Genomic DNA, 54,668 nt, shown 5'->3' on the forward strand with positions numbered 1-54,668 from the left:
CGTCGCCGGGTTCCAGAACATCGACGACACACCACCCGAACCCGAAGCCGCCCCCGCCCAGGCCAGACCCTGCGCCTGCGTGCTCTGCTCCCGGATCCCAAAGGCGCCGGCGTGAGCCTGCCCGGCACCGAGGATCACCGCCGTGGCCGCGAGCAACCCCGCGCGCATTGTCCCGCCCATCTCGTTCCCCCAACCCGTCTCGATGTGCCCGCCCCGTTTCGGGCGGCCCCTTTTGCCGGATGGTGCCGTCTTTGAGGGGGCATTCGCAATCGCGATCGCGATGGCGGGGACGAAGACGACGCCAAGACGAGGGCGTATGCTGCACGTTGGATCGACACGCGTATCCATGTGGCGCTGAACTATTGCCGGTCGAAAACTGAATCCGGGCAGACATTCGCCGCCATGAATGATAGATCCGGAAGACCGCTATCCTGCACTTTTCCGCCATGATGTTGCCCGAATGCGACACCCGGTGGGCCCCCCGGCATCGGCCGCGCGCTTGCGCCGGGATCGGCGCCCGGCCATGGTCCCCGCAGCCGGCACGGACCGGCACAGGGAACGATGAGGAGACGCGGCGATGAAGCTCTTCCGGCACGGCCCGAGCGGCGACGAGAAGCCCGGCCTCGTGGACGCGGGGGGCGGATTGCGCGATCTCTCGGGGGTCGTGCGCGACATCGCCGGCCCGGCCCTAGCGCCGGAGTCGCTCGCGCGGCTGCGCGCCCTCGATCCCGAGACCCTGCCGAAGCTGCCGCCGGACGTGCGGCTCGGACCCTGCGTGGGCGGCACGCGCAACGTGGTCGCCATCGGCCTGAACTTCGCCGACCACGCCGCCGAGACCGGCTCGCCGATCCCCGCGGAACCGATCATCTTCAACAAGGCGCCGTCCAGCCTGTGCGGGCCGAACGACACGGTGATCATCCCCAAGAGTTCGCACAGCACCGACTGGGAGGTCGAGCTCGCCGTGGTGATCGGCCGGCGCGCCAGCTACGTCCACGCCAACGAGGCGCTGAGCTACGTGGCGGGCGCCTGCATCTGCAACGACGTCTCCGAGCGCGAGTGGCAGATGAACCGCGGTCCCACCTGGACCAAGGGCAAGAGCGCGCCGACCTTCGGCCCCCTCGGCCCGTGGCTGGTGACCCTGGACGAGATCCCGGACCTGAAGAACCTCGCCATGAGCCTCGACGTGAACGGCGAGCGCCGCCAGACCGGCTCCACCGCCACGATGATCTTCGACGTGCCCCAGCTGGTGGCGTACACGTCGCACTTCATGCTGCTGGAGCCCGGTGACGTGATCACCACCGGCACCCCGCCCGGCGTCGGCCTGGGCATGAAGCCGCCGCGCTACCTGAAGGCCGGCGACGAGATGGTGCTGCGGATCGAGCGGCTCGGCGAGCAGCGCCAGAAGGTCATCGCGTTCGACGACTGGACCGCCAAGGTCTCGGCCGGCGAGCCGACGGACTAGCGCCTTCGGGGCCGATCCTGCGCCCCCGACCGGGCGATGCGCGTGCCGGTTCCGGATCGGGTCCCGCTTCCGCGGCCCGCGCCCCGGTGCAGGCGCGGACCGGGATCCATCCCCCTCCCGGTGCGCACGGAGCGCGCGCGGGATGCGATCCGGACCCCGGCACGGGAAGGCCGCGCCACCGGCGCCGCCCCAATGCCCGTCGCACCGCTTGATTTTTCCGCGCCGATCCCACTCAAGGGCACCATGAACCAAGCTGTCGACCCCCACGCGACCGACATCCGCCACGACTGGAGCGTGGCCGAGATCCGCGCGCTCCACGACCTGCCGCTGATGGACCTCGTGTTCCGGGCCGCGCAGCTCCATCGCCGGCACAACGATCCGGCCGACATCCAGCGGGCGTCGCTGCTCTCGATCAAGACCGGCGGCTGCCCGGAGGATTGCGCCTACTGCCCGCAATCGGCCCACCACAAGGGCGCGGGCGTCGCCCGCGAGCGGCTGATGCCGGTGGAGACGGTGCTGGCCGAGGCCGCCGCCGCCAAGGCTGCGGGCGCCCATCGCTTCTGCATGGGTGCCGCGTGGCGCCAGCCCAAGGACGGCCCGGAATTCGACGCGGTCCTCGCCATGGTGCGCGGCGTGCGCGGCCTCGGCATGGAGGCCTGCGTGACCCTCGGCATGCTCACGCCCTCGCAGGCCGGCCGCCTGGCCGAGGCCGGGCTGACTTCCTACAACCACAACCTCGATACCGGACCGGATTTCTACAACGACATCATCTCGACCCGGACGTACGACGAGCGGCTGCAGACCCTCGAGAACGTTCGGGAAGCCGGGATCGGCGTGTGCTGCGGCGGCATCGTCGGCATGGGCGAGGGCGTCACCGACCGCGCCGCGATGCTCCAGGTGCTCGCCAACCACGCACCCCATCCCGAGAGCGTGCCGATCAATGCCCTGGTCGCGGTGCCGGGCACGCCGCTGGAGGACCAGCCGGCGGTCGACCCGTTCGATCTCGTGCGCATGTGCGCCACCGCGCGGATCGTGATGCCGCGGGCGCGGGTGCGTCTCAGCGCCGGCCGCAAGGGCCTCACCCGCGAGGCTCAGGTGCTGTGCTTCCTCGCGGGCGCCAATTCGATCTTCTACGGCGAGCGGCTGCTCACCACCGCCAATAACGGCCAGGACGACGACGCGGCCCTCCTGGCCGATCTCGGCATCCGGGTCGCCGAGCCGGTGCGGGCTGCGGCCGAGTAGGCGCTCACCCGCCTCCCCCTCCGCACCCGTCCTCGCGGGTGCCTCAGCCCTCCGGCAGCACGATCCGGAACCGTGCCCCGGTTTCACAGGCATCGAGGCTGAGGGTGCCACCGTTGATCCCGATCAGCTCGGCGGCGATCGGCAGGCCGAGCCCGGTTCCTCCGGAGCGCATGGAGCCCTGGAACGGCGCGAACAGGTTCTCCCGGGCGCGGGCCGGCAGGCCGGGGCCGTTGTCGGCCACCAGGATGGTGATCCGGCCCGGCTCGTCGCGGCTGGCTGCGACCCGTACGGCGGCCTCCGCCACCTGGGCCCCGTCCAGGGCCTGCACGGCGTTGCGGACGAGGTTGGCGAGCGCCCGGCCGAACTGCTCGGGGTCGGCCTGGACGCAGAGGTCGGCCGCCGAGACCTGCACGGCCACCGGGCTGGCCGCCAGCGCGGCGAGGTCCGGGAGTTCCGCGAAGATCGGCGCCAGGGGCGTCCTGGCCAGATGCGGCGCCCGCTCGGAGGCGCGCCCGTAGGCGAGGGTCGCCTCGCAGAAGCGGATCGCCCGCGCCAGCGTCCCGACGAGGCGCGGGGCGACGCGCTGCACCGTCGGATCTGCGGTGCCCTCCAGGCGATCGCCGAGGAGTTGCGCGCCGGTGAGCAGGTTGCGCAGTTCGTGGCTGATCTTGCTCACCGCCAGGCCCAGTTCGGCGAGCCGCCGCTTCTGCCGGAGTTGATCGGCGAGGCTGCGCTGCATCCGCCCGAGCGCCCGCTCCGCCTGACCGATCTCGTCGCTGCGGCGGGACGGTGCGATGATCCGCCCGGCATCCTCCGGATCGTCCGAGAAGGCCGTGATGCTGGTGGCGAGCCGCCGGACCGGGCGGACGATGAGCACCTGCAGCACGACGAAGACGAGTCCCGCCGCCGAGGCCGCGATGATCAGCGACGAGACCAGCAGCCGCAGCGCGTAGTCGATCATCGCCGTGCGCAGGGGCGCCTCGTCGAGCAGGATCTCGACGCGGTCGAAGCCGATGCCCCCCTCGCCGACCACGCGGATCGGTTCCCGCACCGGAGCCACGAGGGTGCGCCACGCGCCGCGGATCGCCGACAGGGCCGAGACCTCGCGCAGGTCGACGGTGTCGGCGACCATCTCCGGCATGGGCTCGATCGCGAGCAGCCGCTGGGCGCCGCCGCCGCGGACCGCGATGGCCCGGGCGTTGACGCCCGCCAGCAGGCGGCTCTCCAGGGCTTCCGAGACCGGCTCGCCCGTCCGCCCGTCGAGGACGAGGGCCGCCACCTGCGCGGCGGCCAGACGGTCGGACATCCACTCGATCCGGTAGTTGGCCACCGCCGGCACGTAGGTCAGCACCTCGGCCACCACCACGAAGGCGACGGTGACGAGGAACAGCCGGCCGGACAGGCCGAGGCGCGTCGCGCGCCGCTCGGACAGCTCGCGGGTCGGGGCAACCGCCGGCGCAGCGGTCGGATCGAGTTCAACGGTCATGCCGGTCACGCTCCGCGCGGGCATCGCGGATGTGAATCGGCGGGACGAGGGTTGACGATGCTCGAGCCGGGTCCGGCCGTCGCGGGAGACATGTTCGCAAGCCACAGTTTCGCTAGCGGGAATACAGGCACTCGGCGGCGGGCACTATACGATATTTACCCGGAGGCAGCCGGATGTTCCCTACGACACGGAAAAATCGCGTCGCGCTTGAATTATGAATATCATCGGTGCTTGGCGCGTCGGCCGAGCAGCAGGCTGACCAGGGCGAAGACGGCCAGCATCCCCAGGCCCGCCACCATCCTGGGCGTGACGAGCGTCCGCAGGGTCAGCGCAGTGTCACAGCCCCCCTCCCCCGCTGCCAGGCAGGCGGCCTTGGCGGTCTCATGGGCGGCGACGACGTCCTCGATCCCCGCGCCCGTGGTGGCGTACACGACGGCCCCCGGCAGGAGCCCCAGGAAGGTCGCCAGCACGAAGACCCGCAGCTTCACCCCGAAGGCGGCGGGGGCGAGGTTGGTCATCCAGAACGGGAACAGGGGCAGGAGCCGCAGGAACGCGATGTAGCCGAAGGCGTCCCGCCGGAAGCCCTCCGCCAGGCCGGCGAGGCGTGTTCCGCCCGCCCGGCGGAGCAGGTCGGCGCCCGGCCCGCGGCCGATGGTGAACACGATCGCCGCGCCGGTGGTGGCGGCGCAGACCGCGGTGAGGGCCCCCGGCACGATCCCGAACAGGAAGCCGCAGATCATGGTCAGGATCAGCGTGGCCGGCACCGAGACGACGACGGCCCCGACATACAGGCAATAGGCCGAGACCAGCGCCCGCCAGTAGCCGCCCTCGACGAAGCCGCGCAGCCAGTCCCGCGACGCGAGCAGGCGGTCGAGGCTGAGGAGCTGGGCGGCACCGGAGACGAGGACGATGGCCGACACGGTGAGCAGCAGGACCATCGGCAGCCAGCGCCGCAGCCGCTTCCAGCGCCCCTCGGCGATGGGCGCGGTCGCGCTCACCCGGGCTTGCGCATCCGCAGGATCTTGAAGAACCCGCCCGGGAAGGTCGGCTTCAGTCCCACCACCTCGACGCCGTTGCGCCGGGCCCAGGCCTCGATCCGCGTCGCCTTGAAGTCCGACGACCAGCCGATCTTGGTGCAGAGCGGCGCCACGATCTCCTCGACCCGCGCGACCGGCCCGTCGCTCTGGCCGAAATGGTTGGCCAGCACGATGCCGCCGCCCGGCCGGACCACCCGCAGGAACTCCGACATGGCGGCCTCGGGATCGGGCACCAGGGTGATCAGGAACTGCGCCACCACGGCGTCGAAGCTCGCATCCGCGTAGCCCAGGTGGCAGACATCCATCACCTGGAGGCCCTTCACGTGGGACAGGTTCCGCCGCCGGACCTTGGCGCGGGCGCGCTTGAGCATGTCCTCGGAGAGGTCGACCCCGCAGACGAAGCTCGCCTTCGGGTAGTAGCCCAGCGCCAGCCCGGTGCCGACGCCGGCCTCCAGGATCCGCGGCCCGTGCTCGGCCGCCGCCTCGACGGCCGCGCGGGCCGCGGGCTCGGTGAGCTTGTCGTAGACCACGTCGTAGACGGGGGCCCAGCGGGCATAGGCCTTGCGCATCAGGGCCGTGCTCGGCCCGGCCATCTGCGGCTCGCTCAGCATCGTTCGAAGATTCCAGAGGTTGAGATCAGGCGGCCTCGCGGGGCCGGGCCGACAACGCGTCGACACGCCTTATGGTGCCGCCGCCCAGGACCCGGGCCCGGGGGCCGTCATCCGCGTAGATCGCGCAGGCCTGGCCGGGCGACACCCCGTCCTCGGGCTCGGCAAGCACGATCTCGGCCGCGCCGTCCGGCCCGACCGTCAGCGTCGCCGGGCGCGGCGGCCGGGTCGAGCGCACGCGAACCGCCACGGGCAGGTCGCGCACGGCTTCGACCGGGCCCTCGCCCAGCCAGTTCAGGTCCGAGAGGCGGATGCGGGTCGTGGCCAGCGCGGCGCGCGGGCCGACGACCACGCGGGCCGAGTCCGGCTCCAGCCGCACCACGTAGAGCGGCTCCGCCCCCGACAATCCGAGGCCGCGGCGCTGACCGACCGTGTAGTGCACGATGCCCTCGTGCCGGCCCAGCACGTGGCCCGCGAGGTCGACGATCTCGCCGGGCCGCGCCGCGTCGGGGCGCAGCCGGGCGATCACGTCGCTGTAGCGGCCCTGCGGCACGAAGCAGATGTCCTGGCTGTCCGGCTTCTCGGCCAGCGACAGGCCGAGTTCCTTCGCCAGCGCGCGGGTCTCGGTCTTCGCCATCTCGCCGAGGGGGAAGCGCAGGAAATCCAGCTGCTCGGCCGTGGTGGCGTAGAGGAAGTAGCTCTGGTCCCGGGCGGGATCGAGGGCGCGGTGGAGCGCCCGGCCGCCGCCCGGCAGGGCGCGGCTCGCCACGTAGTGCCCGGTGGCCAGCGCGTCGGCGTTCAGGTCGCGGGCGAGGCCCAGGAGGTCGCGGAACTTCACCGTGCGATTGCACTCGACGCAGGGGATCGGCGTCTCGCCCGCGAGGTAGCTCTCGGCGAACTTCTCGATGACCGCGTCGCGGAACCGGTCCTCGTAGTCGAGGACGTAGTGCGGGATGCCGAGATGCTCGGCCGCCGCCCGCGCGTCGTTGATGTCCTGGCCGGCGCAGCACGCGCCCTTGCGGTGGGTCGCGGCGCCATGGTCGTAGAGCTGCAGCGTGACGCCGACCACGTCGAAGCCCTGCCGCTTCAGCAGGCCCGCCACCACGGAGGAATCGACGCCGCCCGACATGGCGACGACGACGCGCGTCTCGTGGGGGGCTTTGGGGAGATCGAGGGCGTTCATCACGTGGGTCCGCAGCCGCCGGCCCGGAAGCTTCCCGGCTGCACGGTGCGTCTATAGCGGGACTCCGCCCGGCTTTCCAGGGCGGTGGCTCGCCTCGGCTGCGGCAACCCGGCAGATCCTGCCGGGCGCGCGGCAGCTTCGACCGTACCGGCATCGCGCCCTCTTCGCGAAAATCCAGTTCGATCAACGCCTTATCCTCGGACCGGACTGGCGCGCGGCTTGCTCCGAGGCGGGCCAGAGGAGTCCTGTATGGCGAGCGGGTCGGCGGATCGATTGGATATCACCGCGTGGATTCCGCCCGCGCGGAGCGCACCCGCCGCGCGTTCGGGCTGGGATGCGGCGGGCGTCGCGGCCCGGTCCGTCGACACGCCGCAGGATCGCTTCGGCCAAGCCCTGAGCGCCGCCCGGTCGCAGGACGACGCCGCGGCGGCGCGGTCCCACGCGGCGACCCGCCGCGACGACACCGCGGCGGCGCGGGCTCGTGAGGCCGATCAGCGCGATCAGGCCGGCGCGGGGCGCACGGCGGCGGAGCGGGCGCGGGACTCGGCCGCGCAGGCCGACATCCGGGCTGCGGACAGGCGCTCGAGCCTCGCCAAGCCGACGCCGCGCGCGCCGAGCCGGCTCCCGGACTCCGCCCAGGCGGAGGCCCCGCCGGCCCCCACCGCTGCGCCGGCCGACCGGAAGGCCGCGGCACCCGCGACGCGCCCCGCCGAGGCGGAGCGCAGCGCTCCGCAGCCCTCCGCGGCGACCGACGCCGCGTTGGATGCCGCGCCGGACGCGGCGGCTGCCGAGACAGGACAGGCCGACGCGGAATCGCAGACCCGGCAGGCTGAAGCCGCCCCGCCACAGGCGGCACAGCCGGCGCCCGTCGACCCGACCGCGGCGCTGCTCGCCCTCCTGGCGAGTCTGGCCGAAGGCGGCCCGGTCCGCGCGCCGGAGGCGGCGGACGCGGCCCCGGGCCTCACCGCGGCGGGCGCGGCCGGGGGCGGCGGGACGATCGAACCCGCGAAGGCCGGCGCGGGCGCGTCGCCCTCCGCGGCGCCCGGCCATCCGGCCGCGGATGCTTCGCCCGCGGGCCGCAAGTCTCTGTCCGCCGCCGCGGGCCCAGCCGCCGGACCCGCCGCCGGTGCGACGGCGCCCGCGCCGCCGGTCACCCCGGGCAAAGCCGGCAAGGATTCCACCGCCGTCGAGGGCGCGCCGGCCGGACCCGGCGAAGCCGCGGCCGCCATGACGGGGGCCGCGACCGGCGGAGATTTTCTCGCCGCCCTCGCCGATGCCGGCCAGGGGGCTGGCGCGGCTCCGCCGCAGCTCGCACCGTCCCCGGTCCCCGGCGCCCCGCAGCCGGCCGCCGCACAGGCGGCGCCCGTCGGCGCGTCCGGAGCCGCCCAGCCGGCGTCCCCCCCGGCCGCCGCGCCGGCCCGAGTCGATCCCCCGATCCCCCTCGGTCAGGTGCCGATGACCATCGGCCTGCGCTCCCTGGGGGGATCGAGCGAGTTCCAGATCCGGCTCGACCCGGTCGAGCTCGGGCGCATCGACGTCAAGCTCGCGATCGACAAGGCGCACGGCACGGTGATGACCCATCTGGTGGTCGACCGGCCGGAAACCCTGGCGCTGCTCCAGCGCGACGCCGGCCAGTTGCAGCAGGCCCTGTCGCAGGCCGGCCTCGATCCGTCGGGCGGGGGCCTGAACCTGTCGCTGCGGGGCGACGGCGGCGCTCAGGCCGGCGGCGGCGGACAGCAGGACGGCGCCCCGCGGGGAGGCGCGACGGCCTGGACCCGCGACAAGGGCGACGCGCCGCAGGAGGTCGCCCCGACGCGCTGGCTGCGCGGCTACGGCGGCGTGGACATACGGATCTAGGCCATGACGCGCAGGCCCCGGCCTCCGGCCCGCCTGCGCCGACAACGATGCGACGCGCGGGCCGCGCGGATTGACCTGGCACGGGAGAGAACAGCGTGACGACCGGCATATCCAGCACCACGAACACGACGGCCAAGACGGCCGTATCGGCGGGCAGCAGCGGCAACGCCACCGAGATCGCCAGCAACTTCACGCAGTTCCTGACGCTGCTCACCACGCAGCTCAAGAACCAGAACCCCCTCGACCCGATGGACACCAACCAGTTCACGCAGCAGCTGGTGCAGTTCGCCGGCGTCGAGCAGCAGCTCAAGTCGAACGACCGCCTCGACAGCATTCTCAGCGCATCGCAGGCTGCGAGTTCGGCCTCGGCCACCAGCTACATCGGCAAGACCATCACGGCGGACGGCAGCACCTCCCAGCTGTCGAACGGCTCGGCCTCCTGGAACCTGACACCGTCCCGCGCCGCCTCGAAGGCCGTGATCACGATCCTGGACTCGAAGAACAACGTCGTGGCGACGCAGGCCACATCGCTCACCGCCGGAAGCCAGGCCTACACGTGGAACGGCAAGACCTCGGCCGGGATGACCTCGGCGGATGGCAACTACACGATCAAGGTCGCGGCCACGGATGCCACCGGCGCAAGCGTCGCCGTCGATACGAGCCTGACCGGTACGGTGGACGAGGTCGATCTCAGCGGGACGACCCCCGTCCTGATGGTGGGCTCCCAGAAAGTGCCCCTGTCCAGCGTGCAGACCATCGGGTTGTCCACAAGTGGCACTTAACGAATCACATCCGAGTGACTCGCTTCAACATCTCTTAAGCGGGCGCAAGTACATTCAATGCTCGACAGGTCAGTCGAGTGTAGAGCGTATCATGACCGAACCGAGCCGCCCGAGAGTGAAGTACGTGATCGGGCCCGACGGCAGCCCCCTTACGATCGCGGACCTGCCGCCGCCCAGCACCCGCCGGTGGGTGATCCGCCGCAAGGCCGAGGTCGTGGCGGCCGTGCGCGGCGGCCTCCTCAGCCTGGAGGAGGCCTGCAAGCGCTACACGCTGACCACCGAGGAATTCCTGAGCTGGCAGTTCTCCATCGACCAGCACGGGCTGGCCGGTCTGCGGACCACCCGGATCCAGCACTACCGGCACTGATGCTGAGCCCTTGAGACGCGCGACGTCATCGGGGACTCCGCTGCGCGGTCACGCGACGACGGTGTGGCCGCCGTCGCGAGCGCCCGATCCGGACGCCGCGGATGCGGTTCGACGACCATTCCCGGTGCTCTCGAAGCCGCGTCCGTACCCCGGGCGCGGCTTTACGCGTTCCAGCGCCCCGTCGAGGCCCGGCATTAACGCCCCGCTAACCATGGACCGGGCAATTTCTGCCGAGCCGGCCGAACAGCCTCGCCCCGCGTTCAGAGTGCAGTGAACCCCGCCGTGAAGCCGGTCCTCGATCTCGTCACGAAGCTCGGACCGGCCCGCATCGCCGCCATGGCGGCGGTGACCCTGACGCTCATCGGCTTCTTCGCCTTCATCATCCTGCGGGTTTCGCGCCCCGACATGGGCGTGCTGTTCTCCGACCTGTCGATGCAGGACTCGGCCGCGGTGGTCCGCGAACTCGACGCCCGCGGCATCCGCTACGAGACCAAGGGCGAGGCGGGCCAGACCATCATGGCCCCACGCCCCGACCTCGCGAAGCTGCGCATGGACCTCGCCGGCAAGGGCCTGCCGGTGCAGGGCGGGGTCGGCTACGAGATCTTCGACAAGGGCGACGCGTTCTCGTCCACCAACTTCGTGCAGAACGTGAACCACCTGCGCGCCCTCGAGGGGGAACTCGCCCGCTCGATCCGGGCGATCGGCCGGGTCCAGGCGGCGCGCGTCCACCTCGTCCTGCCCGAGCGCCGCCTGTTCGAGCGCGACCGGGAGACCCCGAGCGCCGCCATCGTCCTGAAGCTGATGGGCGACCTCGACGCCGGCCAAGTGCGGGCGATCCGCCACCTCGCGGCCTCCGCGGTCGAGGGCCTGAAGCCCGACCGCGTCTCCATCGTCGATGAGCGCGGCCGACTGCTCGCCGACGGCGCGAAGGGCGCCGAGGCGGACGCCGCCAGCGGCTTCGAGGACCGGCAGATCACCCTGGAGCGTCGCCTGCGCGGCCAGATCGAGGACGTGGTCGCCGGGATCGTGGGACCGGGTCGCGCCCGGGTGCAGGTCAACGCGGAGCTCGACCTCAACCGAATCGAGAGCCGGTCCGAGACCTTCGATCCCGAGAGCCGGGTGGTCCGCTCCGCGCAGACCCGCACCGAATCGGCGCTGACCGCCAACGCCGACGGACAGGTGAGCGTCGGCAACGAGCTGCCGGGCGCCAATGGCGGCGACAAGGCCCCCGCACCGAAGGACGCGACCAACAAGAACGAGGAGACGACGAACTACGAGATCTCCCGCGTCACCAAGACCGAGGTCGCCGAGGGCGGGCGGATCAAGCGCCTCTCGGTGGCGGTGGTGGTCGACGGCGTCTACGCCGTCGCGCCCGACGGCAAGCAGACCTACAGCCCCCGCGCCCCAGCCGAGATCGAGCGGATCACCGCGCTCGTGCGCAGCGCCGTCGGTTTCGACAAGGCGCGCGGCGACCAGATCGAGGTGGTGAACCTGCGCTTCGCGGAAGCGCCGAGCGTGCCGCAATTCACCGAGCCGTCGCTGATGCAGTCGCTCCTCGCCCCCACCAAGGAGGACGTACTGCGCGTGGCCGAGCTCGGCGTGCTGGCGCTCCTGACCCTGATCGTCCTCCTCACCGTGGTGCGGCCGCTGGTGCGCCAGGTGCTGGCGCCCGTGCCGTCGCCGCCGTCGCTCGCCGGCCCCGGGATGGGGATCGCCGGCGAGGCGTCCGTGATCGCGGGTCCCGGCGCCACCGTCACGGTGATCGACCGGGACAGCCCGACCGCGCGGCTGATGGAGTTCGCCAAGATCAACGGTCAGGTCCAGGCCGAGACGGTCCAGCGCGTGGTCGACATGGTCCGGGCGAGCCCGTCCGAGACCGTCGAGGTGCTGCGCACCTGGATCCAGGAAGAGTGACGCGTCGGGAGTCGAGGGCAGCACGATGGCGGGCGGTATGGCGGCGGGTATGACGGCAGGTCTTGCGAACAGCCTCGCGACGGCGGGCGGCGATTCGTTCGCGTCGATGCCCGGTCCCCAGCGCGCGGCCGCGCTCCTCCTGATGCTCGGCGAGGAGGAAGGCGCGCCGATCTGGCAGATGCTGGAAGAGGAGGAGATCAAGAAGGTCAGCCACGCGATGGTCCAGCTCGGCACGCTGGAGGCCGCGACCGTCGAGCGGCTGATCATCGAGTTCGTGACGAAGCTCGGCAACAGTGGCGGCATCTCGTCGAATTTCGAGCGGACCGAGGCGCTACTCCTGAAGATCTTCCCCAGCGATCAGGTCTCGCTGATCATGGCGGAGATCAAGGGCGCGTCCGGAAAGCGCGTCTGGGCCTCGATCGCCCAGGTGGACCCCGAGATCCTCGCCTCGTTCCTGCGCAACGAGTACCCGCAGACCGTGGCGGTGGTGCTCTCGCGGGTGCGGGCCGACTACGCCGCCAAGGTGCTGACCATCCTGCCCGAGGACTTCGCCATCGACTGCCTCAACCGGATGCTGCGCATGGAGACCGTGCAGAAGGAGGCGCTGCGCCACATCGAGGAGACCCTGCGGGTCGAGTTCGTATCGACCATCGCGCAGACCCAGCGCCGCGACGCCCACGAGATGATGGCCGACGTGTTCAACGCCTTCGACCGGCAGACGGAAGGCCGGTTCCTCGCCGCCCTCGATCAGGCCAACCGCGGCTCGGCCAAGCGCATCCGCGAGCTGATGTTCACCTTCGAGGACCTGCTGAAGCTCGATTCGGGCAGCGTCCAGACGCTGATGCGCTCGGTCGACAACGACACGCTCTGCCGCGCCCTGAAGGGCGGCAACGAGACGACCCGGGCCTTCTTCATGAAGCAGATGTCGACCCGCGCGGCCAAGAATCTCACGGACGAGATGGCCGCCCTCGGGCCGGTCCGGCTCAAGGAAGTCGACGAGGCGCAGGCCAAGATGACCGAGATCGCCAAGGACCTCGCCGAGAAGGGCGAGATCATGATCGCCAAAAATAGCGCCGAGGAGGAGTTGGTCTATTGAGCGCCCAAGCCTCCCGGAGCGCGAAGCCGTTCCTGTTCGAGACCGATTTCCGCAGCGCCCGCCCGAGCCCCGAGGCGCAGCGCGCCGCCGAGGCCGCCGCCCGCACCGAGGCGGAGGCGCATGCCCGCGGCCTGCAGGAGGGGCGCGCTCAGGCCGAGGCGCAGGCGCAGGGTCGCCTCGCCGACGCTATGACCCGCCTCGCCCTCGCCGCCGCGGGCCTCATCGCCCAGGCCGACGCCCGCGACACCGAGCGTGAGGCCCAGGCCGTCGAGGTGGCCATGCTGATCGCCCGCAAGGTGGCGGGCGATGCGCTGGACGCCGCCCCCCTCGCGGGCATCGGCGAGGCGGCGCGCACCGCGCTCCAGCACCTGCGCGGGGTGCCCCACCTCGTGGTGCGCGTGCATGACGGCCTCGTCGAGGAGGCCGAAGCCCTGGTGAAGCGCCTCGCGCGCGAGCGCGGCTACGAGGGCCGCCTCGTGGTCCTGGGCGACCCCGACATGGCGGCGGGCGACGCCCGCATCGAATGGGCGGACGGCGGCATCGTGCGGGAGCGCGCCCGCATCGAGGCGTCCGTCCTCGACGCCCTCGGCCTGACCCCGAGATTCTGAAGGAACCCGGATGTCCGACGATTTCAGCCTGCCTCAGCTCGGCGAGCACGACCCGGACTACGTGGGCGAGTCGATCCGCGATGCGCCCACGACCCCGAAATCCGCGTCCGACCTGGAGCAGCTCTTCGACGTGCCCGTGATGGTCTCGGCGGTGCTCGGCTCCGCCCGGATGCCGATCGGCGACCTGCTGCGGCTGGCCCCCGGCGCGGTGCTCGAACTCGACCGGAAGGTGGGCGAGGCGATCGACGTGTTCGTCAACAACCGGCTCGTCGCCCGCGGCGAGGTGGTCCTCGTGGAGGACCGGCTCGGGGTGACGATGACCGAGATCGTCAAGGGTGACTGAGGTTTCGGCTGCGGCGCCGGTGACGGCCGTCCGCGCCACGCGCTTTGAAAGGGACGAACCATGCGGCTCCTGATGATCGGGCGGCTCAACGGCGAGCTGATCACCGCCTCGAAGATCGCCATGCAGCGCGGGGCCACCGTGACGCAGGCCGATGCCGTGCCGCAGGGCCTCAACGTCCTGCGCGCCCGGGGCGCCGACCTGATCATGATCGACGTCTCGCTGCCGATCCGCGACCTGGTCACCGCGCTGGAGGCGGAGCGGATCCGCACGCCGGTGGTCGCCTGCGGGGTCTCGGCGGACGCGGAGGCCGCCGTTGCGGCGATCCGGGCCGGCGCGAAGGAGTACATCCCGCTCCCGCCCGATCCCGAGATGATCGCCGCGGTGCTGGAGGCGGTCACCACCGACCGCGCCGCCTTCGTCTGGCGGGACCCGTCGATGGAGCGGGTGGTCAAGCTCGCCGAGCAGGTCGCCCGGTCCGAGGCCTCCGTGCTGATCACCGGCGAAAGCGGCACCGGCAAGGAGGTGCTGGCCCGCCACGTCCACCAGAAGTCCAACCGGGCGGGCAAGCCCTTCGTGTCGGTCAACTGCGCGGCGATCCCCGAGGCCCTGCTCGAATCCGAGCTGTTCGGCCACGAGAAGGGGGCGTTCACCGGCGCCGTCGCCCGGCGCATCGGCCGCTTCGAGGAGGCCAACGGCGGCACGCTGCTGCTGGACGAGATCTCGGAGATGGACGTGCGCCTGCAGTCGAAGCTGCTGCGGGCGTTGCAGGAGCGGGTGATCGACCGGGTCGGCGGCACGGCGCCCGTGCGGGTCGACATCCGCGTGCTGGCCACCTCGAACCGCAACCTCGTGGAGGAGGTCCGCAAGGGCACGTTCCGCGAGGACCTGTTCTACCGGCTGAACGTCGTGTCCCTGAAGCTGCCGCCGCTCCGCGAGCGCCCGGCCGACATCCTCGAGCTCGCCCACCATTTCGCCCGCAAATACGCCGCCGTGAACGGCGTGCCGGTCCGCCCCCTCTCCGCGGAGGCCCGGGCCCTGGTGTTGAAGAACCCCTGGCGCGGCAACGTCCGCGAGCTGGAGAACACCCTGCACCGGGCGGTGCTGCTGGCCTCGGGCGAGGCGATCGGCTCCGACGCGATCCTCTCGCCGGAGGGCGAGGCCTTCGCGGCCGAGGGGCCGGCGGCGCGCGCCGCACAGGTTGCGGAGGCGGCGACGCGGGGCCTGGTGGGGCGGACGGTGGCGCAGGTCGAGTGCGACCTGATCCTCGACACGCTGGACCATTGCCTCGGCAATCGCACCCACGCGGCCAAGATCCTCGGGATCTCGATCCGGACCCTGCGCAACAAGCTCAACGAGTACGTCTCGGCGGGCCTCGACGTGGCCGAACCCGGCAGCATCCGCGCGAGCGCGGCCTGCGGGTAGGCATACGCCGCACGGGCGCATCGGTTCGGACGGCGGAGCCGGGACGAGGCCGTGATGCCCTGCCGGATCGGGCTGCAGCGCGCCACGAGCGCGTTCCGCGGCCCCTGCCTCGGGTCGCGGCGACCGCGTCGGCGCGCCTCGAAGGCGGGCTCCCGCCGACCGCGCGGTCCCCGGAGCGCTCCTTCGCGGCCCCGCCTGAGGCGGATCGGACAGCCGTCCGGAGTCTTCCCGGTGTCGGGCGGTGGATCGTGACGGTGCCGCCGGGCCCGGCTCCGCGCCCCCGTTCAGACGCCTGACCGGCGCCCTACCGCTTCCGGCCCTGCGCGGCCTTGGCGTCGGCGTTCTGCGCCGCGAAGGCCTCTTCGAGCTTGCGGAGCGACTGGAAGCGGGCGACGTCCCCCTCGATGTCGCGGATCGTCTCCTCGACGAGGTGGCGCTGGAGCGTCACCCGCGGGTCCTCGGGGGGCAGTGCCTCGCGCTCCTGCAAGCGGAGCACGGCCTGCCGCACGACGGAGTAGACCGCCTCGCGCTCCTCCCGGGTCATCGACGGCTGGATCGCCTTCGCGACGAGATCGGAGAAATCCGACATGGACGGTTAGACTTCGCTCTTTCACCGGGCCGCCCGGAGAGCCGGGCCGCCTTCCTCTACAGACCGCGCCGCGCGGGATCCAGATCCCGCCTGGAGGCCTACATTCTCTGGTCGCGGACACCCGCGATCAGGAGGGCCGAGGAACTCCAGATCACCAGGAAGCAGAAGAACGACACGATGAGGGTGTGCCACCGCTCGGGATAGAGGCTGTCGGTGGGCAGAACCGGCGGCACGAAGGTCGCCAGGAAGATGTGCTGCTTGGTGGCCGAGACGCGGGCGCGGTCGAGCAGCATGTGGGCCGATTCCTCCAGCTTCTCGGCGATGGTCCGCTCGACCATCAGACCCTCGTACTGGACCAGGGCCTCGGTCAGGTTCTGGCCGCCCGCCGTGCTGGCGCTGGTCAGCTCGGCCTGGAGCGCCTTCATCTGCTGCTCGATGGCCGCCAGGTTGGAGACGAGGACCTGGATGGAGCGCGAGCGATCGTCGAGGGTCGAGCCGCGAAGGACCTGCAGGTCGTTCTCGGCCTTCAGCTTGTCCTTCCGGAGCAGCATCAGGGTCGTCATCGTCCCCTCCGCCGTCTTGATCGGGTCGATCACGCCCCACTGGTTGCGGAAGGTCTGCAGCGCGAGGTGGGCCTTGCGCAGGCGCTCCTGGGCGACGGTCGCGTCGGACTCGGCCTGGGTGACCATGTCGGCCTGCGCGCGCTTCGAGATGTCGTTGATCAGCGCCTCGGCGCGCGTCACCACCTCGCGGGCGATGGTGAGGGCGTCCTCGGGGGTGAAGGCGCGGATCGACAGGCGGATCACGCCCGAGATCGAGTCGATATGCGCGTCGACGTGCTTGCGCCAGTACTTGGTGAGATCCTCGATCGGGTCGTTCGGGTTGAAGCGCGTCCAGAAATCGGCCTCGCTCCGCGAGAACATCTTCGATAGGCCGACGCTCTTCTCCAGCGCCTCGACCATCGTCTGACTGCTGATGTAGTCGCGGACGATGAAGCTGTCCTGGCTGTTGTGCTTCTGGATCAGGTTGGTGAACTGGCCGAGCGAGATGTTCTCCATCGGCTCGACGTTGCCGCGGACGGCGAACTGAGCCTCGGCCACGTACTGGTTGGACGCGAAGGCGAACAGGTACAGGCCGACCACGAGCGTCGGCAGCAGCACGAACAGGCTGACGCGCCGGATGAGCCGCGAGCCGTAGCTCGACGTATCCTCCTGGCGGGGACGCAGGCCCGGCAGCTGCGTCCAGTCCAGGCGCGCGCGCACCGAGGCGACCAGCGCCCGGGCGGTACGCTTCTCCGGGATCGGCCGGATCGTCTCCGCGCTGCGCCGCAGCTCGGTCATCGGCGATGCGGTGAACGTCACGAGTTCAGCTTCGCGCGTGTCGTCCTTGACGTCGTCGAAGTTCATCCGCTCATTGTTCCTGGATCTGCGCCGGTCCCGCTGCCGCGGCGCCGGCCTTAGGGCGACCCGTGCGCGGTACCGGGATCCCGTTCTTTTAGGCCCTTTTTATGGCGCCGATCCCCCCAGCCGCGCCGCGGCGACGGGCGACGTAGCCCGGCCCGGGTATCGCGGCCTACAGTCTCCGGATGATGACAGACCCACGTTCAGCGAGCGGCGCGGAGGCCGGTCCGGCCAGGAGCTCGACCAGCGGTCCGGCCGGGGGCCGGGCCACGGGTGGGGCCGCGAAGTCGGCCAAGACGAAACTCACCGAGATCGTGGTCGTGTGCTCCAAATGCGCCAAGCGGCAGGGCCTCCCGGCCCGGTCCGTCCGCGCCCTCCTGAAGAAGGCCGGGAAGCGGGCCGCCGAGGCTGCGGGAGGCGGGCCCCGGAGGAAGCTCCGCATCGTCGAAACCGGGTGCCTCGGCCCCTGCCCGAAGCGGGCGGTGGCGGTCGCCACCGGCGCGAGCCTCGCGGCCGGCCGGGTCCTTCTCCTCGATCCCGAAGCGGATCCCCAGGCGGCCCTCGCCGCCATACTCGACCCCGTGCTCCCGCCGGCACGCCCGCGCAAATCCGTCCCCGAATTCGGCCCCATTACCGCTCTAGCGGCGGTACCGCCTGACGAATCGCCGCCGGGCCGTTGACCGGCTCGAACCTGGAGCGCCCGCGCTTGCCCACCCTCCGTCGCGCAACCCGCACACCCCGCCCGTGAGCGGCGACCGCGCATCCTGGACGCGCCGGGCGTCCCGCGCGGTCGTGCGCCGCCTGCCCCTGCTCGGCACGCTGCTCGGGCTCGGCCTGGCGACCTGGCTCGTGGCGACCAACGATCTCGGGGCGGTGGCGGCGGCGTTCGGACGAATCGGGATGGCGGGCTTCGTGGGCGTCACGCTGGTGCGCGCCCTCGTGGTGATCGTCTGCGGCATCGCCTGGGCGCGCATCCTGGACGGACTCTCGCCCGCGCCGTCTTCGGCCTGCCTGATCCTCCGCTTCGTGCGCGAGGGCATCAATGTCCTGCTGCCGGTCGCCTCGGTGGGCGGCGACGTCCTCGGGGCACGTCTCCTGACTTTCTGGGGCGTCGCCGGGTCCCTGGCGGCGGCCTCCGTACTCGCCGACCTGCTGTTCCAGGTCGGGACGCTCGCCCTGTTCGCCGGTCTTGGGGCCACCCTCCTCAGCCACGTCGAAGGGGCCGCGGCGGCCGAACTCGCGAGCTGGACGCTGCGGACGCTCGCGGCAGCCGGCCTGGCGCTCGCGGCCTTCTTCGCGCTCCAGCGCACGGGGATCGTGCGGGTGGTCGAGGAGCGTCTCACCGCCCTCGGCCGTCGCTTCGTGCGCGAGACGGAGACGCGTCCGGAGCCGGGCCAGCGCATCCAGGGCGCCCTGGATGCGGTCTGGGCGCCGGGGCGCCGGGGGCATCTCGCCCAGTCCTTCGTTCTTCACGCCCTGGCCTGGATCCTGGGCACGGCCGAGGTCTTCGTCGTCCTCACCTGCATCGGGGTCGACACCGTCGGCCTGTCGGACATCCTCGTGATCGAGGCGCTCAGCCAGGCCATCAAGGCCGCCGCCTTCCTGGTGCCGAGCGGGCTCGGCGTGCAGGAGGGCGGCCTCGTGCTGGTCTGCGGCCTGTTCGGCATCGACGCCGGCACCGCCATCGCCCTCTCCCTGGCCCGCCGCGTGCCCGACGTCGTCCTCGGCCTGCCGGCCCTCCTCGTCTGGCAGAACCTCGAGGCGCGGCGGGCCAGCGTGCGCCCCGCGGCCCCGACCTGCGACCGTCCGTGATCACGATGCGCGCCGTGCCGATCCGTCCGAAGCCCAGGGTGCGGAAGCGCTCCCCCCGCATCCTCGGGCCCGCCCTGCTGGCTGGCGCGCTGCTCGCCGCCGGTCCGGCCCTCGCCCAGAGCGTCACCCTCGACCTCGGGGCCGGCGGCACCACCGAGCGCGCGCTCCAGCTCGTCGCGCTGATCACCGTGCTGGCGGTGGCACCCTCGGTGCTGGTGATGACCACGGCCTTCACCCGCATCGTCGTCGTGCTCTCGCTCCTGCGCTCGGCGCTGGGCACCCAGACGGCGCCCCCGACGGCGGTGATCGTCAGCCTCGCGCTGTTCCTGACCGCCTTCGTGATGGCCCCCACCGGCCGGGCCGCCTACAGCGCCGGGATCGAGCCCCTGATCGCCGGGCGGATCACGCAGGCGCAGGCCTTCGAGCGGGCCTCGGCGCCGTTCAAGACCTTCATGCTGCGCAACGTCCGCGAGAAGGACCTCAAGCTGTTCCTCGACCTCGCGAAGGTGCCGGTGCCGAAGGGTCCGGACGAGATCGGGCTCGAGATCGTCACCCCGGCCTTCATGATCTCGGAGCTGCGCCGCGCCTTCGAGATCGGCTTCCTGCTGTTCATCCCGTTCCTGATCATCGACCTCGTGGTCGCCTCGGTTCTGATGGCCATCGGCATGATGATGGTCCCGCCGGCCTCAGTCTCACTCCCGTTCAAGTTGATCTTCTTCGTGTTGGTCGACGGCTGGACCCTGGTGGCGGGCTCGCTTGTTCAAAGCTACGGCGGATAACGATTCAGCGATGCCATAGGGAGTGCTCGCGTCTGCTTTAAGGGACGTTTAGCACTCTCATGCGACCATTCCGCATGCTCTCAGTGTGCCGATTTCTACGCGATCGAAGAGGTGCCGCGGCCGTCGAGTTCGCCCTCGTCGCCGGACTGCTGATCCTGACGATCCTGTTCGTCATGACGGTCGCCATGATCCTGTTCGTCAACCAATCCATCGACTACGCGACGACCCGCGCGTCGCGGCAGATCATGACCGGCGCGGCGCAGGCCAAGTCCATGGACCAGGCCGGTTTCCGGGCGGCCCTGTGCGGCTACCTGCCGTCGATGGTGAAGTGCGGCAACGTCGTGATCAACCTCTACACGGTGCCCACCGGAACCTCGCCGAGCGGCTATTACAGCTACGTCAAGCCGGACGTCAGCGGATTGCTGATGCCGCCTCTGACGCCGGGGTCGGGCCAGTACACCCTCGGCCCGCGCGGCGCCTCTCAGTACCTGCTGGTGGTCTACCCGATCACGTTCCTGCCCACGGCCTTCGCGACGGTGCTCGGCGGGAGCGGCACCTTCAACGGCTCGCCGGCCTACCTCGCCGTCTCGACGGCGGCCTTCCGCAACGAGCTGTTCTGATGGGCCCGGCGGTACGATCGGCGGCGCGGCGCTTCGGGACGGACACCCGGGCGGTGTCGGCGGTCGAGTTCGCGCTGATCTTCCCGGTGCTGCTGATCCTCATGATCGCCGGGACGCAGCTCGTCACCTACATCAACGCCACCCGCAAGGTGGAGCTGCTCGCCCAGTCGATCAGCCAGATGCTCTCGCAGGCCCAGCCGCCCCAGAATACGACGGTCGCCACCGTCAACGCCGCCGATCTGCATTTCAGCTTCGACTCGACCCTCGTCCTGTTCCCGTACCTCATGAAGGACGCCCCCCGTCAGGGCCTCCAATGGTGGCAGGACATCACGATCACCTTCGCGTCGGTCGCCTTCACGCAGACCGCCTCGAACTGCACCGGGACCACCGACCTCAGCAACTGCTACGCGGCGAACGTCGTCTGGACGAGCACGGGGACGAGCGGGGGCAACTACCGGCCCTGCACGCCGGCCCAGCTCCCGGCGGACAACACCGCCCCGCCCTCCCGCACCACGCTGCCGCGCTCCGTCTTCGGGCCGGGCTCGCTCATCGCGGTCGACGTGGTCTTCAACTTCCAGCCGAGCTTCGGCGCACGGTTCATACCGGCGGTGCGCATCGCCCGCTCGATGTACGTGCAGCCGCGCTACGCCGCCCTCGTCAATTTTGACACGACGGGCAACGATGGGATCGCCGTGAAATGCCCCGGTTACTGAACCCGGTCCGTCGCCTGCGGGACAGAGCGGCGGGGCTGCGCAGGGCGCGGTCGGGCAACGTGTCGATCCTGTTCGCGTTCAGCCTCGTGCCGATGGTCGGACTGATCGGCTACGGCGTCGATTACGGCGTCGCGATCACCGACAAGGCGAAGCTCGACGCCGCCGCGGACGCGGCCGCCATCGCGGGCGTCGTCTCCGCCAAGGCCTACTTCGCGGCGAACCCGATCCAGAGCAACCTCACCGCCAACGCCTTCGCGGCCGGCTCCGCCCAGGCGACCAACGCCTTTACGGTCAACGCCGGCAAGGTGCCGTTCGCGCAGGTGCAGCTGCAGGTGCCGCAGATCAGCCGCACCGGCCAGACCATCACGTCGTCGGTCACCTACACGGCCACGATCAAGAACAATTTCGGCCAGATCTTCCGGACGCCGACCACGACGATCGGCAATACGGTGACGGCCTCGGCCGACCTGCCCAGCTATCTCGACTTCTACCTCCTGCTCGACGTGTCCGGCTCCATGGGCCTGCCCGCCACGAGCGGCGGCATGGCGCAGCTCGCGTCCAGCAACAAGGACATGTGGTCGGACTACAAGCAGGGCTGCCAGTTCGCCTGCCACTTCCCGGGCTATACCGGCTGGAACCTCGCTGCCGGCAAGATCCAGCTGCGGTCGGACGCGCTGAACAACGCGGTCTGTTCCCTCATCTCCCGGGCGTCCACGCCGTCGATGACGAACCAGTACCGGGTCGGATTGTACCCGTTCATCAACCAGATGGGCACGCTCGCCGACATCAACAGCTCCATCGCCACGCTGAACAGCAAGGTCCAGTGCTCCCAATCGTGGCCGCTCGCCCTGACGAGCCTCCTCGATACCGGGACGACCCAGCTCTACACCACCAACGACCCGAGCACGGGCACGGGCGCGGGCGGCACGCATTTCGAGGTCGTGCTGCCCCAGATGAAGACCACCATTACGGCGGCGGGCGGCTTCGGCGACGGCTCCAGTGCTCTGTTGCGGCGGCCCTTCGTGTTCCTGGTCACCGACGGCATGCAGAACAACCAGCACTTCGCCATCAACCAGAACGGCAAGTACTACTATCCTGGCAACCCTTCGAGCTTCACGGGCTACGGCGCCGGCAACTGGGACGGCTCGCAGCCTTCGCAGATCGACCCGTCGCTCTGCACGGCGCTGAAGACCGCGGGCGCGACGATCTCGGTCCTCTACATCCCCTACAACACCATCAGCTTCACGGATTACGGCGGGGGGATCGCCTGGGAGAACAACCGCGTGAACGGGTTCAGCCCGACCCTGGCAACGCCGCTCAAGAGCTGCGCGTCACCGGGCTTCTTCTACACGGCCAACAGCCCGAGCGACATCACGGCCGCGCTCAACGCGATGTTCGATCAGGCGCTCGCCGTGGCCCGTCTCACGCAGTAGAGCCGCGGGACGCGTCGGTCGGGCGCGCGGGCGGTTGCGTTCCGGCGCGACGGGCGGCGGCCTGCGGATCCGGACCCGCGCGAGGGCGATGAAGGGCGCGCGGCGCTGCGCCCCGGGGCAGGGCCGCGTCGGCCTGAACCGGCCGGGCGATCCGGCGGGATTGGCCCCCTGCCGGCCCCGGACGGTCACCACCCGCGCGATCCTGCCGTCAGCCGGGGCGCGGCGCCTCGTGGGCCCGCCGCCAAGCCTCGCCGTCTCGCACCGGAGTCCCCACAGGGACGCCGTCGACCTTCAGGACGATGTCGGGGTCGACCACGCGGGCGGAGGTCACCCTGGCGGCGACTCCGCGGTGGCGGCGCTGCTCTGCTGCGCGCTGCCGGGTGCCCCCTGCGCGCCCGCCGGGGCTTCCGGACGGCCCCGGTCGGGCGTTGCGGCGTCGGGGTAGCGCTTGCGGTACTCGGCCAGGAACGCCGACAACGTGTCGGCTTTGCTGGCGCGGGCCGCGATGGCGCGGAAGCCCGGCGCCCGGGTGGGGTTGGCGCCCGTCAGCAGCGCGAAGGTGCGCGCGTCCGGACTCACCGCCATGGTCTCCGAGAACTTCGCCTTGAGCCGCTCCAGTCCGATCGTCTCGCCGGAGAGGTCATAGGCGATCGCGGCGCGGATCGCGTCGGCCCGCGACTGCTCGTCCAGGGGCTGGCCCGACCGCCACGCATCGCCGAGCAGCGCCTCGTGCGACTCCCCGGCCTCGCGCCAGCGGCGGGCGCCCCAGTAGACGTCGGCGCGCAGGCGCTCGACGTCGGGACCGCTTTCGCCCTCCAGCGTTTCCAGGGCGAGGTCGGTGCGGGTGAGGTCCGACAGCGCCCGGGCGCGGATCAGTCCGCGGGCGCGCTTCAACTCGCCGGGAAGCTCCGGCAGGTTGGTGGCGTCGAGCACCTGCAGCGCCCGCATCGGCTTGTCGTCCATCAGCCGCACCGTGGCGAGGCGAGCCGCGACGGCGGAGCGGGCCGGGCCGGTGAGGCGGTGGTCGATCTGGTACTGGAGGAGGTCGGCGGCGGAGTCGAGAAGGTCGAGGCCCACGAGACGATCGGCCAACCGGCGCACCACCTCGTCGCCGCGCCGGCCGATCGGGCTCAGCTCGCGGAAATCGAAGAACAGCGCCACGGCCTGGATGCCCGGAAGCGCGTCCCCCTTCTCGGTGAGATACAGATCCTCGAAGGCCGCCTGCGCCTCGCGCGTCAGCGCCTCCGAGGAGGCGGCCATCGGCGCGAACGTATTCGCCCGGCGCACCGCCGTGAAGGCGTCGCGCCAGCGGTTGGCGCCGAGGTAGAGGCGCGCGAGGCCGGCGGTGATGGCGTCCTCGATCGGGCCGCCGTGCCAGGTCAGGGCGAGGCGCTCCAGGCGCTCGACGGCCGCGTCCACGGTGAGCTTGCCGGAGGCCCGGGCGAGGAGCGCCCCGCGCAGGCCCGCTTCGGCCGCGACCGGCAGCACGCCGGCGTCCTGCAGGCGGGCGTAGGAATCGAGCGCCGCCGCGGTCTGGCCGGTCGCCTCGGCGACGCGGGCGCGGGTCAGGGCCAGCCGGTCGCGGATCCAGGGCTGCAGGTCGCGCTCCGGCTCCGCCCGGGCGGCGGCCGTCTCGGCGTCCCCCGTCTCGATCGCCGATTCCGCCGCGGCGGCGCGGATGCCTTGCGCGAGATCGGCTGGATAGCTCTGGGCCAGCGGCAGGACCTTCAGGAAGCAGGTCTCCGCCGCCTTCCAATCGGCGGTGGCGGCCGAGGCCATGGCGCGCCACAGGGCCGCCTCGGCATCGTCGGCGAGTTGCGGCACCGACAGCACCTTCAGGGCGTCGGCGTTCCGTCCGAGACGCACCAGCGCGAGGCCCCGCAGGATCGCGGTATCGCGCTGTGCGGCGAGCAGCGGGTCGTCGGCCGCCGCCGTCTCCAACGCCGCCAGGCCTTCGGGGTCGAGCCCGTTGGCGAGATAGGCCCGAGCCAGCGCGAGGCGCGCCGGGCCGCGCTCGGAGGGTGCCGCCGCGGCCGCCGCGGTGGTGAGGCCGCGCAGGGTCTCGCGCACGTTCCCGGTCCGCGCCCGGTCCCAGCTCTCGCGGGTGATCGCGAGCGTCCCCACCTCGGCGAGCACTGGGTCGGGCTTCCGTCCGGTGCCGGAAGCCGCGAGGCCGCCCGCTCGGCCGATCGTCACGGCGTCAAGTTCGGGCCGCACCTCCAGGTCGTCGGCGCCGGCCAGAACCGCGAGGCCGTGCCGGCTGGGCAGGATCTCGAAATCCACGAAGCGGCGGCTCTTCGGATTGCCGACGGGCTTCAGCGCAGCCGAAGTGACCACCGCGACGCGCTCGCCGTCGAGGTCGAGCCACGTCGTCGTTCCCGGGTGCGGCAGGGCGAGGGAGACGGCGATCCGGCCGGACGGGTCGGGCTTGCGCACGGGATCGACGGAGTCGCTCGGGCTCAGGGCGTCGCCGGCCGAGAGTTCCCAGGCCGGCCCGCTCCCCGTGGTGACCGCGTTGAGATCGACGAGACGGCCCTGCGGCACCGAGAAGCGCAGGATCGTGAGCGGCCCCTTCCGCTCCGGCGGTCCCACCGGGATCAGACCCTGGCGTCCCTCCGGTACCTTCACGGGCTCGGCGGTCTCGAAGGCCATCGTGGCGATGCCGCCGCGCTCGAACAGGGCGGCCGGCGGCAGGGCGCGGAACGGAAAGACGAGACCGGATCCGGCCTGGCGCGTCGGCGCCGCGTCGGCCGGGCGCTCCGGCGCAGCCGGCAAGGCCGGCGTGGCCGCGCGCACGGACGGCGTGGGCGCGGGGCGCGCCGCCGAGGCCGGACCGGATGCGGCCGGTCCCGGCACCTCGACGGCGGTCTTGGCGGGCTCTGGCGGCTTGCGCCGGACCACGTCCAGGATGAAGGCGTCGTCCTCGCGGTCGGTGCCGATCGTGAACCCGTCCTCGGGGGTGACGAGCAGGCTGGCCGAAGTCGCGTCCGTGTCGGTCGCCAGTTTCGCGATGCCGGGGCGCGGCCGGCCGCGGGTCTCGCCCGAATCGATGGTCCAGGAACCGACCACCCGCAGGCGCGTCGCCGGTCCTTCGGCCGTCACCGAGGTGACCGCTTCCGTCGGCAGGCGCAGCGACAGGCGCGTCAGGGTCGGGAGCCGCGCAATCTCGAGGGACAGGGGCTTGCGCACCGGCTCGGGGATGCGCGCCTTGAGGGCTTCCTCGGCGACCTGGGCCCGGCGGACGAGTTCCGCCACCACCTCCGGTGGGAGGGGCGGCGGCAAGCCGGACCAGCTCTCCGGCAGCAGGTCGACGAACACCCGCTCGCCCGCCGCCTGGAGATTGATCCGGTAGGGCCGCTGCAGGCCGACACGCAGGCCCGACCCGTCCGGGTCGCGCCGGACGCTGGACACGTAGACCGGCATCTCCTCGGCGAGGCGCTCGGGGCCGGCCGCAATGCGCTCTCCGTAGCCGAGGAGCAGCACGCCGCCGGCGAGCTTGGCCTTGACCGGGACCGGCTTGTCGAAGGTGAGCACGATCCGGCCGTAGCCGCCCGGACCGCTCCCGGATTCGCTGCCTTTGGCGCCGATCAACTTCGCGGCGAGAACCGGATCGATCCCGGCCAGGGGACCGGCCACGAGGGCGAGCAGGGGCAGCGACGCGCGCAGCAGCCGCGCGCCGAATCCTCGACCGATTCGGGGTCGCCCGCCCACCGATTCCATCCCCCGCCGATCCGATCCCGGCGCGCGGCACCGCCGCGACGCACAGCGCCACTTCCGGCGGGATCCTGCGGCAGCCGGACTAACGCTGGCTTAACCGTAACGGGGAAACTGGCCCGACGACCGATGCTCAGCCGCTCAGGGCGGCGGCGCGGTCGAGGGCCTGGGGGAAGCCGGTGAGCGGGACCTCGATCGTCGCCGGATCGGTGCCGCTCGCCTTCTGGCCGGTCACGAACAACTTCTTGGCGGTCCGCATGCCGTCGAGGGCCAGGGTCGGGAAGCTGATCGGCACGAAGCAGCCGTCGACCCCGCACATCGAGTAGGGCGCGCCCTTGCCGAGGGTCTGCTCGTCGAGCTTGAAGGTCACGCCCGCCTCGATGGACAGGCCGAAGGGCATCAACACGAGACCCTCGGAGCGTCCCCCCGCCGGCGATTGCAGCTCGACCGCGAACTTGCGCCGGCCGGTCTGCGAATCACCCTGCGACTGGGCCACGATGCAGGTCACCGTCTCGTTCGGGCGCGTGCAGGTCATGGTCCAGTCGCCGTAGCTCTCGCTGACCGTGCTGGCGCCCGTCGGCCAAGCGGCATGGGCCGCGGCCGGTCCGTGGGCGGCGGAACTCGGCGCGGTCTCGGCGGGCTTGGCGGCGGGCTTCGGCGCGGCCACCGGTTTCGGCTTGGGCTTCGGACGCGCCTTGGGGGCCGCCTCCGCGGGCGCCCCCGCGTCGGGCTCGGCATCCTGGGCCCGCGGCGTCACGGGAACTGCGAGCAGCAGCGCGGCGACCAGGCTGACCCGCACATGGGCTGAGAACGACGGCATGGAATCACGAACCCCCGGGCCATGGAGCGGCACAGCCGCCTAAAGCCCCAGCCGGGACGACGCAATCTCCGGACGTCGCCGACCCCCGTGACGGGGCCGGCGCGAAGCCGTGGCGTCGGCTCCGGCGTCAGAGCGGGTTGGGGCCGCCGACCGCGCGCGCCAGGGCACAGCGACGGGCGAATGCGGTCTCGGCCCCGTTGCGGGCCGCGCGGGCCACGGCGAAGACGAGGGTGAGGAAGCCGGGGTCACGGTCGGCGATCTCGATGACCGGGCCGGGGATCCGGGAGGTGATGAGCGCGAGCATGGCGAACTCCGAGGCGTGAAGTCCCGGGCGCTTCCATGATCCCTGAGCTTGCAGCCGTCTCGGCGGCTTTGCTGCATTGCAATATGAGACTTGCAATTCACGCCTGCCACCGGGAAAAGCGCGGGCGACGCATGCACCGGAGGCATGATCGTCGTCCTGGGCATCAGGCGAACCTTAACCTTTGTGCGGCCCGCCGTGATCCGTCGTCTGCGCGAGTCGGCCCTTCGCCACCCGAGGCAGCGCCGGCGCGGTGCATCCGGGCACGGACCCGGGGCGGGGCGCTGCGCCTCTCCCCGCAAGCCGCGGCCGATCTGTCGGCCCCTCCCACAGCGCGGCGCGGTTGACCGGCGGCGGTCGACCCGCCATTGAGCGCGCGTCCGGCGATCGGCCTCGAGCACCGTGCTGGCGCCGCCCGCGGAGCGCCTGTCGCCGCCCTGTCACACGCGCGCCATAACCCGCCCGCGAGCCAGACCCGCGGATGCGCCCGGCATCCGCCAACGAGGATCTCCCGCCATGACCGACCAGCCGACCCATCACCCGATCCACGGCCGCATCACCGGCCCCATCGTGATGATCGGCTTCGGCTCGATCGGCCGAGGCACCCTGCCGCTCATCGAGCGCCACTTCGAGTACGACCGCGCCCGCTTCACCGTGATCGACCCGGTCGACACCCACCGGGCGCTCGCCGAGTCGCACGGCCTGCGCTTCGAGACGGTCGCGCTGACCCCGGAGAACTACCGCGACGTGCTGAGCCCGCTCCTCACCGAGGGCGGCGGCCAGGGCTTCTGCGTCAATCTCTCGGTCGACACCTCCTCGCGCGCCATCCTCGAACTCTGCCGCGAACTCGGCGCCCTCTACATCGACACCGTGGCCGAGCCCTGGCCGGGCTTCTACTTCGACAAGAGCAAGAGCCAGGGCGACCGCACCAACTACGCGCTCCGCCAGGACATCCTCGACGCCCGCGCGCAGAAGCCCGGCGGCAGCACGGCCGTGTCGTGCTGCGGCGCCAATCCCGGCATGGTCTCGTGGTTCGTCAAGCAGGCGCTCCTGAACATCGCCCAGGATACCGGCCTCCAGCGGCCGGAGCCGAAGTCCCGGTCCGACTGGGCCGGCCTGATGAAGGACCTGGGCGTCAAGGGCGTCCACATCGCCGAGCGCGACACCCAGCGCGCCAGGACGCCGAAGCCGCGCGGCGTCTTCGTCAACACGTGGTCGGTGGAGGGCTTCGTCTCCGAGGGCAACCAGCCCGCCGAGCTCGGCTGGGGCACGCACGAGACCTGGAAGCCCGCCAATGCCCGCCAGCAGGAGAAGGGGTCGCGTTGCGCGATCTACCTGCTGCAGCCCGGAGCCGACACGCGGGTGCGCACCTGGGTGCCGACCGCCGGGGCGCAGTTCGGCTTCCTCGTGACCCACAACGAGGCCGTCTCGATCGCCGACTACTACACTGTCCAGGAGAACGGGACGCCGATCTTCCGGCCGACCTGCCATTACGCCTACCATCCGGCCGACGACGCGGTGCTCTCGCTCCATGAGATGTTCGGCAACGCCGCCAAGGTGCAGGCGCAGCACCACATCCTCGACGAGACCGAGATCGTCGACGGCATCGACGAGCTTGGCGTGCTCGTCTACGGCCACAGGAAGAACGCCTACTGGTACGGCTCGCAGCTCTCCATCGAGGAGACCCGGCGGATCGCGCCCTACCAGAACGCCACCGGCCTGCAGGTGACCTCGGCCGTGCTCGCCGGCATGGTCTGGGCCCTGGAGAATCCGGAGGCCGGCATCGTCGAGGCCGACGAGATGGATTTCCGCCGCTGCCTGGAGGTTCAGACCCCGTATCTCGGCCCGGTCGTGGGGGTCTATACCGACTGGACGCCGTTGACCGACCGCCCGGGCCTGTTCCCGGAGGACATCGACACCAGCGATCCCTGGCAGTTCCGCAACGTGCTGGTGCACGGCTGAGACGCCGGACCGCGCCCATCCGAGACGGGCGCGGGCTGGCACTTCGATCCGCGCCCCGGCTACTCGGCCTGACGCCGCGTCACCAGGGTGCGGCCGGGCTCGACCTCGTTCTTGTCCCGATAGAGCGGCACGATCGCGCGCAGCCAGCCGCGGACCTCGCGTCCGCGATAGTTCCGCTCGATCACGTCGTGCGTCAGGTAGGCCTGCAGGTTCACGGGCCCGAAATTGTACCCGACGAGGCCGCCCACGGCGATCTGCCCCTGCGGCCGGTAGCTGCCCACGCCGGTGGGCAGGTCGGTCGAGCCGAACGCCACCGCGCCGATCTGCCACTGCCCGAATTTCTTCGTCATGGTCAGATCGAGGTTCAGGTAATCCGGGTAGAGGGTGCCGGACGGCGAGCGGCTGTCGAGGAAGACGCCGTAGAGCAGGTTCGACGTGAGGTTCCAGCCCTGGCCGGTGTAGCTCACCGCGAAGCGGTGGCTCAGCGAGGCGGATTGGGTGAGGAATCGCGTCTGGATCGGCAGGTAGCCGCCGAACAGGTAGCTGACGCCGACATCGCCGCCGAGGTCCCAGGCGAGCTGGGCGGCCAGCAGCTGCTGACCGACGCCACTCTGATAGGCCGTCCCCTGGCTGCTCGCCGCCACGATCGGCTGGGTGAAGAAGAATTGCAGGCGCGCACCCGCGATGGTCCACGGCGTCGCCCATGCAAAGGTCGGCAGGTTGACGCTCGTCGACGAGTCGCGGGGCTGCGTGCTGCGCGTGCCGAAGCTCGACAGGTTCACGAAGTACAACCCGATCGGCAACTGATCGCCGACCGGCAGGCCGACCGTCTGCCCCGGTTGCGCGGCGGATCCGGCCCGCACGACTGTCGCGGTCGTTGCACTGTAAAGGGCAAGAGTCGTCGCCGCGACTCTGCGTGACGTCAGGCTAAATCCGGCCATGAGAGCTCCAAACCAGAGCCCGAGACCTGGGCTGATCAGGGTTGGACGCGCATCAGGACCGTCACCATCCTGCCGCTCCAGCCAAGCTGTGCGGAACGACACCGGAACAACATTTCACGGGCGGGGCGCGGGAATAGATCGAGATCCGGCCCGATCGGGTCCTATCGTCTGGACCACAGGCATCTGCCCCGCGGATTCGCGGAGGTCGCGGCGTTCGGCCGAAGCGGAGCGCCTCCGGACGGGCCGGGCTCGCCCGGCCGGGGACCGGCATCACCGCAGGGTGGTGCGTGGTCGTCCGATCTCCGGGACCGTCGCGACCGCGGCGTGATCGGATGCGCTGCGCCGCCCTCGTTCATGGAACGGGAGCGGCACCGGAGACCGGGCTGGCCGCCTCTCGCGCGCAACACGCGCGGGTGGCGCGGCGGCGACACAGGCCCGGCGCGCTCTGCCTAAAAAAGTGGCGGCGGCAGCAGACGACCGCTCAGGGCCGAAGCGGCGGCGCCGTCCACCCCTATCCTGTTGAGGTCTCGGATTTCGGTCGACCCGCACAGATCGACCAACATTACACTTAATTATCTGCCAGCTTTAATGCCAATGATTTTGGCAAGATATACGGATTTATACTCCGCATGTTCAAAATCATCCCGCTTGTAAGCGCGCGTTCGACTGTCAACATCGCACACGCCTGAACGATGATCCGACGCTCACGTCACAATCAGCCGAAATCGGTTTGCCATCGCCACTTGGCAGATCGCTGAAATCGAACTCGGCCGCGTGTGAGAGTGCGGTTATTGCCGGGGCTTGGCCGCAAAACTGCCAGACGATCTTTCCAACGGCTTGATATGCTCTATAATTGAACGGCATGTAGCCTAATCGAACGATAGCGAGCGACCAATATCAACATCGGCACAGACGCATCGCCATCCATCGACCGCTCGCACCGAAGTCAGCGACCCGCTTGGCGCGCCGGTCGGCGGTGAGCAGGACTAGGCTTGCCGGCGACGCGTCACTGACTTCGAGCTGGAGCGGTCGGCGTGGGCACGTCAGAACCGATGAAGAACAGTATCTTTCAAATCAAAGGGCGGTATTATGGCCTATAAAACGCTGATATTTTCAGACTATATGGCTAAGATGCAAGCCTTTCAAGTAACAGCATTTGAAATGGTGAAGATCCTCGCCGACATCACGGATGCTGATGTCGTAACCCCTCCCCTGGTCGGCGGCGATTCGATTTACCGGACTTTCACGCATACCGTCATGTCAGGCCTGAGCAGACGGGTCAGGCACGCGAGACTACCGCACACGACTAAAGTCAGAATCGAGAAGAACTACGATTTATTCATTTTTGTTGGATCGACAATCGAGTCGGTGATCGAACTCAACAATTTTCACGGATGGAAAAATCATACCGGTCTGAAAGTCGCCTACATCATCGAAATCTGGGCCAACCGCCTGAAGAAAGAGAAGAAATACATCGATATTTTGGCGCAGTTCGATTACGTTTTTACATTGCATTCAAATACTGCGCCGGTCTTGCAGGATGCCATAGGCGTTCACTGCGAGTTCCTTCCCACCGCAGTCAACGCCCTCGAGGCCGCACCCCGGATCTCCGCGCCGGACCGAACGATCGACATCCTCTCGATCGGCCGCCGCTCCGAGGATGTCCATCTCCGCTTCCTTGAGATGGCCCGATCGGAAAACATCTTCTACGAGTACGATACGGTGCGCATCTCGGAAGCGCGGGTCTTCGACTGGGAACAGCATAGATTTCTCATGTTCAGCAAGATCAAGCGTGCGAAGTATTTCGTCTGCTTCGATCATCTGAGGGCCGGCGGGCACAAGTTCACGGAGAGCCAAGGGGAGCAGATCGTGCCGCCTCGCATTTTCGAGGGCATAGCCTGCGGCTCTACGATCATCGGATCGCCGCCGCAGTGCCCCGAGTTCAACGACATCTTCCCCTGGCCGGACGCAGTCGTGAGCCTACCCTCGGACTCGGAAGACGTCCCGGACTTCCTGCACGACCTCGATCGGCGGCAGGAGCAGTTGAACGCGGCGCGTTCGATGGGCGTGATCGAATGCCTGCGCCTGCACGATTGGAGCCACCGTCTGGCAAAGATCCTCAAGGTCGTCGGACTGGAGGCTACGCCGGCGTTGCTGCGCAGACACGATGAGCTGAATGCATACGCTCAGAAGTTCGAACACGCGTCGAAGGCGCGAGCCCTGACCTAGGACAGGCGCGTCCACGGCCGCACCGTGTGGCCGGGGATCGGGCCCCGATCCAGCCGGCGCCGCCCCGACCTGGGGCTCGTCCCCAGGCCGTCGACCGTCAGCCTCGCGACCGACCGGCCCGCTCGACGTCGTCGGAGGGGTGTTCGGACGCGTCCGGCGTCGCGGTCGCTCATCCGCAAGGCTCGGGGGCCGGCCGCGGCGCGTCCCCGACGTCCACGATGAGATCGCTCCGGTAGGTTGCGCCCTCCACGGGGTTGGAAACCCACCGGCAGCGGCCGAGCCGCATATCGTGGCCCGCGTGGAAATGCCCCGAGATCCACAGATCCGGCCGCTGGGCGTCGGCGAGGTCGTCGAGGGCGGTGCTGGCGTAGAAGGCCGGCACCCACCAGGGAACGCCGGGCGCGTCGCGAAACCGGTCGGCCGCGCGGGGGCTCGCCGGGTGATGCGTCACCACCACGGTCGGGCCCGCATGGGGGATCTGGAGCGCGGCGTGCACGGCGGCCCGCTCGACCCGGTGCGCGGCCATCGCGTCGGCGGGCTGCCACGGGCTGCCGTCACCCTTGCGGATCGACCCGAGATACTCCCGCGAGCCGGTCGCCGGATCGGTCATGCGGGCGGCCGCATAGGCCACCGGGTCGTCGGGCCTGTCGGGATCGTCCGGAGCGAGCCAGCGCCCGGCGAGGTCCCAGTCGCTCCACAGGGTGGCGCCGATGAAGCGAACCCCGTCGATGGTGCAGGTCTGTGCCCGCTGGAGCAGGTGGATGCGAGCCCCCTGGCGGTTCCGCCGCGCGACCTCCGCCTCCAGGGCGGCGAGCAAGTCCGGTGCGGTGCGCGGATCGCCGGCCGGGGCGTAGCGTTCGTGGTTGCCCGGCACCAGCACGACGGGTCGCCCCCGCGCGAGGTGCAGCAGGGCCGCGAGCCCCCGTTCGGGATGCCCCTCATGGAGATCCCCCGGGCAGGCGAGCAGGTCGAACGGCTCCGCCGCGAGCGCGATCCGGTCGAGCCGCCGCCGCTCCAGGTGCAGGTCCGAGATGGGGAAGATGCGCAGGGCCGTGCTCACCGGGCGGCCCGGCGCTCGGCCGCGGCCGCCCGGAGGATGTCGGCGGCGGAATCGGCGTTGAGGAGCGCGATCCCGGCCGCCGCCACGAGGTCCGGCCACGGGGACGGATAAAGCGCCGTCACGAGCCCGGCCGCGATGATCGCGAGGTTGGCGAAGGTGTCATTGCGGGCCGAGAGATAGGCCGCACGGGTCAGGCTGCCCGCCCCGGAGCGGTGCCGGGCGAGCATCAGCGCGCAGGTCAGGTTGACGGCGAGCGCCCCGAGGCCCGCGAGGGTGAGCGGCAGGGCCGCGGGGGCGACGAAATCCGACGCCTTCTCGTAGGCCGCGTAGGCCCCCGCCAGGGCCGGCAAGAGCAGGATGCCCGCCATGGCGGTGCCGAGGCGGGCGCGGTTGCGCGCACTCCAGCTCAGGCCCGCGAAGATCAGCAGGTTGATCGCCGCGTCCTCCAGGAAATCGAGGCTGTCGGCGATGAGCGCCACCGAGCCGATGGCGAGCGCCACCGCGATCTCGATGCCGAAATAGCCGAGGTTCAGCGCCGCCACGCGGGCGACGACGGTGCGGAGGGCAGGCGGCGTGGGCCTGGGAGCGTTATCGGCGGTCACGGGGCCTCTTCGCCGAGAGCGGCGCGCCTGTCGAGGACTGTTGAGAAATCCCTCTCGGCGCCTCAAGAAAGTTCGAGGCTCTTACGCCTTCGTCCGGGTGGATTCGGCGCCGCGATCGTGCGAGGCGATGTCGAGAGCCGGCCGCGCGCGATCAGAGACCGGCCGCAACCGGAGGTCTGCCGAGCCATGTTGCCCGAATTGCGCGTGCTCTATTTCGAGGATCTCGAGGTCGGGCTGTCGGAAACCCTCTCGAAGACGATCGCCTCCTCGGACGTGGTCGGCTTCGCCGAAATCACCGGCGACCGCAACCCGATCCACCTGTCCGAACACTTCGCGGCGCGCACGCCGTTCGGCACCCGGATCGCCCACGGCCTGTACACCGCCGGCCTGATCTCGGCGGTGCTCGGCACGCGCCTGCCGGGTCCTGGCGCCGTCTACATCTCGCAGACCCTGAACTTCCGCGCGCCCGTGCGGATCGGCGACGTCGTCGAGGTGACCGTCACGGTGGCCGAGCTGATGCCCGAGCGGCGGCGGGCGCGCCTCGCCTGCCAGTGCTCGGTGGCCGGCGAAACCGTCCTCGACGGCGAGGCGCTGGTGAAGGTGCCGACCAAGGCCGAGGCCGATCCGCTGGCGAGCCGCACCGAGCGACAGCAGGGCTGAGGTGGGGCCGGCCCCGGAGACGGTCACCGACCCGGGCGATCCCCGCCTCGATCCCTACACGCGGATGCGCGAGCGCGACCTCGTCGGCCGCGCCGGACGCTTCGTCGTCGAGGGCGAGGTGACCCTGCGGCTGCTCCTCGGGCCGCGCAGCCGCTTCCGCGCCGAGTCGATCCTGCTCGCGCCGGAACGCTGGCCGGGGCTCGCCGATGCCGTCGCGGCCTGCCCGGCGCCGGTCTATCTCGCCGCCAAGGCCGTGATGAGCGCCGTGACGGGGTTCCCGATCCACCGCGGCGTGCTGGCGATCGGCGTGCGCGGCGGAGAGCTCGACGCGGCCGCCCCGGTGCCGCCGAGGCCCGCCCCGGCGCTGGTGCTCGGCCTCGCGGGGCTGACCAACCACGACAATGTCGGTGCCGCCTTCCGCAACGCCGCCGCCTTCGGGGCGGACGCGGTTCTCCTGGATGCGGAAAGCTGCGACCCGCTCTACCGCAAGAGCATCCGCGTCTCGGCCGGTGCCGCGCTGATCCAGCCCTTCGCGCGCCTGCCCGCGGGACAGGATTGGCTGCGTCTCGCGCAGACGCTGGATCTGCAGCCCCTCGCTTTCAGTCCCGGTGCGGTCGAGCCTCTGGACGCCCTCGCCGTCCCGGCGCGGGCACTCCTGATCCTCGGCACCGAGGGGCCCGGCCTCGACCCGGCCACCCTCGCAGGCGCCCGGCCGATCCGCATTCCGATGGCGGCGGGCTTCGATTCCCTCAACGTCGCCACCGCGGCTGGGATCGCCCTGCACGCCATCGCGCGCGGCCAGGGGCGGCTCGACCGCGCCGGAACCGTCCGAACCGGACCGGCGTGATCCGTCGCGCTCGGATCCAGTCCACCGCCGCACCGCGGGCTCCGGCGAAAAAGCCGTCCGTGGGAGGGGCCCGGGGCCGGGCCCGGATGACGGATCGCCGCGCCCGCCCGCTCCGCCCGGACCTCCGCCGCCGGGCCCAGCGCGTGGGGCCTCACCGGGGGAGAAACAGCCGGGGAATGATCCTGCCGGTTTGGCCGAACAGTTCCTCGGCGCGCTGACAGCTGCCCGGCACGTCCTTCTCGTACGCGGCCAGGTAGGATCGAGCCTGGAGCAGCAGGATGTCGCGGTCCAGCTCGGCCGGATCGACGCCCATCGCCTGCACCGCTCCCTTGAAGCGGTCCTGATCGGGCCGGAGCGTGTCGCAGTGCAGGTTCACGAAGCCCACCAGCCCGGCGAGTTTGGCGGCGTTGCGCTTCGGGGCCGGCAGGTCCGGCGCCTCCTCCGCGCGCCCGCTCGCCGTGCCCGACAACAATATGGCGGCGGTCAGGAGGAGTGCGCGGCACCGCAGCGAGGGGGTCTTCCGGTCTGGCATCGGTGTCACCTGTCGATCGGATTCTGGGCGCCCCGGATCCGGTCCGCGACGGTTGGACCGCACGCACCTGCCCGACGCGCGGCCGCACGGCGTCACCGCCCGTCCCCGAATTTTCCGGCGCGGCGAAAACTCCGTATTCTGCCGCGGCGGCGCAGTCCAAGAGGGCACGACCGCGGCGTCCGTCCACGTCCCGCAATCGACACGCGACAAACGGCTGCAATTGTCGTCCGATGATGCGAAGCTAGCTTGGCCGCGACGGGTGCGGGGATTGTGTAAGGAGGCAACTGCGTTGCTTCAGTCTGGGAATGGGTTGCGGGCGCTGACCGGACGCCGGGTGGCGGTGGTGGGGGCCGGTCCGGGTGGGCTCGCGTCCGCCCTGCTGCTTGCGCGCGCCGGGATCCACGTCACGCTGTTCGAGAAGGACGCGCAGGTCGGCGGCCGGACCAAGACGGTCAAGGCTCCGGGTGGGTATCGATTCGATATCGGCCCGACGTTCTTCCTCTATCCACAGATTCTTGCGGACATATTCGCGAGTTGCGGGGAGCGGCTGGAGGACCACGTCAAACTGGAGCGCCTCGACCCGCAATACCACCTCGTCTTCGAGGGTCCGGACGGGATCTCGGGCACGATCCGCGCCACGGGCGACGTCGAACGCCTGGAGCGCGAGATCGCCGGGGTGGCCCCGGACGACGCGAAGAACGTCAAAGCCTTTTTCGCGGAGAACCGCACGAAGCTGAACTATTTCAAGCCCGTGCTTGAGCAGGCTTTCCACACGCTGCGGAGCATGGTGAGCCCGGCCATGCTGGCGGCCCTACCTCATCTGCATCCCGGCCGGAGCGTCGACCGCGACCTGAAGCGCTACTTCGCCGACCCGCGGGTGCGCCTCGCCTTCTCGTTCCAGACCAAGTACCTCGGGATGTCGCCGTTCCGGTGCCCGAGCCTGTTCACGATCCTGTCGTTCCTCGAATATGAGCACGGGGTCTACCACCCGGTCGGCGGCTGCGGCGCCGTCTCCGACGCCATGGCGGGCTTGGCCGGCCGCATGGGCGTCGACCTCCGGCTTAACACGAACGTCGAGCGCGTGCTGTTCGACGGCAAACGCGCCAGCGGCGTCGTGGCGGACGGCGAGACCTTCAACGCCGACGCGGTGCTGATCAACGGCGACTTCGCCAAGGTGGTCCGGGCCCTGGTGCCGGAGCGGCATCGTCCGCGCTGGCGCGACGCCAAGATCCAGAAGGCCCGGCTCTCCTGCTCGACCTTCATGCTCTACCTCGGGATCGAGGGGAACATGCCCGACAGCCTCGGGCACCACACGATCCTCCTGGCCGAGGGCTACGAGAAGAACATCCGTGAGATCACCGAGGGGACGCTGCCGATGCAGCCCTCCCTCTACGTGCAGCACGCCGGCTACACGGACGGCGGCATGGCGCCGCCCGGCCACACGGCCCTCTACGTGCTGGTGCCGGTGCCGAACCTGAAGGCCGGGATCGACTGGGCCGCCCTGCGCGAGACCTACCGCGCCCTGATCCTGGAACGCCTGAAGCTCCTGGGCCTCGGCGATATCGAATCCCGGATCCGCTACGAACGGATCATCGACCCCACCCAATGGGAGGAGGATTTCGCGGTCCACGAGGGCGCCACCTTCAACCTCGCCCACGACCTGATGCAGATGCTGTACTTCCGGCCGCACAACCGCTTCGGACCCGGGCTCTACATCGTCGGCGGCGGCACCCATCCGGGCTCCGGCCTGCCGGTGATCTACGAGGGTGCGCGCATCTCTGCCCGGCTTCTGATCGAGGAGCTGGCCGGCGCCCGCGCGGCCGCAACGGCCGGCATCCCCGAGACCGCGCCGCTCGCCACCTCCGGCGAAGCCTCGTGACCGGGGCCCGGAGGGGCGGTCAGCACGCGACGGGTCGCCTCGCGCTCGCCGTGGCGGCCTCGCTGTGCGCCCTCGCCTTGCCGGTCGCGGCCGCGACCGTTCACGTCGAGGTGGACGGGATCGAGCCCGGCGGCGGCCAAGTGCGCGTGGCCCTGTGCCAGGGCGGGCTTTCGGAGGCGTCGTGCAGCCGCGGCGACGACGCCCCGGCCTCGGCCGACCGGGCGCTGTTCACGTTCCGGGGCGTGGCGCCCGGGACCTACGCGGTGGCGGCCTACCAGGATGGCAACGGCAACGGCCGGCTCGACCGCACCGGCCTCGGCCTGCCGCTGGAGCCCTACGGATTCTCCGGGGGCATCGGCCGCCGGGGGCGGCCGGATTTCGCCGAGGCCGCGTTCGCCCTCCGGGATCCGGGTGTCGCCGTGCGGGTGCGTCTCGCGCGCGCCCTGCCGCGGCGGTGAGACGATGAGCGACCCCCTCGTCCGGATCGAGGGCGTCGACCTCGATCTCCGCGGGCGACGGGTGCTCGAGCAGGTCGACCTCGCCCTCGCCGCCGGCGAGACCCTGGCCCTGCTCGGACCCAACGGGGCCGGAAAATCCTCGCTGATGCGCCTCGTGGCGGGCCGGTTGGGACCGACCGCAGGATCCGTGCGCGTGGCGGGTGCCGATCCCCACCGGGAGGGCGGCGCTCGCCGCGCCATCGGCTGGGTGCCGCAGGAGATCGCCCTTTACCCGCGGCTGACCGTCTCGGAGAACCTCGGCGTGTTCGGGCAGCTCGCCGGCGTGCCCCGGCGCGACCGGAGGGCGGCGGTCGAGGCGGCGCTCGCGATGGCCGACATCGCCGACGTGGCGCGCCGCCCCGTCGGGGTCCTGTCGGGGGGGTACAAACGGCGGGTCAACATCGCGGCGAGCCTGATGAACCGGCCGCGCCTCGTCCTCCTCGACGAGCCGACGAGCGGCGTCGACCTCGCGGCCCGGGCGGCGATCCACGCGGTGCTCGACCGGCTCAAGGCGGCCGGGACGGCGATCCTCATCGCCACCCATGATTTCGGCGAAGCGGAGCGCCTCGCGACCCGGGTCGCCTTCCTGGCGCAGGGTCGCATCGTGCGGGAGGGACGGCTCGCCGATCTCCTGGCGCAGCTGCGCGCGGGCGCGCCGGAGCGGGAGCTGGGCCTCGCCGTGCCGGCGGACGCCGCCGCCGAGGCGGTGCTGCGACGCGCCGGCTTCGCACCGGCCGAGGCGGACGGCCTGACGTGGCGCTCGGTGGAGCGCTCCGGCCTCGACGGCGCGGCCCTGCTCGGCGCCCTGCGGGCGCAGGGCGTGCCCGTCGCTGAGGTGCGGGTGCGCGCGCCGCGTCTGGAAGCGCTCTACCTCGACGCGCTCCGGCCGCGGGAGGTCACGGACCGCGCCGCGCCGCCCCCGCGCCGCCTCGGATCCGCCCGGTGATCGGCGCCGCGTTCCGGGTCATGGCCTTGACCCTCATGCGCGACCGCGCTGCCCTGGTGATGGCCTTCGTCCTGCCGACCGTGATCTTCTCGATCTTCGCGGCGATCTTCTCCGGGGCGACCGGCGACCGGATCCGGATCCACCTGGGGCTGGCCGATCTCGCGCAGACGGCCGCCACCGGCCGCCTCGCCGACGCGCTGGCGGCCGACGCGTCCCTGCGGGTCACGCGCCTGCCGGCAACGGGTCTCGCGGAGGTGGCGCGCGCCGTGCGCTCCGGCGAGGTCGACGTGGCGCTCGTCCTGCGCGGCGACCTGATCGCGGCCCCCGCGGCCGCGGCATCCGCGCCCGCAAGCCAGCCGGTGGTCCTGGTCGAGAATCCCGCCAAGGCTCTCGCGACGCCGATCGCGCTGGGCCAGCTCCAGCGCGTTCTGAACGAGGCGCTGCCCGACGTGGTCCTGTCCCGCATCGTCGCCGACGTGGAGCGGACCGGGAAGATCGGGGCGGACGAGCGCCGCTTTCTCGACGAGGCCTTCGCGGAGCAGCGCGCGAAGAAGGAACCGTTCAGCTTCGCCGACATGGTCGAGCGGCGCAGCACCGCCGCCGGCAGCGGCAACGCGCGGGTGAGTTACTACGCGGGGGCGATCACGGCCGTCTTCCTGCTGTTCGCCGCCATGCAGGGGGGGATGTCCCTGGTCGAGGAGCGGGAGACCGGCCTCGCCGAGCGGCTGATGGCGGGGCCGGGCGGCCTGCCGGTCGTCGTGCTGGGCAAGTTCGGCTTCCTGACCGTGCAGGGCGTCGTCCAGGCCGGCCTAATCTTCCTGGCCGCCGCGCTCCTGTACGGTGTCGAGATCGGGCCGCACTGGCCGGCGTTCCTGGCGGCCTGCCTGCTGGTCTCCGCGATGGCGGCGGGCCTTGCCCTCGCCGCCTGCGCCCTCGCCGCCTCGCGCCAGCAGGCTCACCTCGCTTCGACCTTCGGCGTGCTGCTGCTCTCGGCCGTGGGCGGCTCGATGGTGCCCCGGTTCCTGATGCCGCCGTGGCTGCAACAGGCGGGCTGGCTCACTCCCAACGCCTGGGCGATCGAGGCCTATCAGAGCGCCCTGGGCGAGGGCTTCGCCGCCGCGGCGCCGGCACTGGCGGTGCTGGGGGCGTTGACCCTCGGGGGGCTGGGCTTCGCCCTGGCGCTGGCGGCGCGACGGACCGCCTGAGCCGGGACGCATCGGCTCCGCGACGATCCGCGCCGTTTCCGCGCGCGTAAGCGCGCCGACATACGGACAGCGCGCCGCTTCGAACCTGCTCTACGGAAAGCCCAATGCTCCGCCTGCTCATCGCCGACGGCAACGACCGTGCGGCCCGTGATCGGCACGTCGCCGCCACCGGCCGCACCTCGGCCGAGTCCTACGCGGCGGTGGTGCGGGATCTCGTCCCCGAGACCGCCTGCCGCCTCGTCAACCCGGCCGATGCCGACGCGAACCTGCCGGCCGGCCTGTCGGATTTCGACGGGCTGATCTTCACCGGATCGACCCTCAAGGTCGGCGAAGGCACGCCCGAAGTGACGCGGCAGCTCGACCTGATGCGGTCGGCCCTGGAGGCGGGTCTGCCGGTCTTCGGCTCGTGCTGGGGCGTGCAGGTCGCCGCCACCGTGGCCGGCGGCAAGGCTGCCGCGAACCCGCGCGGGCCGGAATACGGGTTCGCCCGGGCGATCAGTCCGACCGAGGAGGGCCGCACGCATCCGCTGCTCGCCGGGCGTCCGGCCTCGTGGGACGCGCCGGCGATCCATTCGGACGCCGTGCTGCAGCCCCCGGCCGGCGCCCGCGTACTGGCCGGGAACCGAATCCTGGGCATCCAGGCTCTGGAGATCCGGCACGGCGCCGGGTGGTTCTGGGGCACCCAGTACCATCCGGAACTTGATCTCGACGATCTCGCCGCCATGCTGCGCCTCTGCGAAACCGCGATCGTGGAGGCGGGCCTCGCCGAGGATCCAGCGGGCGTGTCGGGCTACGCGGACGAGATCGTGGCCCTGAAGGGGGACGACCCGGAGGCGGCCCGCCGTCTCGCATGGCGCCACGGCCTTGGCCCGGAGGTGCTCGAAGCGGATCTGCGCCGCCGGGAAATCGGCAACTTCCTGGCGCGCCTGTCCACAGGCGAAGCCTGATCGGCCGCTGCCGCGACCGGGTGGCGCGTTGACCGGGCCGGCCCCGCGTCTAGCTTCGCTCTCGTGGGCCACGTTCGAGAGGGCCTCGGGAGCGATCCAGCAGGATGAGCCAGGATTCCACGGTCGCCGTCATCGGCAGCGGGCTCGGCGGACTCGCGGCCGCGTGCGTGGCCGCCGCGCGGGGCCACCGCGTGACGGTCTACGACAAGAACGGCTGGCTCGGCGGCAAGGCGGCGGTGCTGCACGAGGGTGGCTTCCGCTTCGACATGGGCCCGACGATCCTGACCGTGCCGCGCGTGCTGGAGCGAATCTTCGCCGAGGCCGGCCGCTCAGTCCACGACTACATGGACCTGCGCCGCCTCGACCCCCAGTGGCGCTGCTTCTTCGATGACGGCACCCACATCGACCTGATGCAGGATGTCGAGCGGATGGCCGGCGACATGGAGCGCTTCGCCCCCGGCACCGGCGAGGGCTACAAGAAGTTCCTGTCCATCTCGGAGCATCTGCACGGCGTCTCGGAGAAGTTCTTTTTCTGGAAGCCCGTCGAGGACCTGTTCGATACGATCAACATCCGCGCCAACATGAATCCCGGCACGCTGCGGGACGTCCTGTCCCTACGCATGCACGCCTCGGTCGCCAGCACCATCCGCGGCAAGGTGAAGGATGCGCGTCTGGCGCAGATGCTCGACCATTTCGTGCAGTATGTCGGCTCCTCGCCCTACGGCGCGCCGGCGGTCCTCTGCGCCATCGCACACATGCAGACGGCAGACGGCGTCTGGTACCCGATGGGCGGGACCCGCGCCGTGGCGGAGGGGCTGGCGAAGCTCGCCCAGGAACTCGGCGCCACCTGCAGGACCGACACGGAGGTCACGGGGATCGAGACCGCCAACGGCGCGGTCCGCGGCGTGCGCACCGCCGCGGGCGTGACGCCCTTCGACGCGGTGATCTCCAACATGGATTCGGTGCGCACCTACCGGGAACTCGTCGGGGGCGATGCCGCCAAGGCCTACGCGAAGAAGAACCCCGAGCCGGCCTGTTCGGGCGTGGTGCTCTACCTCGGTCTGAACAAGCGCTACGAGCACCTGAACCACCACGACTTCGTCTTCTCCCGCGATCCCGAGGAAGAGTTCGACTACATCTACAACAAGGGCGAGCCGGCCCCGGACCCGACCGCCTACCTGGCGGCGCCCTCCTCGACGGATCCGAGCGTGGCACCGGAGGGCGGCGAGGCGCTCTACGTCCTGGTGCACACCCCCTACCTTCGGCCGCATCACGATTGGCGTCCGGACGGACCGCTGTTCCAGAACTACCGCCGGACGATCCTCGAGAAGCTCAAGCGCACCGGCGGCATGCCGGACCTGGAGGAGCGCATCGTGGTGGAGCGCCACCTGACGCCCCAGGACATCCACGAGCGCTATCGCGTGCTGAACGGCGCGATCTACGGGCTCGCCTCACACGGGCGGGTGATGGGGGCGTTCAAGCCCGGCAACCGCTCGCGGCAGGTCCGCGGCCTCTATCTCGCCGGCGGCGCCGCCCATCCGGGGCCCGGCATGCCGATGGTGATGATGTCCGGCTGGATCGCCGCCGACGCGCACGACCAGGACGCACGCGGCGCCCTGCGCGCCTCGGCGTGACAGCCGCGCAACCCTCCCCTCCCCCGACCGGCGGGGCGGGGCGACGTTCGCCCCTGCCACCTGTCTCCCCCACGATCCGCACTTTCATGGTGGCGTGGTTCGAGCGCTACCTGCACCGTCACCTCGACGCCCTGCGCCTGCCGTTGTGGAGCACGCCGCCGGCCGCCGACCATCCCGGCCCGATCGTCGTCTACAGCAACCACCCCGCGTGGTGGGACGCGGCCCTGATCATCGTGCTGGCGGGGCGGCTCTATCCGTCGCGGATCAGCCGCGCGCCCTTCGACGCGGCCATGCTGGCGCGCTACCGCATCTTCGAGCGGATCGGCGCCTTCGGGGTCGATCTCGAAAGCCCGCGCGGCGCCGCGCAGTTCCTGGCCGCCGCCCGATCCATCCTCGCGACGTCCGACGGCATGCTCTGGATCACCGCGCAGGGCCGCTTCGCCGACGCGCGTGCGAGGCCGCTCGACCTGCGGCCCGGCGTGGCGCGGCTCGCCGAGATCGCACCGGACGCCCTGTTCGTCCCGCTGGCGGTCGAGTACGCCTTCTGGGACGAGCGCGGCGCCGGGGCCTTCGCGGCCTTCGGGGCCGGCATCGCCGCCGCGGAGATCGCCGCCCTGCCGCGAGCGGACCGGCTCGCACGCCTCGAACTCGATCTGACTGCAACCCTGGACCGGCTCAGCGCCGACGTGATCAGCCGGGAGCCGGAACGTTTCCGCGCCCTGGTCACGGGCCGGAAGGGCGTCGGAGGGATCTACGACCTGTGGCGACGCCTCGCGGCGCGGCTCTCCGGGCGCCGCTTCGATCCGGCTCACCGGGCGCCGAACCGATCCGGTCCCACCGCATGACCTCTTCCACTCGCTCTCGTCCGCGTGCGATGCCGGGAGCCGGCGGCGCCTCACCCAAGGCCGGAGCATGACCGATTCGTTCACCGCGATTCCGACCGCGCTGGCGCTGCTGTGCCTGATCGCGGCGCTGCTCCCGGCGGTGCTGGCCGCCGTGAACCTCTCGGTCCTGCGCCGGCCCGCACCGCAGGACGATCCCGATCTCGTCTCGATCCTGATTCCGGCGCGGAACGAGGCCGGCAACATCGCCGAGACCGTGCGGGCGGCCCTCGCCAGCACCGGCGTGCCCGTGGAGGTGATCGTCGGCGACGACCATTCGACGGACGCGACGCCGGAGATCGTCCGCGCGATCGGCGACCCGCGCCTGCGCCTCGTATCGGTTCCGACGCTGCCCGAAGGCTGGACGGGCAAGAACCACGCCTGCAGCCACATGGCCGGGTCGGCCGCCGGCCGGCACCTGCTGTTCATCGACGCCGACGTGCGTCTGGTACCGGAGGCGGCGTCCTGCCTCGCCGCGCAGGCGCGCCGCACCGGGGCGGCCCTGGTCAGCGGCGTGCCGCGCCAGCGCACCGAGACCGTCGGCGAGATGCTGACCGTGCCGATGATCGACTTCCTGCTCCTCGGCTACCTGCCCGTCCTCCTGATGCGCCGCCTGCGCGATCCGTCCCTCGGCGCGGCCTGCGGACAGCTCATCCTGATCGACCGCGCAGCCTATGAGGCGACCGGCGGCCACGGTGCGATCCGCATGTCCCTGCACGACGGCGTGCGGTTGCCGCGGCTGTTCCGCGCCGCCGGCTACAGGACCGAGCTCGTCGCGGCGGCAACGCTGGCCACGTGCCGGATGTACGAGGGCTTCGCCCAGGCCTGGGCGGGCTTCTCCAAGAACGCGCACGAGGGCATGGCGACGCCCCGCGCCCTGCCGGTCTGGACCCTGCTGCTCGGCTGCGGCCAAGTCCTGCCACCGCTCCTCGTCCTGGCCGGCCTGTGCGGGCTGATCCCAACCCCGGCCCTCGTTGCCGCCGCGCTCGCCCTCCTCCTCGCGCTCGCGACCCGGACGGCAATCACCCTGGCGGTGCGGGCGCCGCTGGCGACGATCCCGCTCCATCCGGTCGCGGTCTTGGTCGCCCTGGCGATCCAGTGGAACGTCCTGCTACGCCGGGAGCGCGCCGGCGCGGCCACCTGGAAGGGCCGGAGCTATCCGGTGAGCGGCGCCTGAGAGGGGGGCCGATCCGCCGCTTGCCCCCGCCCCCGCATCGGCCGGTCAGGCTTCCTGAACCGGCGAGCCGTTCGACGCACCGGCCCCCGTCTCCGCCAGGATCCAGGCCGCCGTGTCGGCATCCGCGCCCGCAACCGGCAGGTGCAGGATGATCGGCGTCTCGTAGGGATGGCGCGCCTTCAGGGCCGCCGACAGCGCGTCGGCGAGACCCTCGCGGCTCTTGAGGATCGCCGCGACCTCCTCGCCCCGCGCCACGGTGCCCTGCCAGCTGTAGACCGAGTGCATCCCGGGCAACACGTTGATGCAGGCGACGAGCCGCTCGCGGACCAGGGCTTCGCCGATATTGAGGGCCGAGGCGAGGTCGGGAAAGGTGGTGTAGACGAGGAGCGGACGCTCCATGCTATGCCTCCGGGTGCGCGGGTGTCTCGGGAGTGAGGCGCAGGCCGGGCCTGGACGTCAACCGGGCGGTTCGCTCAACAGACTGGAGCCGTGACGTGAACGCCGACGCGACCCCGACGCGCCCGCCTGGCTGCGCCTGAGCGATGCCGCGCTTCAAGAAGATCGCCTTCGTGGCGAGCCCCACCGGCTACGCCCGCGAAGCCGCCGCCGCCCTGATGCGGCGCTACGACCACGTCCCGCCCGAGGAGGCGGACGTCGTGATCGCTCTCGGTGGCGACGGTCTGATGCTCCAGGTCCTCCATCGGTTCATGGATCACCCGAAGCCGATCTACGGGATGAACCGCGGCACGGTCGGCTTCATGATGAACGAGTTTCGGGACGACGATCTCCTGGAACACTTGGAGAGCGCCCAGCGCAGCGTCATCCACCCGCTGATCATGGACGTGCTCGACACCGAGGGCCGCTCCCATCGGGCGCGGGCGATCAACGAGGTCTATCTGCTGCGCCAGACGCATCAGACCGCCAAGCTGAAGATCGCCGTCGACGGGAACGTGCGTCTCGATCTGCTGATCGCCGACGGCGTGCTGGTCGCCACCGCGGCCGGCTCCACGGCCTACAACCTGTCGGTCGGGGGCCCGATCCTACCTCTCGACGCCAAGTTGCTGGCGCTGACCCCCATCTCGGCCTTCCGGCCCCGCCGCTGGCGCGGTGCACTGCTGCCGGATTATGCCCGGATCCGGATCGACGTCCTGGACGCCCCCCATCGCCCCGTGGCGGCGGTGGCCGACCACACCGAGTTCCGCCGGGTCTGCACGGTCGAAACGTCGCTCGACCGCGCCACCGAACTGGTCCTGCTGCACGATCCGGGACACAGCCTGGACGAGCGCATCCTGCGCGAGCAGTTCGGTTGAGCCTCCGCATCCGCCACGCCGACGGAGCGGATCACGCGGGGATCGCGCAGATCATCCTGCCGGTGATCCGGGCCGGCGAGACCTACGCGCTCAATCGTGACCTGCCCGAAGCCGAGGCCCTGGCGTACTGGACCGGCGCGGACCGCGAAACCTTCGTGGCGGAGTGGGACGGGGCTATGCTCGGCACCTACTACCTGCGCGCCAATCAGGCGGGCGGAGGTGCCCATGTCGCCAATTGCGGCTTCATGACCGAGGCGGCCGCGTCGGGCCGCGGGATCGCGCGGGCCATGTGCGCGCACGCCCTCGACCGGGCGCGGGCGCGCGGCTTCGCGGCGATGCAGTTCAACTTCGTGGTGAGCACCAACGTCCGGGCCGTTCGGCTCTGGCACAGCTTCGGCTTCGACACGGTCGGACGTCTCCCGGGGGCCTTCCGGCACCCGGGGCTGGGCGAAGTCGACGCCCTGGTGATGTTCCGGCGGCTCTAGGCCCTCAGGCGAGGGGCGCGGCCACGAGATCGCTCTCGCGGATGGCCCGCTCCCCGGCCTGGGTGCGGATCCGGTACGAGGGCTCGCCGGTCTGGTCCGCCGGCATCAGCCGCAGGATCTCGAACACCTCGCCCTCGCCCTTGTCCCCGGGCAGCCCGAGTCGGGGCCGGCACACCCGCTGGCCGATCTTGTACTTGTGGGACATGCCGGGCTCCTGAGCGGTTCCGGAGGCGCGCGTCGCGGCTCAGCGCCGCTTCTGCGCCTTCGCCTTGCGGGCGATATAGCGTGCGTCGCGCTGGGCCTTCTGCTCGGCCTGGAGGGCCTTGGCGCGTTCCTGGGCGGCGAGCTGCTCGGCGTGCTTGCGCTCGATCTCGGCGAGACGCTCGGCCTCGGCGCGCGCGGCGGCCTTCTCGATCTCGACCTGACGCTGCGCGGCGCGCTCGGCCGCGCGGGCCTCACGGGCATCGACCACGGCGCGGCGGGCGGACTGGCGGGCGAGAACGGCCGGATCGTCGGCGGTGGGACGCGCCCGGAAGCGGGCCAGCATCTCGGACCGCGCCTTGGCGGCCGTCTCGAGGCGATCGACGACACCTTGCTTGTTCAGAAAGCTCACAGACACTCCTGGATCGGGCGCGGAAACCGCCGCCCACAGAGGGAATTGCAGATACGAAGAAGCCGCTCCGGGGGAGCGGCTTCAAAAGAGACCCTTCGGACGGGGATCAGGCCGTCTGGAGCTGGCCGGCTGACTGCTTGCCGGAGCGACGGTCGGTCTCCAGCTCGTAGGAGACCTTCTGGCCCTCGTTCAGGCTGCGCAGTCCCGCGCGCTCGACGGCCGAGATGTGGACGAACACGTCCTTGCCGCCGTCATCCGGCTGGATGAAGCCGTAGCCCTTGGTCTCATTGAACCACTTGACGGTTCCGGTGCTCATGGAAGTCCTTAGATCTTCGCAGGAAAAGTGAGTGGTTGCGCCCGCTCGGCTGAGCTGGCGCCGGCATCGACCGCTAGCGATAGGAAAGTCAGAACCGCCCTGCGAAGGCGTAACGGTCCAAGATATCCGGACACGTGCCGATGGCACTGAAATAAACCCCCGACGGTTTTTTGGCAAGCGCGGAGCAATACTTCCGACGGCAATCGGCCCGCCGCGCTGGCAATTCCTCGAACGATAACGGCGGTTTATGGCGCCGGAAGCGCCACGTGAGCCAGGCGGCCGCGGGATGTACCGGGCGCGATCCTGGAGATCTGTTCCCGGGAGCCCGTGAGGCTGCGCATTCGCGCGAGCGGAGCCGGTCCGCCCGTCCGTCGACGCAGGCTGGCTTCCGGGCAGCGGAGCGGGACCCGCGCGGTGCGGGCCCCTTGGCCGACGACGGACGCCGCCGCGGCATCAGGCCGACGGCGGATCGCGGGGCGGCGCAGACCCGCCGCTTCGCGGTGGCTCTGGCGGCTAGGGTGACGCTGGAACCACGCGGAGCACCCCTTCGCCGCGCCGATGCCCCACCGTCGTCACGGCGACCTCGCGGGCCCGGCCGTGGGCGACGAGGGCGGCCGCGAGTGCCGCCCCGAGCGGTGCCGCCACCTCAAGCCCGTGCCCGACGACATCGCCGAGGGCGCGGATGCGGGCTCCGGGCGCCAGGCGTGCAAGAGCATCGCCCTCCTCCGCGGTGATCGACGGGACGCCGGTGGCGCCCGACAGGATCCGGTCGGGCGCCGTGAGGCCGGCCTTCTGCCAGAGGTCGGCGAGGCTGCCGGCGAGGCTGCCGGGCATGCGCCGGGTGCGGTCGCTCGCCACGGCGTCGAGACGGGCGAAGGCGCGGGCCCCACGGGCGGCGGCGTGATCGTCCGATTCGAGCATCAGGAAGGCGGCGCAGCTGCCCAGGATGAAGCCGCCCGGCGCGCCGCGCGCGAAGACCGGCCGATAGCCCCCGTGGGCGAGGTATCCGCCCATCTCGTGGACCACCAAGACGTCCGGCCGCTCGGCGCTGTAGGAGCCGCCCACCAGGATCGCGTCGATCTGGCCCGAAGCGACCCGTGCCCGAGCGATCCGGAGGGAGTCGACCCCGGCGGATTCCTCGCCCATGAAGGTGCGCGAGGCCCCCGTCACCCCGTGCACGATGGCGATGTTGCCGGCGAGGAGATTGGAGAGCTGGGCCAGGAACAGGGTCGGGCGCAGGTCGTTCTGGAGCCGCTCGTTGAGGTAGGCGCCGGGGTCCGGTGCGTCGCGCAGGCCCGTCAGGATGGCCCCGTCGACCGCGTAATCCCGCTCGCCGCCGCCGGCCGCCACCACGAGGTGGAGCGCCTGCTTCAGGGCGGCGTCGTCCTTCACCCCGGCCGAGTCGAGGGCGAGGCCCGCGGCGTAGACGCCGAGCCGCTGCCACGCCTCCATCTGACGCTGGTCGCTGCGCTTGGGGATCTGGCCGTCCCAGGCGATCGCCGGGGCGGGATGAACCGGATACGGGGCGAAGGTTTCGGTGTCGGTGCGCGGCGCCGCGTCACCGTCGAGGGCCGCGAGGTGCGCCTCGACGCCCTCGCCCGCGCAGGAGACGAGGCCCAGACCGGTGATGACGACCGCGCGGCTCATGATCGGCTCACGGGCTGGCGCGCGTCCGGGAACAGGCCGATCGTCCGTGCCCGCTCGCGCATGGGCACGTCGAGCCCGTCGGGGAACGGCATGGTGCGGAAGCGCAGCTCGGCATCGCACAGCGCCTTGCCGGCATGGCTGATCGCCGCCCGGGTGACCGCGTAGCCCGAGCCGTCATGCTCCAGGCTCGCCGTGACCACCAGTTCCGCCCCCGGCCCCACGAAGGAGCGGAAGCGCGCCTTGTCGACGCCGGTAAGGAACGGCATCCGCGTGAAGTCGAGATGGGCCAGCACGAGGTAGCCGGAGGCCTGCGCCATGGTCTCGGTCAGGAGCACCCCGGGCACCAGCGGATGGCCGGGGAAGTGCCCCTCGAAGACGGGGCTCTCCAGGGGCACCCGGGCGAGCGCCTCGATGCGGCCGGCGGCCCGGTCGAGGAGCCGCACGGAATCGATCATCTCGAAGTATTCGAGGCGCATGACGTGTCGAATCGGCCTTGGTTCAGACCTTGGCGGCCTTCTCGGCCACGAGGCCGTCGATGCGCGCGCACAGGTTCTTGAGGACGAAGTATTCCTCGGCCGGGACCTTGCCCTCGTTGACCTCCTGGGTCCAGCGCTCCAGGGGCAGCTTGATCCCGAAGGCCTTGTCAACCGCGAAGGCGATGTCGAGGAACGCCAGACTGTCGATACCGAGATCGTCGATGGCGTGACTCTCGGGCGTGATCTTGTCCCGCGGGATGTCGGCAGTCTCGGCTATGATATCGGCCACGCGCTGGAAGGTGGCGCTGCCGTGGGCGGGCTCGTCGGACATGTCTTCTCGCGGGCTGTTCGAATTCCGGGTCGGTCGTGCGGGAGCCCCCTCGCCGCCGGGCGGCCCGGCACTCGCGCCCTGCGCGGCCACCCTACGCATATACGGGCCATCCTACACGGCCCGGTCGGATGGCGGCGACCTCTACACGAGGGGGTCAGGGGCGGCAACCGCGACGGTTCCCACGGCGTTTCAGGGCTTGTCCACAGCGTATCGGCAGCGCGCAGGATCGTGCGCGCGGACGCGCGTACCGCTGCCCGGCGCCGCCCCTAGGTGCAGGGTGCGGCGGCCATGTCTGCCCAGGAGACCTGACGGATGCAACCAATGATCAAGCCCGGCACGACGCCGGTGCCGGTCGAGACGCAGCCCCCGGGGGCGGAGCCGCCGCAGGAGCGAGCGCGCTCGCAGGGGGCGGCCCGGGTCCTTCTGGCGCTGGCGCTCGCGGCCCTCGGCCTGTGGATCCTGCACGAGTTCCTGCCGGCCTTGGCCTGGGCGGTCGTGCTGGCGATCGCCCTCTGGCCGCTCTACACGCGCCTCGAGCACCGCTTTCCGCCCGGCAAGCACAACCTGCTCCTGCCCACGCTCATGACGGCGGCCGTGGCCCTCGTCTTCCTGGCGCCCCTGGCGATCCTCGGCATCCAGGCCGCCCGGGAGGCCCACGACGTGGCCGAGTTCGTCCGCAACGCGGAGGCGAACGGCATCGCGGCGCCCGAATTCCTTCAGCACCTGCCCTACGGCGCGCCTCAGGCGACGGCGTGGTGGAACGACAATCTGGGCCACGCCAAGGCGGGTTCCGAGCTGCTGCGCCGCTTCGAGAACCATTCGGTGATCGGCGCCTCGCGCAACGTTGGCCGCGAAGTCATGCACCGGATCGTGCTGTTCGGCTTCAGCCTCGTGGCCCTGTTCTTCCTGTTCCGCGACTGGCGGACGGTGCGGGACCAGTCGCTCACCGCCTGCCATCGCCTGTTCGGCCCGCGCGGCGAGCGCGTCGCCCGTCAGATGGTGGCCTCCGTGCACGGCACCGTCGACGGCCTCGTGCTGGTCGGCCTCGGCGAGGGCTTCGTGCTCGGGATCGTCTACTACTTCGCGGGCGTACCGCACCCGGTCCTGCTCGGCGCCTTCACGGCGGTGGCCGCGATGATCCCGTTCGGCGCCGCCGTAGCCATCGCCATCGCGGCGCTTCTGCTGGTGGCGGCGGGCTCGGTGACGGCGGCCATCGTGGTCGCGGCGGCCGGCCTCGTGGTGACCTTCGTGGCCGACCACTTCATCCGACCGGCCCTGATCGGCGGCACGACGAAGCTGCCCTTCCTGTGGGTGCTGCTCGGCATCCTCGGAGGTGTGGAGACCTTCGGGCTGCTCGGCCTGTTCGTCGGTCCGGCCGTCATGGCCGCCCTCGTGCTACTGTGGCGGGACTACACCGAGGGCCACGACCGGACGGCCTGAACCGGCCGCGCGGCTACTCGGCCGCGCCGGCCCCAGCCGACGCCTCGACGCGGCGCCGGTCCTGGCGCCAGTCGGCCGGCTTCTCGAAGGTGCCGGCCCAGATGCCGCGGCGGGTCGCCCAGGCGTGGCCCTCCTGGCGGACATAGGATGCCGTGACTTGGCGGCTGGCGAGCGCCAGTCCCTGTCCGACCATCCAGGCCGACAGGTCCTCGCCGTGGACGTGGCAGATCCCGGCGAGCCGACCCGCGACCGTGTCGCGCCGCTCGCACGTGACCACGGCCCCGGCGATCCGGGCGTCCAGCGCCAGCGCGGCCTCGCGACCGCAGCGGTATTCCAGCCCTTTCGCGGTCTCGCAGCTCTGCGCGGTCTCGGGGGCATCGATCCCGTAGAGGTGGATGCGGGTGCCCTGCACCTCGATCGTGTCGCCGTCGATCACGGTCGCCGGACCGCTGACCGTCCCGGCCGCGGCCGCGGGGCCGCAGAGGAGGAGCAGGGCGAACATCGGTCTGATCATCGAAGAATGGTCCACGCGGGAGGCGTTCGATCTGAGAGAGGTCTGGTGAAGCCGCCAAGCTGCGCGGCCAATGTGGCGATTTTGCCGACTCACACACTTGCAGGTCGCACAAAGGGAACGCTATCGCGCGCGGGTTGCGAAAGTGTTCCGCGCCGCGCCCCGGAACGGCGGCTCCGGGCGACCGTTGAGCTGCATGACCTTTTTCAAGACCCTGATGGGCGCCCTCGCCCTGTGTACGGCCCTCTTGGTTTGGGCCGACCACGCCATCGGACCGGTCCGTCCGGTCGTCGAGACGGCGACGGGTCTGACGGCCGCCGAGGTGCTGGCGAGCGACGGCATGGCTCCGGACGGGCGGCCCGGCGATCCCATCCTGGACCGCGCGGCCCTCGGCCGGCTCGTCGGGGCGGTCGCGGGCGGGAAGGAACCGACCGCGCCGGCCGGCTGAGGCACCGGCTCGACACGCCGCCATGACGGGCGGGTCGCGATGACGTCGGGCCACGCGCGGCCTGAGGTCTCCGCCCCGTCGAACCCGCGCCGCTTGCCGTGAAGGCGGTCCGAGAACCGCGATCCTGCGCCGCCGGAGCACGGCGAAGGCCGTGAGGGATGACGGCTTGGAACGGGCGACCGATTTCCGGCCGGCGCGGCGCCGCGCCCGGGTGGACCGCGCCTCAGACCCGGTACTTGCCGTTGCGCTTGATGAGGACGCGGGTCCCAACCGGCACGCGCTCGTAGAGGTCGGCGATGTCCTCGTTCAGCATCCGCACGCAACCCGACGACAGCTGCTCGCCGATGCTCCAGGGCTCGTTGGTGCCGTGGATGCGGAACAGGATGTCGCGGTTGCCCTGGTAGAGGTACAGGGCGCGGGCACCGAGGGGATTGTCGACGCCGCCCTTGCGGGTCCGCGGCAGATCGGGATTGAGCGAGACCATCGTGACGGTCGGGCTCCAATCCGGCCAGACGCCCTTGCGGCCGACCCGGGCCTCGCCCTTCCACGAGAAGCCAGCCTTCCCGACGCCGACGCCGTACTGCATCGCGGTGCCGTCCGCCTGCACGAGGACGAGCTGGCGCTTGTCGATGTCGACCACGATCGTGCCGGGCTGCTCCGGCCCGTTGTAGCTGACCTGCTGGCGGCGATACTTCGGATCCAGGCGCCCGGTGTCGACGAGCGGGATGTCGTAGGGCTTGTCGGGCTTGGACCCGATGTACCACGCCGAATCGTCGTCCTGCGCGACCTGAACGGGCCGGGTCTGGCACGCGGCCAGGGGTGCGATCGCCACGACGGCGAGCAGGATTCGCGAGCGGACAAGCCGGCGAATGCGGCTCCAGGCCGAGGGGTAAGTCGCGATCATAGGTCCTGTCATGCGGGTGCGGTCCTCGGGCTATGACTACCGTCTCGCGGTCGGCGACGATGTAGCTTTTCCGCCGCAGCGGGCGGCCAGCGCCTGCTCCCGCGGCCACGGTTGCGCCCTAATTCTGAATGGCGGCGGATCGTGACGGCGCCATTCGCGGAGGAGATCGATGCCCGAGACCCAGACCCTGTCCGAGGAATCCACGCTCGCGCCGGTGGCGGCGCTCAGGCCGGCCATCCACCTCGACCATTGCGTGATCCACGTGAGCGATTGGGGGCGCTCCAACGCGTTCTACCGCGACGTGGTGGGCGCCGAGATCATCGAGCGGGGTCCGGGCTTCGCCTACAGGTTCGGCGGCGTGCAGCTCAACTGCCACGGTCCGGGCGTCGCGGCGACGCCGGTGGCCGAGAAGCCGGTCCAGCCCGGCAACAGCGACCTCTGCTTCCGCTGGTCCGGGACGATTGAGGACGCGATCGCGCATCTCGAAGCGGCCGGCGTGCCCGTGGAACTCGGCCCGGTCGAGCGGCACGGCGCCGCAGGCGCGGGCGTCAGCGTCTACTTCCGGGATCCGGACGGCTCACTGCTGGAGTTCATCACCTA

56 protein-coding genes (1 of these 56 running past the window's edge) are annotated in these 54,668 nt (G+C 71.2%); 33 read left to right on the top strand and 23 right to left on the bottom strand.

What is annotated here, in order from left to right; genetic code table 11:
* Positions 1-577 precede the first annotated feature (577 nt).
* Together MFF58_RS08355 and bioB are read left to right on the top strand one after the other, a co-directional pair.
* On the top strand, positions 578-1,462 hold the full coding sequence (locus MFF58_RS08355) for a fumarylacetoacetate hydrolase family protein (protein WP_238286600.1): 885 nt from the start codon (positions 578-580) through the stop codon (positions 1,460-1,462).
* A gap of 243 nt (positions 1,463-1,705) precedes the next feature.
* Entirely contained in the window at positions 1,706-2,704 is a 999-nt protein-coding gene (gene bioB / locus MFF58_RS08360; RefSeq protein ID WP_238286601.1) for a biotin synthase BioB, read from the top strand.
* A gap of 43 nt (positions 2,705-2,747) precedes the next feature.
* Here the strand turns inward: bioB and MFF58_RS08365 are convergent, their stop codons facing one another.
* From MFF58_RS08365 to mnmA, 4 genes are all read right to left on the bottom strand, one after another.
* Positions 2,748-4,214, bottom strand: coding sequence for a sensor histidine kinase (locus tag MFF58_RS08365; protein WP_238286603.1), 1,467 nt, complete (start codon positions 4,212-4,214; stop codon positions 2,748-2,750).
* Between the two features lie 197 nt (positions 4,215-4,411).
* Positions 4,412-5,128: a TVP38/TMEM64 family protein gene (locus MFF58_RS08370; RefSeq protein ID WP_238286860.1), complete on the bottom strand. Its 717-nt coding sequence runs from the start codon at positions 5,126-5,128 to the stop codon at positions 4,412-4,414.
* A gap of 56 nt (positions 5,129-5,184) precedes the next feature.
* Entirely contained in the window at positions 5,185-5,838 is a 654-nt protein-coding gene (locus MFF58_RS08375) for a class I SAM-dependent methyltransferase (RefSeq protein ID WP_192706426.1), read from the bottom strand.
* A 25-nt stretch (positions 5,839-5,863) separates the two neighbouring features.
* Positions 5,864-7,018 (bottom strand): tRNA 2-thiouridine(34) synthase MnmA, encoded by a 1,155-nt coding sequence (gene mnmA, locus MFF58_RS08380; protein ID WP_238286604.1) that lies wholly within the window; start codon positions 7,016-7,018, stop codon positions 5,864-5,866.
* Positions 7,019-7,267: 249 nt separating this feature from the next.
* On the opposite strand from mnmA, the gene MFF58_RS32245 reads away from it, so the two are divergent.
* From MFF58_RS32245 to flbD, 8 genes are all read left to right on the top strand, one after another.
* Complete coding sequence (locus MFF58_RS32245) at positions 7,268-8,875, top strand: flagellar hook-length control protein FliK (protein ID WP_283206429.1); 1,608 nt, start codon at positions 7,268-7,270, stop codon at positions 8,873-8,875.
* Between the two features lie 95 nt (positions 8,876-8,970).
* Positions 8,971-9,657: a flagellar hook assembly protein FlgD gene (locus MFF58_RS08390; RefSeq protein ID WP_238286606.1), complete on the top strand. Its 687-nt coding sequence runs from the start codon at positions 8,971-8,973 to the stop codon at positions 9,655-9,657.
* Positions 9,658-9,748: 91 nt separating this feature from the next.
* Entirely contained in the window at positions 9,749-10,024 is a 276-nt protein-coding gene (sciP, locus tag MFF58_RS08395) for a CtrA inhibitor SciP (RefSeq protein WP_007569077.1), read from the top strand.
* 282 nt (positions 10,025-10,306) lie between these two features.
* Positions 10,307-11,938 (top strand): flagellar basal-body MS-ring/collar protein FliF, encoded by a 1,632-nt coding sequence (fliF, locus tag MFF58_RS08400; protein WP_238286607.1) that lies wholly within the window; start codon positions 10,307-10,309, stop codon positions 11,936-11,938.
* 37 nt (positions 11,939-11,975) lie between these two features.
* Positions 11,976-13,034 (top strand): flagellar motor switch protein FliG, encoded by a 1,059-nt coding sequence (locus MFF58_RS08405; RefSeq protein WP_373323308.1) that lies wholly within the window; start codon positions 11,976-11,978, stop codon positions 13,032-13,034.
* Positions 13,031-13,642: a FliH/SctL family protein gene (locus tag MFF58_RS08410; RefSeq protein ID WP_238286609.1), complete on the top strand. Its 612-nt coding sequence runs from the start codon at positions 13,031-13,033 to the stop codon at positions 13,640-13,642. The genes MFF58_RS08405 and MFF58_RS08410 overlap by 4 nt, the downstream gene beginning before the upstream one ends.
* A 10-nt stretch (positions 13,643-13,652) precedes the next feature.
* Positions 13,653-13,985, top strand: a complete 333-nt coding sequence (gene fliN, locus MFF58_RS08415; protein ID WP_238286610.1) for a flagellar motor switch protein FliN — start codon at positions 13,653-13,655, stop codon at positions 13,983-13,985.
* Positions 13,986-14,045: 60 nt separating this feature from the next.
* Positions 14,046-15,407: a sigma-54-dependent transcriptional regulator FlbD gene (flbD, locus tag MFF58_RS08420; protein WP_238286611.1), complete on the top strand. Its 1,362-nt coding sequence runs from the start codon at positions 14,046-14,048 to the stop codon at positions 15,405-15,407.
* Between the two features lie 304 nt (positions 15,408-15,711).
* Here flbD and MFF58_RS08425 read toward each other — a convergent pair whose 3' ends face one another.
* Positions 15,712-15,996, bottom strand: coding sequence for a hypothetical protein (locus MFF58_RS08425; RefSeq protein WP_238286612.1), 285 nt, complete (start codon positions 15,994-15,996; stop codon positions 15,712-15,714).
* Between the two features lie 98 nt (positions 15,997-16,094).
* Positions 16,095-17,402, bottom strand: a complete 1,308-nt coding sequence (locus MFF58_RS08430) for a KpsE/RkpR family capsule polysaccharide export protein (RefSeq protein ID WP_238286613.1) — start codon at positions 17,400-17,402, stop codon at positions 16,095-16,097.
* A gap of 182 nt (positions 17,403-17,584) precedes the next feature.
* Between MFF58_RS08430 and MFF58_RS08435 the strand changes: the two genes are divergently transcribed.
* The 6 genes from MFF58_RS08435 to MFF58_RS08460 all read left to right on the top strand — a co-directional run bounded on the left by MFF58_RS08435 (position 17,585) and on the right by MFF58_RS08460 (position 22,753).
* Positions 17,585-18,076, top strand: coding sequence for a hypothetical protein (locus MFF58_RS08435; RefSeq protein ID WP_238286614.1), 492 nt, complete (start codon positions 17,585-17,587; stop codon positions 18,074-18,076).
* Between the two features lie 64 nt (positions 18,077-18,140).
* Complete coding sequence (locus MFF58_RS08440) at positions 18,141-19,208, top strand: flippase-like domain-containing protein (protein WP_238286615.1); 1,068 nt, start codon at positions 18,141-18,143, stop codon at positions 19,206-19,208.
* A gap of 5 nt (positions 19,209-19,213) precedes the next feature.
* A complete protein-coding gene (fliP, locus tag MFF58_RS08445) occupies positions 19,214-19,987 on the top strand; it encodes a flagellar type III secretion system pore protein FliP (protein WP_238286861.1) in 774 nt (257 codons plus the stop codon).
* A 74-nt stretch (positions 19,988-20,061) separates the two neighbouring features.
* Positions 20,062-20,607 carry a TadE/TadG family type IV pilus assembly protein gene (locus MFF58_RS08450; protein ID WP_238286616.1) on the top strand — a complete coding sequence of 182 codons (546 nt, stop codon included), beginning with the start codon at positions 20,062-20,064 and terminating at the stop codon, positions 20,605-20,607.
* Positions 20,607-21,320 (top strand): TadE/TadG family type IV pilus assembly protein, encoded by a 714-nt coding sequence (locus MFF58_RS08455; protein WP_238286617.1) that lies wholly within the window; start codon positions 20,607-20,609, stop codon positions 21,318-21,320. The genes MFF58_RS08450 and MFF58_RS08455 overlap by 1 nt, the downstream gene beginning before the upstream one ends.
* Positions 21,305-22,753 carry a pilus assembly protein TadG-related protein gene (locus MFF58_RS08460; RefSeq protein WP_238286619.1) on the top strand — a complete coding sequence of 483 codons (1,449 nt, stop codon included), beginning with the start codon at positions 21,305-21,307 and terminating at the stop codon, positions 22,751-22,753. Before MFF58_RS08455 ends, MFF58_RS08460 begins: the two co-directional genes overlap by 16 nt.
* Before the next feature lie 208 nt (positions 22,754-22,961).
* Here the strand turns inward: MFF58_RS08460 and MFF58_RS32250 are convergent, their stop codons facing one another.
* The 4 genes from MFF58_RS32250 to MFF58_RS08475 form a co-directional block, all read right to left on the bottom strand.
* Positions 22,962-23,084, bottom strand: a complete 123-nt coding sequence (locus MFF58_RS32250) for a hypothetical protein (RefSeq protein ID WP_279603059.1) — start codon at positions 23,082-23,084, stop codon at positions 22,962-22,964.
* Positions 23,081-26,473: a tetratricopeptide repeat protein gene (locus tag MFF58_RS08465; protein WP_238286620.1), complete on the bottom strand. Its 3,393-nt coding sequence runs from the start codon at positions 26,471-26,473 to the stop codon at positions 23,081-23,083. Before MFF58_RS08465 ends, MFF58_RS32250 begins: the two co-directional genes overlap by 4 nt.
* A gap of 127 nt (positions 26,474-26,600) precedes the next feature.
* Positions 26,601-27,287: an invasion associated locus B family protein gene (locus tag MFF58_RS08470; RefSeq protein ID WP_238286621.1), complete on the bottom strand. Its 687-nt coding sequence runs from the start codon at positions 27,285-27,287 to the stop codon at positions 26,601-26,603.
* 127 nt (positions 27,288-27,414) lie between these two features.
* On the bottom strand, positions 27,415-27,591 hold the full coding sequence (locus MFF58_RS08475) for a hypothetical protein (protein ID WP_238286622.1): 177 nt from the start codon (positions 27,589-27,591) through the stop codon (positions 27,415-27,417).
* 513 nt (positions 27,592-28,104) lie between these two features.
* On the opposite strand from MFF58_RS08475, the gene MFF58_RS08480 reads away from it, so the two are divergent.
* Complete coding sequence (locus tag MFF58_RS08480) at positions 28,105-29,550, top strand: homospermidine synthase (RefSeq protein WP_238286623.1); 1,446 nt, start codon at positions 28,105-28,107, stop codon at positions 29,548-29,550.
* Between the two features lie 59 nt (positions 29,551-29,609).
* On the opposite strand, the gene MFF58_RS08485 is transcribed toward MFF58_RS08480, so the two are convergent.
* Entirely contained in the window at positions 29,610-30,491 is an 882-nt protein-coding gene (locus MFF58_RS08485; protein WP_238286624.1) for a transporter, read from the bottom strand.
* 1,089 nt (positions 30,492-31,580) lie between these two features.
* Between MFF58_RS08485 and MFF58_RS08490 the strand changes: the two genes are divergently transcribed.
* Positions 31,581-32,720, top strand: coding sequence for a glycosyltransferase family protein (locus MFF58_RS08490; protein ID WP_238286625.1), 1,140 nt, complete (start codon positions 31,581-31,583; stop codon positions 32,718-32,720).
* A gap of 169 nt (positions 32,721-32,889) precedes the next feature.
* On the opposite strand, the gene MFF58_RS08495 is transcribed toward MFF58_RS08490, so the two are convergent.
* Both MFF58_RS08495 and MFF58_RS08500 read right to left on the bottom strand, forming a co-directional pair.
* Positions 32,890-33,768, bottom strand: coding sequence for a metallophosphoesterase (locus MFF58_RS08495; protein ID WP_238286862.1), 879 nt, complete (start codon positions 33,766-33,768; stop codon positions 32,890-32,892).
* An 8-nt stretch (positions 33,769-33,776) separates the two neighbouring features.
* Entirely contained in the window at positions 33,777-34,382 is a 606-nt protein-coding gene (locus MFF58_RS08500) for a cation efflux transmembrane domain-containing protein (RefSeq protein ID WP_238286626.1), read from the bottom strand.
* Positions 34,383-34,568: 186 nt separating this feature from the next.
* Here MFF58_RS08500 and croR point away from each other — a divergent pair, with 186 nt between their 5' ends.
* Positions 34,569-35,042, top strand: a complete 474-nt coding sequence (gene croR / locus MFF58_RS08505; protein ID WP_010683707.1) for a 3-hydroxybutyryl-CoA dehydratase — start codon at positions 34,569-34,571, stop codon at positions 35,040-35,042.
* A gap of 1 nt (position 35,043) precedes the next feature.
* Positions 35,044-35,889, top strand: a complete 846-nt coding sequence (locus tag MFF58_RS08510; RefSeq protein ID WP_238286627.1) for a TrmH family RNA methyltransferase — start codon at positions 35,044-35,046, stop codon at positions 35,887-35,889.
* A 151-nt stretch (positions 35,890-36,040) separates the two neighbouring features.
* On the opposite strand, the gene MFF58_RS08515 is transcribed toward MFF58_RS08510, so the two are convergent.
* Positions 36,041-36,421, bottom strand: a complete 381-nt coding sequence (locus MFF58_RS08515) for a hypothetical protein (protein ID WP_238286629.1) — start codon at positions 36,419-36,421, stop codon at positions 36,041-36,043.
* Between the two features lie 289 nt (positions 36,422-36,710).
* Between MFF58_RS08515 and crtI the strand changes: the two genes are divergently transcribed.
* The 8 genes from crtI to MFF58_RS08555 all read left to right on the top strand — a co-directional run bounded on the left by crtI (position 36,711) and on the right by MFF58_RS08555 (position 45,587).
* Positions 36,711-38,300: a phytoene desaturase family protein gene (crtI, locus tag MFF58_RS08520; protein ID WP_238286631.1), complete on the top strand. Its 1,590-nt coding sequence runs from the start codon at positions 36,711-36,713 to the stop codon at positions 38,298-38,300.
* A complete protein-coding gene (locus tag MFF58_RS08525; protein ID WP_373323297.1) occupies positions 38,297-38,758 on the top strand; it encodes a DUF2141 domain-containing protein in 462 nt (153 codons plus the stop codon). The genes crtI and MFF58_RS08525 overlap by 4 nt, the downstream gene beginning before the upstream one ends.
* Before the next feature lie 4 nt (positions 38,759-38,762).
* Positions 38,763-39,743 carry an ABC transporter ATP-binding protein gene (locus tag MFF58_RS08530; RefSeq protein ID WP_238286633.1) on the top strand — a complete coding sequence of 327 codons (981 nt, stop codon included), beginning with the start codon at positions 38,763-38,765 and terminating at the stop codon, positions 39,741-39,743.
* Positions 39,740-40,948: an ABC transporter permease gene (locus tag MFF58_RS08535; RefSeq protein ID WP_238286635.1), complete on the top strand. Its 1,209-nt coding sequence runs from the start codon at positions 39,740-39,742 to the stop codon at positions 40,946-40,948. Before MFF58_RS08530 ends, MFF58_RS08535 begins: the two co-directional genes overlap by 4 nt.
* A 104-nt stretch (positions 40,949-41,052) precedes the next feature.
* Positions 41,053-41,895, top strand: a complete 843-nt coding sequence (locus tag MFF58_RS08540) for a type 1 glutamine amidotransferase (protein WP_238286636.1) — start codon at positions 41,053-41,055, stop codon at positions 41,893-41,895.
* Positions 41,896-41,999: 104 nt separating this feature from the next.
* Positions 42,000-43,529 carry a phytoene desaturase family protein gene (locus MFF58_RS08545; protein ID WP_238286637.1) on the top strand — a complete coding sequence of 510 codons (1,530 nt, stop codon included), beginning with the start codon at positions 42,000-42,002 and terminating at the stop codon, positions 43,527-43,529.
* An 86-nt stretch (positions 43,530-43,615) separates the two neighbouring features.
* Positions 43,616-44,374, top strand: a complete 759-nt coding sequence (locus MFF58_RS08550) for a lysophospholipid acyltransferase family protein (RefSeq protein WP_238286638.1) — start codon at positions 43,616-43,618, stop codon at positions 44,372-44,374.
* A gap of 67 nt (positions 44,375-44,441) precedes the next feature.
* Positions 44,442-45,587 carry a glycosyltransferase family 2 protein gene (locus MFF58_RS08555; RefSeq protein ID WP_238286639.1) on the top strand — a complete coding sequence of 382 codons (1,146 nt, stop codon included), beginning with the start codon at positions 44,442-44,444 and terminating at the stop codon, positions 45,585-45,587.
* A gap of 45 nt (positions 45,588-45,632) precedes the next feature.
* Here MFF58_RS08555 and cutA read toward each other — a convergent pair whose 3' ends face one another.
* Positions 45,633-45,986 carry a divalent-cation tolerance protein CutA gene (gene cutA / locus MFF58_RS08560; protein ID WP_238286640.1) on the bottom strand — a complete coding sequence of 118 codons (354 nt, stop codon included), beginning with the start codon at positions 45,984-45,986 and terminating at the stop codon, positions 45,633-45,635.
* Between the two features lie 143 nt (positions 45,987-46,129).
* Here cutA and MFF58_RS08565 point away from each other — a divergent pair, with 143 nt between their 5' ends.
* Positions 46,130-46,897, top strand: coding sequence for an NAD kinase (locus tag MFF58_RS08565; protein WP_238286641.1), 768 nt, complete (start codon positions 46,130-46,132; stop codon positions 46,895-46,897).
* Positions 46,894-47,382, top strand: a complete 489-nt coding sequence (locus MFF58_RS08570; RefSeq protein ID WP_238286642.1) for a GNAT family N-acetyltransferase — start codon at positions 46,894-46,896, stop codon at positions 47,380-47,382. Before MFF58_RS08565 ends, MFF58_RS08570 begins: the two co-directional genes overlap by 4 nt.
* Before the next feature lie 4 nt (positions 47,383-47,386).
* On the opposite strand, the gene MFF58_RS08575 is transcribed toward MFF58_RS08570, so the two are convergent.
* From MFF58_RS08575 to MFF58_RS08600, 6 genes are all read right to left on the bottom strand, one after another.
* Positions 47,387-47,587: a hypothetical protein gene (locus tag MFF58_RS08575; protein WP_238286643.1), complete on the bottom strand. Its 201-nt coding sequence runs from the start codon at positions 47,585-47,587 to the stop codon at positions 47,387-47,389.
* A gap of 39 nt (positions 47,588-47,626) precedes the next feature.
* Positions 47,627-47,995 carry a DUF6481 family protein gene (locus tag MFF58_RS08580; protein WP_238286644.1) on the bottom strand — a complete coding sequence of 123 codons (369 nt, stop codon included), beginning with the start codon at positions 47,993-47,995 and terminating at the stop codon, positions 47,627-47,629.
* 106 nt (positions 47,996-48,101) lie between these two features.
* Positions 48,102-48,311, bottom strand: coding sequence for a cold-shock protein (locus MFF58_RS08585; protein WP_010683690.1), 210 nt, complete (start codon positions 48,309-48,311; stop codon positions 48,102-48,104).
* A gap of 513 nt (positions 48,312-48,824) precedes the next feature.
* On the bottom strand, positions 48,825-49,958 hold the full coding sequence (locus tag MFF58_RS08590) for a beta-ketoacyl-ACP synthase (RefSeq protein WP_238286645.1): 1,134 nt from the start codon (positions 49,956-49,958) through the stop codon (positions 48,825-48,827).
* Positions 49,955-50,434 carry a 3-hydroxyacyl-ACP dehydratase FabZ family protein gene (locus MFF58_RS08595; protein WP_238286646.1) on the bottom strand — a complete coding sequence of 160 codons (480 nt, stop codon included), beginning with the start codon at positions 50,432-50,434 and terminating at the stop codon, positions 49,955-49,957. Before MFF58_RS08595 ends, MFF58_RS08590 begins: the two co-directional genes overlap by 4 nt.
* 22 nt (positions 50,435-50,456) lie before the next feature.
* Positions 50,457-50,765, bottom strand: coding sequence for an acyl carrier protein (locus tag MFF58_RS08600; protein ID WP_238286647.1), 309 nt, complete (start codon positions 50,763-50,765; stop codon positions 50,457-50,459).
* Between the two features lie 312 nt (positions 50,766-51,077).
* On the opposite strand from MFF58_RS08600, the gene MFF58_RS08605 reads away from it, so the two are divergent.
* Positions 51,078-52,205: an AI-2E family transporter gene (locus MFF58_RS08605; protein WP_238286648.1), complete on the top strand. Its 1,128-nt coding sequence runs from the start codon at positions 51,078-51,080 to the stop codon at positions 52,203-52,205.
* 13 nt (positions 52,206-52,218) lie between these two features.
* On the opposite strand, the gene MFF58_RS08610 is transcribed toward MFF58_RS08605, so the two are convergent.
* On the bottom strand, positions 52,219-52,719 hold the full coding sequence (locus MFF58_RS08610) for a thermonuclease family protein (protein WP_238286649.1): 501 nt from the start codon (positions 52,717-52,719) through the stop codon (positions 52,219-52,221).
* Between the two features lie 193 nt (positions 52,720-52,912).
* Between MFF58_RS08610 and MFF58_RS08615 the strand changes: the two genes are divergently transcribed.
* Positions 52,913-53,164 carry a hypothetical protein gene (locus MFF58_RS08615; RefSeq protein ID WP_238286650.1) on the top strand — a complete coding sequence of 84 codons (252 nt, stop codon included), beginning with the start codon at positions 52,913-52,915 and terminating at the stop codon, positions 53,162-53,164.
* 223 nt (positions 53,165-53,387) lie between these two features.
* On the opposite strand, the gene MFF58_RS08620 is transcribed toward MFF58_RS08615, so the two are convergent.
* On the bottom strand, positions 53,388-54,080 hold the full coding sequence (locus MFF58_RS08620; protein WP_373323299.1) for a L,D-transpeptidase: 693 nt from the start codon (positions 54,078-54,080) through the stop codon (positions 53,388-53,390).
* A 157-nt stretch (positions 54,081-54,237) separates the two neighbouring features.
* Between MFF58_RS08620 and MFF58_RS08625 the strand changes: the two genes are divergently transcribed.
* A protein-coding gene (locus MFF58_RS08625; RefSeq protein WP_238286651.1) for a VOC family protein crosses the window boundary here: on the top strand, positions 54,238-54,668 show its 5' portion. The gene runs 13 nt beyond the window's last position; the window shows 431 of its 444 coding nt (coding positions 1-431); the start codon lies at positions 54,238-54,240; its stop codon lies beyond the right edge, outside the window.

This window comes from Methylobacterium longum, assembly GCF_022179385.1.
Classification (GTDB): Bacteria; Pseudomonadota; Alphaproteobacteria; order Rhizobiales; family Beijerinckiaceae; genus Methylobacterium; species Methylobacterium longum.

What these genes read in the sequence shown, in the direction of transcription:
- MFF58_RS08435 (WP_238286614.1), top strand. Translation starts at nt 17,585, where the DNA reads ATGACAGACCCACGTTCAGCGAGCGGCGCGGAGGCCGGTCCGGCCAGG.
- fliN (WP_238286610.1), top strand. Translation starts at nt 13,653, where the DNA reads ATGTCCGACGATTTCAGCCTGCCTCAGCTCGGCGAGCACGACCCGGAC.
- MFF58_RS08620 (WP_373323299.1), bottom strand. Translation starts at nt 54,080, where the DNA reads ATGACAGGACCTATGATCGCGACTTACCCCTCGGCCTGGAGCCGCATT.
- MFF58_RS08610 (WP_238286649.1), bottom strand. Translation starts at nt 52,719, where the DNA reads ATGATCAGACCGATGTTCGCCCTGCTCCTCCTCTGCGGCCCCGCGGCC.
- MFF58_RS08595 (WP_238286646.1), bottom strand. Translation starts at nt 50,434, where the DNA reads ATGCGCCTCGAATACTTCGAGATGATCGATTCCGTGCGGCTCCTCGAC.
- MFF58_RS08450 (WP_238286616.1), top strand. Translation starts at nt 20,062, where the DNA reads ATGCTCTCAGTGTGCCGATTTCTACGCGATCGAAGAGGTGCCGCGGCC.
- MFF58_RS08555 (WP_238286639.1), top strand. Translation starts at nt 44,442, where the DNA reads ATGACCGATTCGTTCACCGCGATTCCGACCGCGCTGGCGCTGCTGTGC.
- mnmA (WP_238286604.1), bottom strand. Translation starts at nt 7,018, where the DNA reads ATGAACGCCCTCGATCTCCCCAAAGCCCCCCACGAGACGCGCGTCGTC.
- MFF58_RS08540 (WP_238286636.1), top strand. Translation starts at nt 41,053, where the DNA reads ATGCTCCGCCTGCTCATCGCCGACGGCAACGACCGTGCGGCCCGTGAT.
- MFF58_RS08600 (WP_238286647.1), bottom strand. Translation starts at nt 50,765, where the DNA reads ATGTCCGACGAGCCCGCCCACGGCAGCGCCACCTTCCAGCGCGTGGCC.
- MFF58_RS08475 (WP_238286622.1), bottom strand. Translation starts at nt 27,591, where the DNA reads ATGCTCGCGCTCATCACCTCCCGGATCCCCGGCCCGGTCATCGAGATC.
- MFF58_RS08480 (WP_238286623.1), top strand. Translation starts at nt 28,105, where the DNA reads ATGACCGACCAGCCGACCCATCACCCGATCCACGGCCGCATCACCGGC.
- MFF58_RS08370 (WP_238286860.1), bottom strand. Translation starts at nt 5,128, where the DNA reads ATGGTCCTGCTGCTCACCGTGTCGGCCATCGTCCTCGTCTCCGGTGCC.
- MFF58_RS08565 (WP_238286641.1), top strand. Translation starts at nt 46,130, where the DNA reads ATGCCGCGCTTCAAGAAGATCGCCTTCGTGGCGAGCCCCACCGGCTAC.
- MFF58_RS08590 (WP_238286645.1), bottom strand. Translation starts at nt 49,958, where the DNA reads ATGAGCCGCGCGGTCGTCATCACCGGTCTGGGCCTCGTCTCCTGCGCG.
- MFF58_RS08375 (WP_192706426.1), bottom strand. Translation starts at nt 5,838, where the DNA reads ATGCTGAGCGAGCCGCAGATGGCCGGGCCGAGCACGGCCCTGATGCGC.
- MFF58_RS08585 (WP_010683690.1), bottom strand. Translation starts at nt 48,311, where the DNA reads ATGAGCACCGGAACCGTCAAGTGGTTCAATGAGACCAAGGGCTACGGC.
- MFF58_RS08515 (WP_238286629.1), bottom strand. Translation starts at nt 36,421, where the DNA reads ATGCCAGACCGGAAGACCCCCTCGCTGCGGTGCCGCGCACTCCTCCTG.
- MFF58_RS08485 (WP_238286624.1), bottom strand. Translation starts at nt 30,491, where the DNA reads ATGGCCGGATTTAGCCTGACGTCACGCAGAGTCGCGGCGACGACTCTT.
- MFF58_RS32245 (WP_283206429.1), top strand. Translation starts at nt 7,268, where the DNA reads ATGGCGAGCGGGTCGGCGGATCGATTGGATATCACCGCGTGGATTCCG.
- bioB (WP_238286601.1), top strand. Translation starts at nt 1,706, where the DNA reads ATGAACCAAGCTGTCGACCCCCACGCGACCGACATCCGCCACGACTGG.
- cutA (WP_238286640.1), bottom strand. Translation starts at nt 45,986, where the DNA reads ATGGAGCGTCCGCTCCTCGTCTACACCACCTTTCCCGACCTCGCCTCG.
- MFF58_RS08605 (WP_238286648.1), top strand. Translation starts at nt 51,078, where the DNA reads ATGCAACCAATGATCAAGCCCGGCACGACGCCGGTGCCGGTCGAGACG.
- MFF58_RS08465 (WP_238286620.1), bottom strand. Translation starts at nt 26,473, where the DNA reads ATGGAATCGGTGGGCGGGCGACCCCGAATCGGTCGAGGATTCGGCGCG.
- MFF58_RS08355 (WP_238286600.1), top strand. Translation starts at nt 578, where the DNA reads ATGAAGCTCTTCCGGCACGGCCCGAGCGGCGACGAGAAGCCCGGCCTC.
- MFF58_RS08365 (WP_238286603.1), bottom strand. Translation starts at nt 4,214, where the DNA reads ATGCCCGCGCGGAGCGTGACCGGCATGACCGTTGAACTCGATCCGACC.
- MFF58_RS08575 (WP_238286643.1), bottom strand. Translation starts at nt 47,587, where the DNA reads ATGTCCCACAAGTACAAGATCGGCCAGCGGGTGTGCCGGCCCCGACTC.
- MFF58_RS08405 (WP_373323308.1), top strand. Translation starts at nt 11,976, where the DNA reads ATGGCGGCGGGTATGACGGCAGGTCTTGCGAACAGCCTCGCGACGGCG.
- MFF58_RS08470 (WP_238286621.1), bottom strand. Translation starts at nt 27,287, where the DNA reads ATGCCGTCGTTCTCAGCCCATGTGCGGGTCAGCCTGGTCGCCGCGCTG.
- MFF58_RS08430 (WP_238286613.1), bottom strand. Translation starts at nt 17,402, where the DNA reads ATGAACTTCGACGACGTCAAGGACGACACGCGCGAAGCTGAACTCGTG.
- MFF58_RS08530 (WP_238286633.1), top strand. Translation starts at nt 38,763, where the DNA reads ATGAGCGACCCCCTCGTCCGGATCGAGGGCGTCGACCTCGATCTCCGC.
- flbD (WP_238286611.1), top strand. Translation starts at nt 14,046, where the DNA reads ATGCGGCTCCTGATGATCGGGCGGCTCAACGGCGAGCTGATCACCGCC.
- fliP (WP_238286861.1), top strand. Translation starts at nt 19,214, where the DNA reads ATGCGCGCCGTGCCGATCCGTCCGAAGCCCAGGGTGCGGAAGCGCTCC.
- MFF58_RS08550 (WP_238286638.1), top strand. Translation starts at nt 43,616, where the DNA reads ATGGTGGCGTGGTTCGAGCGCTACCTGCACCGTCACCTCGACGCCCTG.
- MFF58_RS08490 (WP_238286625.1), top strand. Translation starts at nt 31,581, where the DNA reads ATGGCCTATAAAACGCTGATATTTTCAGACTATATGGCTAAGATGCAA.
- MFF58_RS08425 (WP_238286612.1), bottom strand. Translation starts at nt 15,996, where the DNA reads ATGTCGGATTTCTCCGATCTCGTCGCGAAGGCGATCCAGCCGTCGATG.
- sciP (WP_007569077.1), top strand. Translation starts at nt 9,749, where the DNA reads ATGACCGAACCGAGCCGCCCGAGAGTGAAGTACGTGATCGGGCCCGAC.
- MFF58_RS08460 (WP_238286619.1), top strand. Translation starts at nt 21,305, where the DNA reads ATGCCCCGGTTACTGAACCCGGTCCGTCGCCTGCGGGACAGAGCGGCG.
- croR (WP_010683707.1), top strand. Translation starts at nt 34,569, where the DNA reads ATGTTGCCCGAATTGCGCGTGCTCTATTTCGAGGATCTCGAGGTCGGG.
- MFF58_RS08455 (WP_238286617.1), top strand. Translation starts at nt 20,607, where the DNA reads ATGGGCCCGGCGGTACGATCGGCGGCGCGGCGCTTCGGGACGGACACC.
- MFF58_RS08545 (WP_238286637.1), top strand. Translation starts at nt 42,000, where the DNA reads ATGAGCCAGGATTCCACGGTCGCCGTCATCGGCAGCGGGCTCGGCGGA.
- MFF58_RS08615 (WP_238286650.1), top strand. Translation starts at nt 52,913, where the DNA reads ATGACCTTTTTCAAGACCCTGATGGGCGCCCTCGCCCTGTGTACGGCC.